50 protein-coding genes, 1 tRNA gene, 3 rRNA genes and 1 pseudogene (1 of these 55 running past the window's edge) are annotated in these 57,671 nt (G+C 65.6%); 20 read left to right on the top strand and 35 right to left on the bottom strand.

The features are described 5' to 3' along the window. A protein-coding gene (gene phoU / locus BLV63_RS15885) for a phosphate signaling complex protein PhoU (RefSeq protein WP_066214972.1) crosses the window boundary here: on the bottom strand, positions 1-462 show its 5' portion. It extends 201 nt beyond the left edge of the window; 462 of the gene's 663 nt are visible here — the first part of the coding sequence; the start codon lies at positions 460-462; its stop codon lies beyond the left edge, outside the window. A gap of 208 nt (positions 463-670) precedes the next feature. On the opposite strand from phoU, the gene BLV63_RS15880 reads away from it, so the two are divergent. Both BLV63_RS15880 and BLV63_RS15875 read left to right on the top strand, forming a co-directional pair. After that, a complete protein-coding gene (locus tag BLV63_RS15880; RefSeq protein ID WP_066215047.1) occupies positions 671-1,900 on the top strand; it encodes a sensor histidine kinase in 1,230 nt (409 codons plus the stop codon). Next, positions 1,897-2,577 (top strand): winged helix-turn-helix domain-containing protein, encoded by a 681-nt coding sequence (locus tag BLV63_RS15875; protein WP_066214974.1) that lies wholly within the window; start codon positions 1,897-1,899, stop codon positions 2,575-2,577. Before BLV63_RS15880 ends, BLV63_RS15875 begins: the two co-directional genes overlap by 4 nt. A 125-nt stretch (positions 2,578-2,702) precedes the next feature. Here the strand turns inward: BLV63_RS15875 and BLV63_RS15870 are convergent, their stop codons facing one another. Beyond that, positions 2,703-2,975, bottom strand: a complete 273-nt coding sequence (locus BLV63_RS15870) for a hypothetical protein (protein WP_066214976.1) — start codon at positions 2,973-2,975, stop codon at positions 2,703-2,705. A gap of 288 nt (positions 2,976-3,263) precedes the next feature. Further along, positions 3,264-3,839 carry a hypothetical protein gene (locus BLV63_RS15865; protein WP_066214977.1) on the bottom strand — a complete coding sequence of 192 codons (576 nt, stop codon included), beginning with the start codon at positions 3,837-3,839 and terminating at the stop codon, positions 3,264-3,266. A gap of 258 nt (positions 3,840-4,097) precedes the next feature. On the opposite strand from BLV63_RS15865, the gene BLV63_RS15860 reads away from it, so the two are divergent. After that, positions 4,098-4,595, top strand: coding sequence for a CarD family transcriptional regulator (locus tag BLV63_RS15860; RefSeq protein WP_066214979.1), 498 nt, complete (start codon positions 4,098-4,100; stop codon positions 4,593-4,595). Between the two features lie 112 nt (positions 4,596-4,707). Here the strand turns inward: BLV63_RS15860 and BLV63_RS15855 are convergent, their stop codons facing one another. Further along, a complete protein-coding gene (locus BLV63_RS15855) occupies positions 4,708-5,391 on the bottom strand; it encodes a VOC family protein (protein ID WP_066214981.1) in 684 nt (227 codons plus the stop codon). A gap of 82 nt (positions 5,392-5,473) precedes the next feature. Between BLV63_RS15855 and ispD the strand changes: the two genes are divergently transcribed. From ispD to BLV63_RS15820, 7 genes are all read left to right on the top strand, one after another. Further along, entirely contained in the window at positions 5,474-6,259 is a 786-nt protein-coding gene (gene ispD / locus BLV63_RS15850) for a 2-C-methyl-D-erythritol 4-phosphate cytidylyltransferase (protein ID WP_066214985.1), read from the top strand. Beyond that, positions 6,256-6,753 carry a 2-C-methyl-D-erythritol 2,4-cyclodiphosphate synthase gene (gene ispF, locus BLV63_RS15845; RefSeq protein WP_066214987.1) on the top strand — a complete coding sequence of 166 codons (498 nt, stop codon included), beginning with the start codon at positions 6,256-6,258 and terminating at the stop codon, positions 6,751-6,753. The genes ispD and ispF overlap by 4 nt, the downstream gene beginning before the upstream one ends. A gap of 66 nt (positions 6,754-6,819) precedes the next feature. Beyond that, a complete protein-coding gene (gene cysS / locus BLV63_RS15840) occupies positions 6,820-8,280 on the top strand; it encodes a cysteine--tRNA ligase (protein ID WP_066214988.1) in 1,461 nt (486 codons plus the stop codon). Between the two features lie 55 nt (positions 8,281-8,335). Further along, entirely contained in the window at positions 8,336-9,331 is a 996-nt protein-coding gene (gene rlmB, locus BLV63_RS15835) for a 23S rRNA (guanosine(2251)-2'-O)-methyltransferase RlmB (protein WP_066214989.1), read from the top strand. A gap of 7 nt (positions 9,332-9,338) precedes the next feature. After that, positions 9,339-11,471 carry a glycogen debranching protein GlgX gene (gene glgX / locus BLV63_RS15830; protein ID WP_254780613.1) on the top strand — a complete coding sequence of 711 codons (2,133 nt, stop codon included), beginning with the start codon at positions 9,339-9,341 and terminating at the stop codon, positions 11,469-11,471. A 23-nt stretch (positions 11,472-11,494) separates the two neighbouring features. Further along, positions 11,495-11,950 (top strand): guanyl-specific ribonuclease, encoded by a 456-nt coding sequence (locus BLV63_RS15825; RefSeq protein ID WP_066214991.1) that lies wholly within the window; start codon positions 11,495-11,497, stop codon positions 11,948-11,950. Continuing rightward, positions 11,947-12,282 (top strand): barstar family protein, encoded by a 336-nt coding sequence (locus BLV63_RS15820; protein WP_066214992.1) that lies wholly within the window; start codon positions 11,947-11,949, stop codon positions 12,280-12,282. The genes BLV63_RS15825 and BLV63_RS15820 overlap by 4 nt, the downstream gene beginning before the upstream one ends. Before the next feature lie 141 nt (positions 12,283-12,423). On the opposite strand, the gene glgP is transcribed toward BLV63_RS15820, so the two are convergent. After that, positions 12,424-15,027, bottom strand: coding sequence for an alpha-glucan family phosphorylase (gene glgP, locus BLV63_RS15815; RefSeq protein WP_174521275.1), 2,604 nt, complete (start codon positions 15,025-15,027; stop codon positions 12,424-12,426). Between the two features lie 131 nt (positions 15,028-15,158). On the opposite strand from glgP, the gene BLV63_RS15810 reads away from it, so the two are divergent. From BLV63_RS15810 to rrf, 7 genes are all read left to right on the top strand, one after another. Continuing rightward, complete coding sequence (locus BLV63_RS15810) at positions 15,159-17,252, top strand: alpha-1,4-glucan--maltose-1-phosphate maltosyltransferase (protein ID WP_139244772.1); 2,094 nt, start codon at positions 15,159-15,161, stop codon at positions 17,250-17,252. Then, a complete protein-coding gene (gene treS / locus BLV63_RS15805; RefSeq protein ID WP_066214995.1) occupies positions 17,252-19,039 on the top strand; it encodes a maltose alpha-D-glucosyltransferase in 1,788 nt (595 codons plus the stop codon). The genes BLV63_RS15810 and treS overlap by 1 nt, the downstream gene beginning before the upstream one ends. A gap of 1 nt (position 19,040) precedes the next feature. Then, positions 19,041-20,516, top strand: a complete 1,476-nt coding sequence (locus BLV63_RS19150; protein WP_306306606.1) for a maltokinase N-terminal cap-like domain-containing protein — start codon at positions 19,041-19,043, stop codon at positions 20,514-20,516. Next, positions 20,513-22,726 (top strand): 1,4-alpha-glucan branching protein GlgB, encoded by a 2,214-nt coding sequence (glgB, locus tag BLV63_RS19145; protein ID WP_306306607.1) that lies wholly within the window; start codon positions 20,513-20,515, stop codon positions 22,724-22,726. Before BLV63_RS19150 ends, glgB begins: the two co-directional genes overlap by 4 nt. A gap of 449 nt (positions 22,727-23,175) precedes the next feature. Then, a 16S ribosomal RNA gene (locus BLV63_RS15795) occupies positions 23,176-24,700 on the top strand. A gap of 530 nt (positions 24,701-25,230) precedes the next feature. Further along, a 23S ribosomal RNA gene (locus BLV63_RS15790) occupies positions 25,231-28,357 on the top strand. Between the two features lie 221 nt (positions 28,358-28,578). Then, positions 28,579-28,695, top strand: a 5S ribosomal RNA gene (gene rrf, locus BLV63_RS15785). Together the 16S, 23S and 5S rRNA genes form the textbook arrangement of a ribosomal RNA operon. A 615-nt stretch (positions 28,696-29,310) precedes the next feature. Here rrf and BLV63_RS15780 read toward each other — a convergent pair. The 5 genes from BLV63_RS15780 to BLV63_RS15760 all read right to left on the bottom strand — a co-directional run bounded on the left by BLV63_RS15780 (position 29,311) and on the right by BLV63_RS15760 (position 36,125). Beyond that, entirely contained in the window at positions 29,311-30,714 is a 1,404-nt protein-coding gene (locus BLV63_RS15780; protein ID WP_066217487.1) for a DUF4032 domain-containing protein, read from the bottom strand. Positions 30,715-30,764: 50 nt separating this feature from the next. Next, a complete protein-coding gene (locus BLV63_RS15775; RefSeq protein WP_066217485.1) occupies positions 30,765-32,375 on the bottom strand; it encodes a beta-N-acetylhexosaminidase in 1,611 nt (536 codons plus the stop codon). A gap of 152 nt (positions 32,376-32,527) precedes the next feature. Continuing rightward, positions 32,528-33,610: an ABC transporter ATP-binding protein gene (locus BLV63_RS15770; RefSeq protein ID WP_066217483.1), complete on the bottom strand. Its 1,083-nt coding sequence runs from the start codon at positions 33,608-33,610 to the stop codon at positions 32,528-32,530. Positions 33,611-33,775: 165 nt separating this feature from the next. Continuing rightward, positions 33,776-34,630 carry a trehalose-phosphatase gene (gene otsB, locus BLV63_RS15765; protein ID WP_066217480.1) on the bottom strand — a complete coding sequence of 285 codons (855 nt, stop codon included), beginning with the start codon at positions 34,628-34,630 and terminating at the stop codon, positions 33,776-33,778. After that, positions 34,623-36,125 carry an alpha,alpha-trehalose-phosphate synthase (UDP-forming) gene (locus BLV63_RS15760; protein WP_066217479.1) on the bottom strand — a complete coding sequence of 501 codons (1,503 nt, stop codon included), beginning with the start codon at positions 36,123-36,125 and terminating at the stop codon, positions 34,623-34,625. The genes otsB and BLV63_RS15760 overlap by 8 nt, the downstream gene beginning before the upstream one ends. Before the next feature lie 220 nt (positions 36,126-36,345). Between BLV63_RS15760 and BLV63_RS15755 the strand changes: the two genes are divergently transcribed. Both BLV63_RS15755 and BLV63_RS15750 read left to right on the top strand, forming a co-directional pair. Continuing rightward, positions 36,346-37,251 carry a DsbA family protein gene (locus BLV63_RS15755; RefSeq protein WP_066217478.1) on the top strand — a complete coding sequence of 302 codons (906 nt, stop codon included), beginning with the start codon at positions 36,346-36,348 and terminating at the stop codon, positions 37,249-37,251. A gap of 197 nt (positions 37,252-37,448) precedes the next feature. After that, a tRNA-Thr gene (locus tag BLV63_RS15750) sits at positions 37,449-37,525 on the top strand. Positions 37,526-38,143: 618 nt separating this feature from the next. Here the strand turns inward: BLV63_RS15750 and BLV63_RS15740 are convergent. Continuing rightward, positions 38,144-38,932: an SOS response-associated peptidase family protein gene (locus BLV63_RS15740; protein ID WP_074783825.1), complete on the bottom strand. Its 789-nt coding sequence runs from the start codon at positions 38,930-38,932 to the stop codon at positions 38,144-38,146. A 348-nt stretch (positions 38,933-39,280) separates the two neighbouring features. On the opposite strand from BLV63_RS15740, the gene BLV63_RS18430 reads away from it, so the two are divergent. Further along, positions 39,281-39,565 carry a hypothetical protein gene (locus BLV63_RS18430; RefSeq protein ID WP_169795544.1) on the top strand — a complete coding sequence of 95 codons (285 nt, stop codon included), beginning with the start codon at positions 39,281-39,283 and terminating at the stop codon, positions 39,563-39,565. Between the two features lie 63 nt (positions 39,566-39,628). Here the strand turns inward: BLV63_RS18430 and BLV63_RS15735 are convergent, their stop codons facing one another. The 24 genes and pseudogenes from BLV63_RS15735 to BLV63_RS15640 form a co-directional block, all read right to left on the bottom strand. Beyond that, positions 39,629-39,892, bottom strand: coding sequence for a hypothetical protein (locus BLV63_RS15735; protein WP_066217568.1), 264 nt, complete (start codon positions 39,890-39,892; stop codon positions 39,629-39,631). Then, positions 39,885-40,799 (bottom strand): hypothetical protein, encoded by a 915-nt coding sequence (locus BLV63_RS15730; RefSeq protein WP_139244578.1) that lies wholly within the window; start codon positions 40,797-40,799, stop codon positions 39,885-39,887. The genes BLV63_RS15735 and BLV63_RS15730 overlap by 8 nt, the downstream gene beginning before the upstream one ends. A gap of 38 nt (positions 40,800-40,837) precedes the next feature. After that, on the bottom strand, positions 40,838-41,566 hold the full coding sequence (locus BLV63_RS15725) for a collagen-like domain-containing protein (protein ID WP_066217489.1): 729 nt from the start codon (positions 41,564-41,566) through the stop codon (positions 40,838-40,840). Next, positions 41,563-41,802, bottom strand: a complete 240-nt coding sequence (locus tag BLV63_RS15720) for a hypothetical protein (protein ID WP_139244577.1) — start codon at positions 41,800-41,802, stop codon at positions 41,563-41,565. Before BLV63_RS15720 ends, BLV63_RS15725 begins: the two co-directional genes overlap by 4 nt. A gap of 74 nt (positions 41,803-41,876) precedes the next feature. After that, on the bottom strand, positions 41,877-42,011 hold the full coding sequence (locus BLV63_RS19075; RefSeq protein WP_255218052.1) for a hypothetical protein: 135 nt from the start codon (positions 42,009-42,011) through the stop codon (positions 41,877-41,879). Between the two features lie 11 nt (positions 42,012-42,022). Then, positions 42,023-43,411 carry a hypothetical protein gene (locus BLV63_RS15715; protein WP_066217493.1) on the bottom strand — a complete coding sequence of 463 codons (1,389 nt, stop codon included), beginning with the start codon at positions 43,409-43,411 and terminating at the stop codon, positions 42,023-42,025. After that, on the bottom strand, positions 43,404-44,531 hold the full coding sequence (locus BLV63_RS15710) for a hypothetical protein (protein ID WP_074783821.1): 1,128 nt from the start codon (positions 44,529-44,531) through the stop codon (positions 43,404-43,406). Before BLV63_RS15710 ends, BLV63_RS15715 begins: the two co-directional genes overlap by 8 nt. An 8-nt stretch (positions 44,532-44,539) precedes the next feature. Beyond that, positions 44,540-45,655, bottom strand: a complete 1,116-nt coding sequence (locus tag BLV63_RS15705; RefSeq protein ID WP_066217497.1) for a hypothetical protein — start codon at positions 45,653-45,655, stop codon at positions 44,540-44,542. An 11-nt stretch (positions 45,656-45,666) separates the two neighbouring features. Continuing rightward, positions 45,667-47,163 carry a phage distal tail protein gene (locus BLV63_RS15700; protein WP_074784385.1) on the bottom strand — a complete coding sequence of 499 codons (1,497 nt, stop codon included), beginning with the start codon at positions 47,161-47,163 and terminating at the stop codon, positions 45,667-45,669. Next, positions 47,160-48,017, bottom strand: a complete 858-nt coding sequence (locus tag BLV63_RS15695; RefSeq protein ID WP_074784636.1) for a hypothetical protein — start codon at positions 48,015-48,017, stop codon at positions 47,160-47,162. The genes BLV63_RS15700 and BLV63_RS15695 overlap by 4 nt, the downstream gene beginning before the upstream one ends. Further along, the gene (locus tag BLV63_RS19070; RefSeq protein ID WP_302846649.1) at positions 48,014-48,148 is read right to left on the bottom strand and encodes a hypothetical protein; all 135 of its coding nucleotides are present in this window, start codon (positions 48,146-48,148) and stop codon (positions 48,014-48,016) included. The genes BLV63_RS15695 and BLV63_RS19070 overlap by 4 nt, the downstream gene beginning before the upstream one ends. Next, complete coding sequence (locus BLV63_RS15690) at positions 48,145-48,927, bottom strand: phage tail protein (RefSeq protein WP_139244771.1); 783 nt, start codon at positions 48,925-48,927, stop codon at positions 48,145-48,147. Before BLV63_RS15690 ends, BLV63_RS19070 begins: the two co-directional genes overlap by 4 nt. A gap of 481 nt (positions 48,928-49,408) precedes the next feature. Beyond that, entirely contained in the window at positions 49,409-49,768 is a 360-nt protein-coding gene (locus BLV63_RS15685; RefSeq protein WP_074784632.1) for a hypothetical protein, read from the bottom strand. A 38-nt stretch (positions 49,769-49,806) separates the two neighbouring features. After that, positions 49,807-50,115, bottom strand: a complete 309-nt coding sequence (locus BLV63_RS18815; RefSeq protein WP_217640482.1) for a tape measure protein — start codon at positions 50,113-50,115, stop codon at positions 49,807-49,809. 170 nt (positions 50,116-50,285) lie between these two features. Next, the gene (locus tag BLV63_RS18420; protein WP_139244770.1) at positions 50,286-50,633 is read right to left on the bottom strand and encodes a hypothetical protein; all 348 of its coding nucleotides are present in this window, start codon (positions 50,631-50,633) and stop codon (positions 50,286-50,288) included. A gap of 185 nt (positions 50,634-50,818) precedes the next feature. Then, positions 50,819-51,106 (bottom strand): DUF5361 domain-containing protein, encoded by a 288-nt coding sequence (locus tag BLV63_RS19140; protein WP_367888720.1) that lies wholly within the window; start codon positions 51,104-51,106, stop codon positions 50,819-50,821. Beyond that, a complete protein-coding gene (locus BLV63_RS18980; RefSeq protein WP_074784626.1) occupies positions 51,027-51,509 on the bottom strand; it encodes a hypothetical protein in 483 nt (160 codons plus the stop codon). The genes BLV63_RS19140 and BLV63_RS18980 overlap by 80 nt, the downstream gene beginning before the upstream one ends. 147 nt (positions 51,510-51,656) lie before the next feature. Then, positions 51,657-52,031, bottom strand: coding sequence for a phage tail tube protein (locus tag BLV63_RS18145; RefSeq protein ID WP_496559494.1), 375 nt, complete (start codon positions 52,029-52,031; stop codon positions 51,657-51,659). An 810-nt stretch (positions 52,032-52,841) separates the two neighbouring features. Beyond that, positions 52,842-53,117, bottom strand: a complete 276-nt coding sequence (locus BLV63_RS15660) for a hypothetical protein (protein WP_066217443.1) — start codon at positions 53,115-53,117, stop codon at positions 52,842-52,844. Positions 53,118-53,667: 550 nt separating this feature from the next. Then, entirely contained in the window at positions 53,668-53,880 is a 213-nt protein-coding gene (locus BLV63_RS15655; RefSeq protein WP_139244716.1) for a DUF7302 family protein, read from the bottom strand. After that, positions 53,877-54,806, bottom strand: coding sequence for a phage major capsid family protein (locus BLV63_RS15650; protein ID WP_066217437.1), 930 nt, complete (start codon positions 54,804-54,806; stop codon positions 53,877-53,879). Before BLV63_RS15650 ends, BLV63_RS15655 begins: the two co-directional genes overlap by 4 nt. Positions 54,807-54,825: 19 nt before the next feature. Further along, positions 54,826-55,209 (bottom strand): hypothetical protein, encoded by a 384-nt coding sequence (locus BLV63_RS15645; RefSeq protein WP_083369909.1) that lies wholly within the window; start codon positions 55,207-55,209, stop codon positions 54,826-54,828. A gap of 211 nt (positions 55,210-55,420) precedes the next feature. After that, positions 55,421-55,858 (bottom strand): annotated as a pseudogene (locus BLV63_RS19220) (VG15 protein); the annotation flags it as partial. 641 nt (positions 55,859-56,499) lie between these two features. Next, on the bottom strand, positions 56,500-57,671 hold a 1,172-nt coding region (locus BLV63_RS15640), incomplete at its 5' end, for a phage portal protein (RefSeq protein ID WP_074784622.1).

The following is a 57,671-nucleotide window of genomic DNA, read 5'->3' as shown; positions in this document are numbered from 1 at the left end:
GTTCAGGCGGACGATCTGGCGGGCCACGTTCAGATCGTGGGTCTCCAGGAGCTCGGCCACCTTGTTCGCGATCTGGATGTCCAGCTCGGCGAAGGAGCGGAAGGTGTCCTGCAGGGATGCCGGGATGACCTGGGCCGGGTAGCGCAGGCGGGTGAGCTGGGCGATGTGACGGGCCAGGTCGCCCATGCGCTCGAGGGAGGCGCTCATGCGCAGGGAGCTGACGATCATGCGCAGGTCGCTGGCGACGGGGCCCTGGAGAGCCAGGATGTCGATGGCCTTCTCATCGAGGGCGTTCTGCAGGAAGTCGATGCGGGCGTCCGCGGCGATCACGTCCTGGGCGAGGTCCACATCAGCGGTTTCAAAGGCCTGCGTGGCGTTCTGGATGGCGGTCGCCACCAACTTGGAGATTTCAACGAGCTCATCGCCCACCTGGGCGAGCTCATCCTGGAAAGCCTTGCGCACTGACGGCGTCCTTTCGTATGGCTGCGTGCCGCAGTGACGCCCCGTCCGGGGAGCGCCCCCAACACGCTGGTGGTCCAGCTACTTACAGTGTCAGCAGGCCGTGAATAGTGCACGTCCTGAAAGTGAACGTTAGTTGAACCGGACTGCTCCGCCCCGCAATCTGGCCGGATGCCGTCACACCGGACCGTAAGCTGGGGATGTGGATCCTCTGCTCATCGGCGTCATCGCGGGCCTCGTCGGCTTGTGCCTCGGTGTCTTCGGCGTCCTCGCCTTCCGTGCGAGTGAACATCAGCGCACCCTGGTGGACGACGAGCTTGACGAGGCACAGCTTCCGGAGGGCGCCGCGGAGGTCCTGAGCGTCCTGGGACGGGCCTTCGTGATCGTGGATGACATCGACGGCGTCGTGCGTGCCAGCCCTGCCGCCTACGCTTACGGCCTGGTCCGCGGCCATACCGTGGTGCACCATCAGCTGCTCGAGATGACCGCGAAGGTCCGTCGTGACGGCGTGATCCTGGAAGGCGAATTCGAACTGCCCCGCGGACCGCTCGGCGCCGGCTCCATCATCGTCCAGGTGCGCGCCGCGGCCCTGGGTGATGAATACGTGCTGCTGCTCGCCGATGACCGCACCGAGATCACCCGCACCGAGGAGATCCGCAACGACTTCGTCGCCAACGTCTCTCACGAGCTGAAGACCCCCGTGGGCGCCATCTCCCTGCTCGCCGAGGCACTGGAGGACTCCTCGGACGACGAGGTGGCCGTGCGCCGCTTCGCCAAGCGCATGCACAAGGAGGCCTCGCGTCTCGCGGACCTCGTGCAGGACATCATCGAACTGTCCCGGCTGCAGGGAGCGAACATCGCGTTGCAGGGCACGGTGGTGGACATCAACCACGTGATCGCCGACGCCGTCGACCGATCCAAACTTCCTGCGGAGAGCAAGAACATCACGCTCGTCGTCGGCAGCGCCGGCACCGACGCCCGCGTCTTCGGCGATCCGGACCTCTTGACCACGGCCTTCCGCAACCTCATCGACAACGCCATCCGGTACTCGCCGGAGAACACCCGGGTGGGCATCGGCATCCGTTCGCGCGAAGGCCTCATCGCCGTCTCGGTGACCGATCAGGGAGACGGCATCTCACCGGAGGACCAGGAGCGCGTCTTCGAGCGGTTCTACCGGGTGGACGCCGCCCGTTCCCGTGCCACCGGCGGCACGGGACTGGGGCTCAGCATCGTCAAGCACGTCGTGTCCAACCACGGTGGGGAGGTGTCCGTCTGGTCCCAGCCGGGCCAGGGTTCCACCTTCACCGTCCGCCTTCCCGAGATGGAGGGCCGCGAGTCCTCCGGCGACGCGGGAAGCCCGGAGGAAACCCCAGAGGCCGGGAGGACCGGCCGCCGCAATGCTCATCAAAGCAGCGCTCATCACGAAGGAGTCCAGGCGTGAGCCGCATTCTGATTGTGGAGGACGAGGAGTCCTTCAGCGACCCGTTGTCCTACCTGCTCGGCAAGGAGGGCTTCGAGGTGGAGGTCGTGGACAACGGCCTCGACGCCATCACCGAATTCGACCGGAACGGCGCGGATCTGGTGCTGCTGGACCTCCAGCTGCCGGGCCAGTCCGGCACCGAGGTGTGCCGGCAGCTGCGTCAGCGGTCCTCGGTGCCGGTCATCATGCTGACGGCTAAGGACTCGGAGATCGACAAGGTGGTGGGCCTGGAGCTCGGCGCCGACGACTACGTCACCAAGCCGTACTCGTCCCGCGAGCTGGTCGCCCGCGTGCGCGCCGTGCTGCGCCGTCAGGGCGAGCCGGAGGAACTCATCACCACCACCGTCCAGGCCGGCCCGGTGCGCATGGACATCGAACGGCACGTGGTCAGCGTCGGGGGCGAACAGGTCTCCTTGCCCCTCAAGGAGTTCGAGCTCCTGGAGATGCTCCTGAGGAACTCCGGCCGTGTCCTGACCCGTGGCCAGCTGATCGACCGGGTGTGGGGGTCCGACTATGTGGGCGACACCAAAACCCTCGACGTCCACGTCAAGCGCCTGCGCAGCAAGATCGAGCCTGATCCCTCCGCGCCGCGGTACCTCGTGACCGTCCGCGGGCTGGGCTACAAGTTCGAGCCGTGAGCACTGGGCTGATCATCAGGCCCCGGGAGTCCCGGGGCCTGGTGACGCGACAACGCTGAAGGAGCGGACCCTCAGGGTCCGCTCCTTCAGCGTTGATGGCGCCTGACGTGCTCCGGGTGGAGGCTTCAGCGGCCGCACCGCTGCGAGCTCCAGTACAGGGGCCCGCCCAGCGCGACGGCCAGGAAGGCCACCGTCAGGACGAGCTCCGCGAGAAGCAGCATGAACACGGCGGTGACGCCGAGGTTCAGGGCCACTCCGCCGAGCGCTCCCAGGCCGACCATGAGGGCGGCCAGGATGGCCAGGGCCAGAAGGTAAGCGCCGAAGAAGCGGCCGGGAGTGTCGAGGCGTGCCAGCTGGCGGCTGATGGACCGCGGCTGGACCAGGTTCAAAATGGTCATAGTCGTCCTCTGACAGAAAATTCCAGGGAAGGGGCGGCTCACGCCGCACTTCATATTCTTCCGTACCGGCGTGCGCGTGGCACCTGTTGGACGGCTGGCGCGGCTGTGTGTTTGCTCACAGGGTTTCCGGGGTGCCGGCGAGGGTGCTCACGCGCTCGCTCAGCCGGTCGCGCGGGCGGGAAAATCATCCCTGAGCGGGAACGACGACGGCGCGGTCCCCGGCGGTGAGGATGTCACCGCGCGGGGCCGCGCCGTCGTCGTCGCGCCGGGCAGGAGGCCGGCTGAAGGCTAGTGGCCGCCCTCGGTGGTGGAGGTCGACTCCGGAGTGGCGGAGGTGGTGGGCTCGGCCTTGGTGGAGGCGCCCGGGGTGGCCTTGGGGGCGGGCAGGTACTGCTTGTACTCCTTGATGGTGCCGTCCAGGACGGGGACCTTCACGTCGTCGGTCTTGCCCTCTCCGGAGAACTGGAGGCTGACCAGGGAGCCCGGAGCGCCACCCGTGGTGCTGAGGATCGCGGCGTCGCTCTTCTCGTTGAGGGAGACTTCGTCGTTCGCCTTGACGCGGACCTGGGTCTGGGAGCCCTCGGCGCCGTTCACCGTGACCGTGACGTCCTGCTTGCTGCCGTTGAAGATGCTGCCGAGCAGGCGGCCCGGGTTCTTCTCGCCATCGCTCACGAGCATGACGTTGCGGACCTTGATGTCGCCGAACTGGGCGTTGACGCCGTCCGATGCCGCGTACTGGTGGGTCGTCTGCTGGGCCGAGGTGGCGGAGCAGGCGGTGGTGGCGGCGAGGAGTCCGAGGCCCAACGCTGCGGCGGCCAGGGCGCGCTTGCCGGGCTTGACGGTCTGGGGGGCAGTGGAATGCACTTTACGTAACTCCTTGCACGAGTGAATGAGAGCTCTTTGCTGACAGTTTATCGGCAAATGGGACGGGCCCTGGTTCAGCGGGGCCGGTGCGCTGTGACACGGGGACCCGGATGCACCTTTTTGCCGGTCCGTCAAGTCACGTGACGAACCTGTGAGTGCGCCTGGATCCTTGATATTTCAAGGAAGAGCGGCATCCGGCCCGGGAAGTTGCCGCGCTCACACGTGGTAAACTGGAAGTCGGGAAAGGGGATAATCCACATGGTTTTTGAAGTCGGCGAGACGGTTGTTTACCCTCACCACGGTGCTGCGAAGATCGAAGAGATCAAGATGCGCACCATCAAGGGCGTTGAGAAGATGTACCTCAAGCTCCGCGTAGCCCAGGGCGACCTCACCATTGAGGTGCCCGCCGAGAACGTCGATCTGGTGGGCGTTCGGGATGTCGTGGGCAAGGAAGGCCTGGAGCACGTTTTCGACGTCCTCCGTGCCGAGTTCACCGAAGAACCCACCAACTGGTCCCGCCGTTACAAGGCGAATCTGGAGAAGCTGGCTTCCGGTGACGTGATCAAGGTCGCCGAGGTCGTTCGCGATCTCTGGCGCCGTGACCAGGACCGCGGCCTGTCCGCGGGAGAGAAGCGGATGCTGTCGAAGGCGCGTCAGATCCTGATCTCCGAGCTCGCCCTGGCGGAGAAGACGGACGAGGAGCACGCGGCGAACGTCCTGGATGAGGTTCTCGCCTCGGACGTGAAGGCGTCCTAGCACTCCCCGCCGGGTTTTCCGAAAGACCCGTCGTCTGAAAGGCCCGTCCGGTGCACCAGCACCGGACGGGCCTTTCGCTGTTCGGGCCCCTCTTTTCAGGCCGGCCCGACGTTCAGAGGGCCGCTCCGCGCCGCGACGTGAGGATGATCCCCGGTGCGGGGGTGAACCGTCCGTCCCGGTCCGCCTCGATCGTCACCTCGAGCCGTGACGTGCCGCTGGGCTCGTCCGTGGGGAACCAGGACCGGCCGGGAGTGACGAGGATGAGCATCCCGTGCACGGTGCCGAGAGGCTGGAACGACGCCGACCCGCGGCCGTAGTCGGGGATCCCGAAGACCGCGCGGATCCCGTCAGCGGTGGCCTCCACGTCCACGACCGGCACCCCGGCCTCGCTGATGTTCTGGATGTCGGCCGCCGTGAAGGGGTGGTCCCGGTCGTCGGGGATGTCGCGCCGGATGATGAGCTCCAGGACGTTCCCCTCCGGGTCCGCAAAGTACAGTGACCGGGCGTTCCACGATGCCGGCATGTCGAATTCGTCCTGGCCCTCGGCGTTCCGGAGCAGCGTGACCCGCGAACTGAGCCAGTGCTTGGCACTGGCGAGCTGTCCGCGGGGGATCGTCCACGCGAGGTGCTGTCGGCCCGGCCCCGTGGGCCCCTCGTGGAGCACCAGCTCTGACCTGCCGATCCGGACGAGAAGCCGGTCGTCCTCGCGTCGGACCGGGAGCCCGAGGAGCTCCCCGTAGAAGGTCTCCGCGCGCCGGAGGTCGGAGGTGTTGAAGGCTACTGAGATGATCCGCATGACGCCAGCCAACCTCCTCAACCATGGTTGAGGTCAAGCGTCTGCTGCCGCCGGGCGCCGCCGCCGCGACTACGCTGGCTCTATGACTTCTGAATCACGGCTCGGGGTGGTGGTCCTGGCGGCCGGCTCCGGGCAGCGCCTGGGGTTCGGCATCCCCAAGGCCCAGGTCCTCCTGGGCGACGAACCGATTCTGCGGCACGCCCTGTCGGGAGTGGTCGCCGCGGGTGTCGCGGACGCGATCGTCGTCGCGCTTCCTTCAACGGACGCCGGCGACGGCGCGGCGTTGAGGGAGGTCGTGGAGACCTTCCGCGCGGAGCACCCTGGTGCGCCGTGGAGCCTCAGCGTCGTCGAGGGCGGCGCGACCCGCTCGGACTCGGTGGCGCGCGCGCTCACCGTGCTGGACGACGTCGAACACGTCCTCGTGCACGACGCGGCCCGGCCGCTCGTCCCGGTCCAGGTGTTCCAGCGGGTGGCCGACGCCCTGCGGGCGGGCGCCCGGGCCGTCATCCCCGCCATCCCCGTGGTGGACACCATCAAACAGGTGCATGCGGGCCATGGCGCCGACGCGGAGATCGCCCCCGAACTCGTCACGGGCAACATCGCGCGGGAGACGCTGCGGGCCGTCCAGACGCCCCAGGGCTTCAGCCTGGCCGCGCTGCGGGCCGCCCACGAGGACGCACGGTACCTCGATGACCGGCAGGCCGCCGCCATCACGGACGACGCCATGCTCCTCGAGTCCCGCGGCATCCCGGTCCACGTGGTGGCCGGTTCCAGCTATTCGCTCAAGATCACCACAGCCGTGGACCTGATCCTCGCCGAAGGCCTGCTCGAAGGGCCGCTCGCCGGACGCTGGGTGGGGGAGGCATGATCATCCCGCGCACCGGGGTCGGCGTCGACGCCCACGCCTACGCCCCAGAGGGCGCGCCGCGCCCCCTCTGGCTCGCAGGGCTCCACTGGCCGGGCGAACGAGGGCTCGACGGGCACTCCGACGCGGACGTCGTCGCCCATGCCGCCGCCGACGCGCTCTTCTCCGCAGCCGGACTGGGCGACCTCGGCACCCACTTCGGCACCGGCCGCCCCGAGTTCGCCGGCGCCTCGGGCGTGCGGCTGCTCACCGAGGCCGCCCGGATCGTGCGTGAGGCGGGATTCGGGATCGGCAACGTCGCCGTGCAGCTCCTGGGAAACCGTCCCAAGTTCTCGCCCCGGAGGCTCGAAGCGGAGGCAGTGCTGACGGAGGCCGCCGGGGCTCCCGTCAGCGTCTCCGCCACCACCACGGACGGACTCGGCTTCCTGGGCCGCGGCGAGGGACTCACCGCGGTGGCCACGGCCCTCGTCTATCCACTCCCGGCGGACGGGGCTTGAGACCGCCCCTGGGGTCCGTCCCGCCGGAAATGGCGGGGACGGACCCCAGGGCATAGGCTTTGGCAGGTGACACTGCGTTTCTATGACACGGCCTCAGCCCAGGTCCGCGAATTCCAGCCGCTCGAGCCCGGCAAGGCGAGCCTGTACTACTGCGGCGCCACCGTCCAGGGCCTGCCCCACGTGGGCCACGTCCGTTCGGCGATCGCGTTCGACCAGCTCACCCGCTGGCTCCGCTACCGGGGCTTCGAGGTGACCGTGGTCCGCAATGTCACGGACATCGACGACAAGATCCTCGCCAAGTCCGCCGAATCCTTCGAGGACGGTTTCGTTCCGGACGGTGACCGCCCGGCCAAGGAGCCGTGGTGGGCTCTGGCCTACCGCTACGAGCAGGCGTTCCGCACGGCGTACGAGACGCTGGGCGTGTCCGCGCCGAGCTACGAGCCGCGCGCCACGGGCCACATCCCGGAGATGCACGCGCTGATCGCCCGGCTGATCGACCGCGGCCACGCCTACGCCGCCCCGGACGGTTCCGGCGACGTCTACTTCGACGTCCGTTCCTGGCCCGAATACGGCTCGCTGACGCACCAGCGGATCGACGACATGCAGGCCGCCACCGACGCCGATCCGCGCGGCAAGCGCGACCCCCGCGACTTCGCGCTGTGGAAGGGCCACAAGGCGGGCGACCCCGAGACCGCCGCCTGGGATTCCCCCTGGGGCCGCGGACGCCCGGGATGGCACCTGGAGTGCTCGGCGATGGTCACCAAGTACCTCGGTCCCCGCTTCGACATCCACGGCGGCGGCCTGGACCTGCGTTTCCCGCACCACGAGAACGAACTGGCCCAGTCCACCGCGGCGGGCGACGGCTTCGCGAACTTCTGGATGCACAACGGCATGGTCACGTACCAGGGCGAGAAGATGTCCAAGTCGATCGGCAACACGGTCAGCCCGGAGGAGATGCTCGCCCAGGCGGGCCCCCGCGTGGTGCGCTACTACCTGGGCCAGGCGCAGTACCGTTCGGTGCTCGACTACAACCCCGGCTCGCTCGCGGAGGCCGCGTCCGCCGTCGAGCGCATCGACGGCTTCATCAGCCGCGCGCTCCGCTCCCAGTCGCAGGGGAACGGCACCTTCGGTCACGTCAGCCACGGCGGGGTGCCGGAGGACTTCGCGAAGGCCATGGACGACGACCTCAATGTGCCGCAGGCCCTCGCCGTGCTGCATGAGACCGTCCGGGCCGGCAACGCCGCCCTCGCCGCGGGGGATGCCGAGACGGTCCGGAGCGCGCTGGACTCGGTGCTCGCCATGACGCGGGTGCTGGGGCTGGACGACGTCGCCTCCACCGGCGCCGCCGAGGGGCCGGCGCTGGAGGCGCTCGACGCGCTGGTGACAGCGCAGCTCGAGGCCCGGGCCGCGGCTCGTGCGGCGAAGGACTGGGCCGCATCGGACGCCATCCGGGACGTTCTGACGGGGGCCGGCGTGGTCGTGGAAGACGGTCCTCAGGGGGCTTCCTGGAGCCTGCGTCAGGACTGACACGAGTTGAACCGTAAAATGGTGCAGGTCCGCAACACTACTGCAGAGGTGAATCATGGCCAAGATCGGCCGTTCCGGCGCTGTCCGTAAGCACAAGAAGGGCGCCTCCGTGGGTACTGGGGGCCATGGCCGCAAGTCGCTCGAAGGCAAGGGCCCCACGCCCAAGGCGGAGGACCGCACCTATCACAAGGCGCACAAGAACAAGATCCTCGCCGAGCGCGCGGCCGCCAAGCGCGCCGGGGGAGACAACCGTGCCCCGCGTCGTGCCAGCGGTCCCAAGGGCCGTGCCACCGAAGAGTTCGTGACGGGCCGCAATTCCGTGGTCGAGGCGCTGCGCGCCGGCATCCCCGCCAAGACGCTGTACGTGGCCATCCGGATCGATGTCGATGACCGCGTCAAGGAGGTCCTGAAGCTCGCCGCCGAACGCGGTGTGCCGATCCTCGAAGCCGGCAAGCCGGAACTGGACCGCCTCACCGAGGACGCCGTCCACCAGGGTCTCGCTCTGCAGGTTCCTCCGTACGACTACGCGGATCCCTACGATCTCGCCGAAGAGACCATCGAAGCCTGGCGCAAGGGCCACATCGCCAACGCGCCGCTCTTCGTCGCGCTGGACGGCATCACCGATCCCCGCAACCTCGGCGCCATCATCCGCTCCGTCTCCGCCTTCAGCGGTCACGGCGTCGTGGTGCCGGAGCGCCGTGCCGCGGGCATGACGGCCGCTGCCTGGAAGACCAGTGCGGGCGCGGCCACCCGTGTCCCCGTCGCACGGGCCGGCAACCTGAACAACACCCTGAAGGCGTTCCAGGAGATGGGCATCTTCGTGCTCGGCCTGGACGGCGACGGCGAGGTCTCCCTGCCGGACCTCGAGCTGGCCACCGAGCCGATCTGCCTTGTGGTCGGTTCCGAGGGCAAGGGCCTGAGCCGCCTGGTCCGCGAGCACTGCGACCAGATCGTCTCCGTGCCGATCGACTCCGCCATGGAATCCCTCAACGCCGGCATGGCCGTCGCCATCTCGCTGTACGAAGTCTCCCGGCGTCGTTCTCACACCTGACAGTCCCATGAGCAATCCCATCACCATGCCCCTGGAGTTCGTGGTGACGGCCTCGCGGCCGTTTCCGCTGGGGGTGACGCCGGCCCGCCAGGCCGACCAGTTCGCTCCTGACACCGTCAACGTGGCGGTGTTCGCGCCCGGCCTGACCGCCGTCGACGTCCACCACCTCGGCCAGGACGGCCAATGGCACCGGACGCGCCTGACCGAGAAGAGCGGCGGGGTCCATCACGGCCTCGTGCCGCGCTTCCCGCTCGGCACGAAGTACGGGTTCCTGGGGCCGGAGACGGCCGCTCGCCTGACGGGCAGCCACCTCATGCGGCGCGACGACGACGGCGCGCCGCACTCCAGCGTGCCTTCCGGCCTGCTGCTGGACCCCTACGGCCGGGGCGTGGACAGGGTCGACGGCTCGCTCGTGTCGATGCGGATGCACCAGGACTTCGACTGGGGCGCCGACCGGCGCCCCAACACCCCGTGGCGGGACACCGTGGTCTACGAGGCGCATGTCCGCGGCCTCACGAAGCTGCGCCCGGACATCCCCGAGGATCTCCGCGGCACATACGCCGGCTTGGCGAACCCCGTCATGCTGGACTACCTCAAGGAGCTCGGCGTGACCGCCGTCGAGCTGCTCCCGGTGCACTTCCACCTGGACGAGGCCCACCTGGAGAACGTCGGTCTGACGAACTACTGGGGTTACAACACGGCGTCCTTCTTCGCGCCGCACCCGGACTACGCCACGGAAGCAGCCCGTGCCGCGGGCCCGGGCGCGGTCCAGGACGAGTTCAAGGGCATGGTCAAGCTCCTGCATGAGGCGGGCATCGAGGTCATCCTCGACGTCGTGTACAACCACACGGCCGAGGGCGGCAAGGACCTGCCGGCGCAGAGTTTCCGTGGCCTGGGGGACGGGACCTACTACCGTCACGACGGCAACGGGAACTACTACGACACCACGGGCTGCGGGAACTCCCTCAACTTCGGTGAGCCGCGTGTGGTGCAGCTCGTGCTGGACTCCCTGCGCCATTGGGTGCAGGACTACCACGTGGACGGGTTCCGTTTCGACCTGGCCACCACGCTGTGCCGGGACGAGAACAACCAGTTTGATCCCAAGCACCCCTTCCTCGTGGCACTGGCCGCTGACCCGGTGTTCCACGAGGTCAAGCTCATCTCCGAGCCGTGGGACGTGGGTCAGGGCGACTCCTGGCAGACGGGCCGCTTCCCCTTCGGCTGGGTGGACTGGAACGACCGCTTCCGGGACACCGTGCGCTCCTTCTGGCTGTCGGAACGCGCCGCGATCGACGCCGGCCACCAGGGCCGGAGCGTCTCCGCCCTGGCCGATGTGGTGTCCGGCTCGGCGTCGCTCTTCGCGCCGTCCGGCCGCAACCGGCTCGCGTCCCTGAACTTCATCACGGCGCACGACGGTTTCACGATGCGGGACCTGGTCTCCTACGACCGGAAGCACAATGAGGCCAACGGTGAGAACAACCGTGACGGCAACGACAGCAATTTCAGCTACAACCACGGCTACGAAGGGCGCACGGAGGTCGAGTCGCTCCTGGCACAGCGCGCGCTGACCAGCCGGAACCTCATGACCACGCTCATGGTCTCCCTGGGCGTCCCCATGATCGTGGCCGGTGACGAGCTGGGCCGCACCCAGCAGGGCAACAACAACGCGTACAACCAGGACAACGCCATCACCTGGATCGACTGGACGCCCACACGGGAGAGCCGGCAGATGCTGCGGGCCACCCAGCGGGCCATCCGGATCCGCCGTGAGTTCATGGCGGCGCAGCCGTTCGACTACCCCCAGCGGGACGAGCACTCGTATCTGCACTGGTTCAACCAGGACGGCGAGTTCATGTCCGGCGAGGACTGGAACAACCCGGGCCAGCGCCTCGTGCAGCTGCTGCTCGGGTCCCGGAAGGGCAAGGTCGACGGTCTCGTGGTGATCAACGGCGGTCCGAGCGATGTGGAGATCGTGCTCCCGCGCCTGTCCGAGCTCGGCGTCACCGCGGAGCAGGACACCGCCAAGTTCGAACTCCGTCTGTCGACGTCGCTGGTCCACGACGAACGCCGTGGCACGCGGCGTGCGGAAGGGGAGAAGGACCTGGTGGACGCCTTCTCCATGAACATCTACCGACTCTGACCATCTACCGACTCTGAGGTCCCGTGAACCGCAAAACGCTCCTGAGCCTGGCCGGCCTCGTCCTCGCCGCCGTCGTGGCGGGTCTGATCTGGCTCGGCGGCAGCGGATCGGGCAGCAAGCCGCTCGCCGGAGACGGCGGGACTGCCACGCCCGGCAGCTCGGCCACTCAGCGCCCGGGGGTGAAGAACCCGAGCAGCCTGGACACCGTCAAGGAGTCCGCACTGCCGGCGGAGGCCCGTCGCACCCTGGAGCTCATCGCGAAGGGCGGCCCGTACCCGTACAGCCGGGACGGGATCAACTTCGGGAATTTCGAGGGCGTGCTCCCCAAGAAGCGTAGCGGCTACTACCAGGAGTTCACCGTGCCGACCCCGGGTTCCCAGACCCGTGGAGCCCGGCGCATCATCGTGGGGTCGGAGCACGAGAAGTATTACACCCCGGATCACTACAAGAGCTTCCGCTTCATCCTGGAGGGCCAGTGAGGACCTATCCCGCCGCCACGCACACGCTGAGCGAACTGGCGCACGCGAGCCTCGCCGTCGGGCGTGAGCCCTTCACCGTCCCCGCCGCGGCGGACAAGACGGGCACCCTGGCAGCCTTCGCCACGGCTCTCGGGTTCCCCGACTGGTTCGGGGGCAATCTGGACGCGCTCAACGACTGCCTGGGGGACTGGGCCGACGCGCTCAGCTCGCCGTCCGCTCTCCTCTGGCAGCGCTCCGCGACGCTCGACGCCGGCACCGCGGCCGCCGTCGAGAGCATCCTCGGTGAGGCGGAGGCGGGCAGCCCGCACCTCGCCGTCGTCGTCCTCGGCTGAGGGGCCCGGCCCGGGGAGCGGGATCAGCGGAAGCCTGCGTCAAGGGGCCCCGCAGCCCCTTGCACAGCGAAAGGCGAGTACCCCGCTGTGGGGTTGGCAAGCGGAGCTGATCCTGCTCCCAGGGCCACGCCGGCACCGTCCCTAGGCGTTGACGACCAGGCCGAGTTCCGCGTTGCTCGCCAGGCCCTCGTGCCGCGGGAAGATCCGCACCGTGTAGCCGAAGGCGCCCGAACGGTCCACCGGGATCGTGCCCCGGAAGAGCCAGCGGCCGCCGCCCAGGTCCTCGACAGGGTCCAGGTCAACGCTCCGGGGGTCCTTGATCCGGTCGTCGTGGCCGGCCCTGCCATAGGCGGCCGTGACGCGGACCTCCTCGGGCGTCAGGCCATCGAGCGCGACATAGCTGTTCACCGTGAGGGTGTCGCCGATCTGCGGTGATTCGCTCACGCCGCTGCTGTCGACGTGCTCCACGTGCACGCCCGGCCAGGAGGCCCGGACCCGCTCGGCGTAGGCTGCCAGGTCCTTGGCGAGTGCGTAGCCGTCCTCCGCGGCATCCCGGCCGGAGACCGCCGCGGGCGTGTAGAGGCCGGAGACGTAGTCCTTGACCATGCGGTCCGCGGACACCGCCGGTCCGAGGTGGGCCAGGGTGTGCTTGATCATGGAGATCCACGCCGTCGGCAGCCCGTCCTCGTCCGCCGACGAGGGCCCGGCCGCGCCGGCGTCGGTGGAGAGCGCGGCGCCGTAGAAGCGCGGCGCCACCTGGGTCTCGAGCAGCTCGTACAGGGCGGCCGCCTCGATGTCGTCCCGCTCCTCGGGGGACGCGCCGTTGTTCGCGGTCGGGATCGCCCAGCCGTTTTCGCCGTCGTACATCTCATCCCACCAGCCGTCCAGCACCGAAAGGTTGAGCGAGCCGTTGATGGCGGCCTTCATGCCCGAGGTCCCGCAGGCCTCGAGAGGCCGCAGGGGGTTGTTGAGCCAGACGTCGCAGCCGGGGAAGAGGGTCCGGGCCATCGCGATGTCGTAATTGGGGAGGAACACGATTCGGTGCCTGACCTCGGGGTCGTCCGTGAAGTGCACCAGGTCCTGGATCATCTTCTTTCCGGCGTCATCGGCCGGGTGCGACTTGCCCGCGATCACCAACTGCACCGGATGCTCGGGGTGCAGGAGGATCCGCCGGAGCCGCTCCGGGTCACGCAGCATGAGGGTCAGGCGCTTGTAGGTGGGCACGCGACGCGCGAAGCCGATGGTCAGGATTTCGGGGTCGAGCACGCCGTCCGTCCACCCGAGTTCGGCGTCGGCCGCGCCGCGCTTCTTCCAGGAGGACCGCAGACGACGTCGCACATCCGCCACGAGCTTGCCGCGCAGCTCCCGGCGGAGCGCCCAGAGCGTCTCATCCGGCACGTTGTACGCCAGGTCCCAGCGCCCCAGGGACTCGGCCTCGGGCCCGAAGGCGTCTCGGGCGAGGGTGCCGATGCTGGAATCCACCCAGGTGGGGACGTGCACGCCGTTCGTGACGGAGCCGATCGGGACTTCGGACTTCTCGAATCCCGGCCAGAGTCCTGCGAACATCCCCCGGGACACCTCGCCGTGCAGCTTGGCGACTCCGTTGGCGCGCTGGGCCAGGCGGAGGCCCATGACGGCCATGTTGAACTTGCCCGGGTCCCCGCCGTCGTAGTTCTCGCGTCCGAGGTCCAGGATCCTGTCGACCGGGACACCGGGAGCCAACCCCGCCCGGAAGAAATGCTCGATCTGGGCGAGTTCGAAGCGGTCGATCCCTGCCGCCACCGGGGTGTGGGTGGTGAAGACCGTCGAGGCCCGGCCCGCGGCCAGTGCTTCGTCCCAGCTCAGGCCTTGGCCGGCCATGAGTTCCCGGATGCGCTCGATGCCGAGGAAGCCCGCGTGTCCTTCGTTCGTGTGGAAGACCTCCGGCGCGGAGGTGCCCGTCAGGCGGGCGTAGGCTCGCAGGGCCTTCACGCCGCCCATGCCGAGGAGCAGTTCCTGCTGGAGACGGTGGTCCCCGCCGCCTCCGTAGAGCCGGTCCGTGATGCCGCGCGCGGCGTCGTCGTTGCCCGGGACATTGGAGTCCAGCAGCAGGAGGGGAACGCGGCCCACCTCTGCGCGCCAGATCTGCGCGAGCAGCTGCCGGCCGTGGGGGAGGGGAAGCCTGACCGTCACGGGCGTTCCGTCCTCCTCCCGCAGGAGGGTGAGCGGAAGATTGTCCGGGTCCAGCACCGGGTAGGTCTCCTGCTGCCAGGCGTCGCGGGAGAGGGACTGTTTGAAGTACCCGGCCTGGTAGAGCAGTCCGACGCCCACCAGGGGGACGCCGAGGTCCGAGGCCGATTTGAGGTGATCGCCGGCCAGGATGCCCAGACCGCCCGAATACTGGGGAAGCACCTCGGTGATGCCGAATTCGGGGGAGAAATACGCGATGCGCTCCGGGGCGTCGCCGTTCAGGCTCTGGTACCAGCGCGGTTCCGTGAGATAGCGGTCCAGATCCGCCGCGGCCGTCTGGACCCTGGCCACCACGTCCTCGTCCCGCGCCATGGCCCGGAACTCCTCGCCCGAGATGGCCCCCAGCAGGGCCACGGGATCGTGCCGGCTCTTGTCCCACAGCACGGGATGCAGGCTCTCGAAGAGGTGGCGGGTCGGAAGGTGCCAGGACCAGCGGAGATTGTTCGCCAGTCGGGCCAGTGGGGCGATCGGTTCGGGCAGGACGGTTCTGACGGTGAATCTGCGGATGGCCTTCACGTGCGCCACACTAACCGAGTCATCCGACCATCGGAACAGGGGGATGTTTCTTTTTGGTAAATGACGCGTGACGGCGGTTTCTTTCAAATGACCCTTAGCAATCGGCCCTGGTCCGGACTAACGTCGTGGGTGTGAGCAGCACCAAACGAAGCGCCAGCCGAGCCAAGTCCACGTCCGAGCTCCCCGCGCCCAGCGGGATCCCGAGCGGCCTGCGATTCGGCAGGTTCCCCATCACGAATGTGCAGCCGAGCGTCGAGGGCGGTCGGTTCCCGGCCAAGGCCGTTCCGGGCCAGGGCCTCGTGGTGAGTGCCACCGTCTTCCGCGAGGGGCACGACCAGCTGGGTGTCACCGCCGTCCTGAAGGATCCGAAGGGCAAGGTCCGGGAGACCGTCCGTCTTCATCCCGCCCGTGGTGAGCGTGGCCTCGGCACCGATCTGTGGGAGGGCGTCTTCACGCCGACCGCCACGGGAGCCTGGACCTTCCTCATCGAGGCCTGGCATGACCGGTACGGCACGTGGCATCACAACGCGGAGATCAAGGTCGCCGCGGGTGTCGACGTCGAGCTCATGCTCGCCGAGGGCGCGGCGCTGCTCGCCCAGGCCGCCGACGACGACGCCAAGCGCACCGCCGCGGACCGCCGCACCCTCCGCCGTGCCGCCGAAGCGCTCGCGGACTCCCGGCTGACCGTCGAGGAGCGCCTCGGGGCCGGCTTCTCGGACGCCGTGGCCGACGCCGTCGAGCGTCAGCCGATCCGCGAACTGGTGACCGAATCCGAAGAGTTCCCGATCCTCGTGGAGCGCGCCGCCGCGGGCCAGGGCTCCTGGTACGAATTCTTCCCGCGGTCCGAGGGCGCCAAGCGCGACCCGGTCACGGGGGAGTGGACCTCCGGGAACTTCCGCACGGCGGCCCGCCGTCTGCCCGGCGTCGCTGCCATGGGGTTCGACGTGCTGTACCTGCCGCCGATCCATCCGATCGGCCATGCCCACCGGAAGGGCCCCAACAACACGCTCGTGGCGGGACCCGGCGACCCGGGCTCGCCGTGGGCCATCGGCTCGGCCGAGGGCGGCCATGACGCGATCCACCCGGACCTCGGCACCTTCGAGGACTTCGACGCCTTCGTGGCGGAGGCCGAGGCTCACGGCCTGGAGATCGCACTGGACCTCGCGCTCCAGGCGAGCCCCGACCACCCCTGGGTGCAGAGCAACCCCGAGTGGTTCACCCGGCGGGTGGACGGCAGCATCGCGTACGCCGAGAACCCGCCGAAGAAGTACCAGGACATCTACCCGCTGAACTTCGACAACGACCCGGCGGGCCTCAGCAAGGAGATCCTGCGCATCGTTCAGCTGTGGATCAGCCACGGTGTGAAGATCTTCCGCGTGGACAATCCGCACACCAAGCCCGTGTGGTTCTGGGAGTGGCTGATCGGCCGGGTCAACAAGAAGCACCCCGAGGTGGTCTTCCTGGCCGAGGCCTTCACCCGGCCCGCCATGATGCACGCGCTCGGCCGGGCCGGCTTCCAGCAGTCGTACAGCTACTTCACCTGGCGCAACACCAAGGAGGAGATCGAGGAGTACTTCACGGAGGTCTCCCGGGACTCCGCGCCGTTCTTCCGCCCGAACTTCTTCGTGAACACCCCGGACATCCTCACGCAGTACCTCCAGTACGGCGGTCCGGCCGCGTTCAAGATCCGCGCCGTGCTGGCCTCGATGGGCAGCCCGCTCTGGGGCGTCTACGCCGGGTATGAGCTCTTCGAACACGTGGCTCGCCCGGGCGCCGAGGAGTACATCGACAACGAGAAGTACGAGTACAAGGACCGCGACTGGGAGGCCGCCGAGGCAGCAGGGCGCTCGCTGGCGCCGTACCTGACACGCCTCAACCACATCCGGCGCGATCACCCGGCGCTTGGCGACCTGCAGAACCTCACGGTCCACCAGTCCTCGGACGACGCCACCGTGGTCTTCTCGAAGCACAAGACGCTGCCGGACGGCTCCAAGGACACGCTGATCGTCGTGGTGAACGTGGACCCGCACGGCACCCGCGAATGCACCGTGTCCCTGGACCTGGACGCGCTCGAGCTCGATCCCCAGGACTGGACCGCCTCCCACGGATTCCGCGTCGATGACCTGATCAGCGGCCAGAGCTGGGAGTGGGGCGAGCACAACTACGTCCGGCTGGACCCGCACGTCGAACCTGCACACATCCTGCACATCCGCCGAGGAGTCTGATGACTTTCAGCCTGCCGTCCGCCAGCAACGGGATCGCCAGCCGGGACCGTTTCGACACGAACGCCCCGGGCCTCGCCCACGACCCCCAGTGGTTCCGCAAGGCGGTGTTCTACGAGGTCCTGGTCCGCGCCTTCGCGGACTCGAACGGCGACGGCTCGGGTGATCTGAACGGCCTGATCGACCGGCTGGATTATCTGCAGTGGCTCGGCATCGACTGCCTGTGGCTCCCGCCCTTCTTCCAGTCCCCGCTCCGGGACGGCGGCTATGACATCTCGGATTACAAGGCCGTGCTGGACGAGTTCGGGACCATCAACGACTTCCAGCGGCTGGTGGGTGAGGCACACGCGCGGGGCATGCGCGTGATCATCGACCTGCCCCTCAACCACACCTCGGACCAGCATCACTGGTTCCAGGAATCCCGCCGGGACCCGAGCGGACCGTACGGCGATTTCTACGTGTGGAGCGACACGGACGAGAAATACCAGGACGCCCGGATCATCTTCATCGACACCGAGGAATCGAACTGGACGTTCGATCCCATCCGGCGGCAATTCTTCTGGCATCGTTTCTTCAGCCACCAGCCGGATCTGAATTTCGAGAATCCCGCCGTGGTCGAGGCCATTTACGACGTGGTGCGCTTCTGGCTGGATCACGGGGTGGACGGTTTCCGCGCGGACGCCATTCCGTACCTTTTCGAAGAAGACGGCACCAATTGCGAGAACCTGCCTGGAACGCATCAGTTCCTGCGGGATCTGCGGGCCATGGTGGACCGTGAATATCCCGGCCGGATCATCATCGCGGAAGCCAATCAGCCCCCGCAGGAAGTCGTCGAGTACTTCGGCACCGAAGAGGCCCCGGAATGCCACATGTGCTTCCATTTCCCGATCATGCCGCGACTGTATTTCGCCCTGCGGGACCAGCTGGCGGCCCCGATCGTGGAATCGATGAAGGACACGCCGGCCATTCCGGCGGGAACCCAGTGGGGCACGTTCCTGCGCAACCACGACGAGCTGACGCTGGAGATGGTGACCGCCGAGGAGCGTTCCGCGATGCTCGGCTGGTACGCCCCGGACCCGCGGATGCGCGCCAACGTCGGCATCCGCCGTCGTCTGGCGCCGCTCCTGGACAATTCGCGGGCCGAGATCGAGCTGATCAACGCACTGCTGCTGAGCCTGCCGGGGTCGCCGTTCCTGTATTACGGGGACGAGATCGGCATGGGGGACAACATCTGGCTCCAGGACCGCGACGCCGTCAGGACGCCGATGCAGTGGACCCCGGACCGCAATGCCGGCTTCTCGATCGCGGATCCGGGCAAGCTGTACCTTCCGGTCATCCAGTCGCTCGTGTACCACTACGGCATGGCGAACGTGGAAGCGGAAGCGGCCCACTCGGGCTCGCTCCTGCGGTGGACCCGCCAGATCCTGGCCGTCCGCAAGGCGCACCCCGCCTTCGGCCTCGGCGCCTTCCACCACGTCCCGGCCAATCACGAATCGGTGCTCGCCTACCGTCGCGAAGTGCTCCCGGACAACCCGGAGGGCGCCCAGCCCGAGACCCTGCTGTGCGTCTTCAACCTGTCCCAGAACCCGGTGGCGGCCGTGCTGGATCTGCCGGAATTCGCGGGGCGCGGACTGCGGGACATCTTCGGCGGGCAGCCGTTCCCCAGCGTGGCCGATGACGGCACGCTCGGCCTCACGCTGTCCGGCAACGGCTACTTCTGGCTCCGGTTCCGCACGGCGGCGCCGGGGATGCAGACCACCGCCATCCCGATCGTGCCCCAGGGCGTGTGACATGGCCGCCCCCGCCGACGAGCTCATGGGACTGCTGGAACACTGGCTTCCGCAGCAACGGTGGTTCCCCGCCAAGGGGAGCGTGGTCACGGTGTCCGTGGCCGCCGTGCTTCCCGGTGTCTCGCGGCCGGAGCGGCACTCCGAGGTGAGGGTGCTGCGGCTCGCGTATCCCGATGCGCAGGGCACGCCGGTGGTGACGCTTCTCCAGGTTCCGTTGCTGTTCCTCAAGGTCACGGACCAGGCGCCCGACGACGGCGCCGCGCTTCCCGGCGACGCTGGTCTCATCGGCGCCGTCTCCTCGGCCGGTGGCGAGGACGGCTCGCCGGCCGTGCCGGGCCCGTGGCACGTCTACGACGCCCCGCAGCGCCGGGAGTATCTCGACGAGGTCCTGGCCAGCACCTCACTGAACGCCCATTCGGAGAACCCGGGGGAGCACGCCGGCATCCAGGCCCGTCGCGGCCCCGACGCCGCCAAGAGCATCGCGCTGTCGGACCCGTTGTTCTCGATGGATCCCATGCGGAGCGAACAGTCGAACACCTCGATCGTGCTGAACGCCCAGGGCCGCGGCATGATCGTGAAGTTCTTCCGGACCCTCTCCGCCGGCCAGAACCCCGAAGTCGAACTGGGCGCCGTCCTGACCCGGCTCGGCACCCAGGACGTCCCGGCCACGCTCGGCTGGCTGGAGGCGCATTGGCAGGACCAGGGCGTGGCGTACCAGGCCGATCTGGCGGTCATCCACGAGTTCCTCCCGGGTGGTTCCGACGCGTGGGGCGCAGCGCTGGACGCGGCCGCCCGTGGGGAGTCCTTCGCTCGGCAGGCGCACGCCATCGGGCAGGGGACGGCTCGGATTCACCGCCGCCTCGCCGAAGGACTGCCGGTGTCGACCGCGCCGGAGGGTGTGCTGAGCCGACTGGCCGCGAGGGTGCGGGACAGCTGGGCTCAGGTGCGCGCCGTCGTCGGGCCGTACGACGCCGAGATCGAGGCGCTCCTGACCTCGCTGTCAGCCGTCCCGGCGCAGCCGCAGCGGATCCACGGCGACCTGCATCTCGGCCAGATCCTCACCGTGCAGTCACCGTCCGCCGGCGCGGAGCGGTGGATCTTCCTGGACTTCGAAGGTGAGCCGCTGCGGCCCATCTCCGAGCGGGCGCTCCCGGACCTGCCCTTGCGGGATGTGGTCGGGCTGCTCCGTTCACTGGATTACGCCGCCGGGGCCGCTCAGCGCCAGGTCGCGGGAGCCGAGGTCTCCGACGGGTGGGTGGCCGAGTGTTCGGCCGCCTTCCTGGAGGGTTATTCGAGTGTGGTGCCCGGGAGGATTGACCAGCGTTCTCCCCTTTTCATGGCATTGTGGCTGGACAAGGCCCTGTACGAGGTCCGTTACGAGCAGAGCAACCGCCCCGGCTGGCTGGACATCCCGGTCAGCGCGGCACGTGCGACGCTGGACGAACTCGCAGGTCCCGACGCGAAAGGGAAACCATGACCCCCACCCCGGAAGCCGCTGCGCCGGCTCCCCTGCCGATCGATCAGGCCACGCTGGGCCAGGTGGCTCATGGTGAACATCACGCTCCGCACTCCGTGCTCGGCGCCCACTTGGACGACCGCGGCGTCGTCACCTTCCGCACCGTCAAGCACCTCGCCGAGGCGGTGACGGTCATCCTCGCCGACGACGCGCGGATCCCCCTCCAGCACGAGGGCTTCGGCGTCTGGGTGGGCACCTACGTCTCGCCCGACGGCGCGCACGTGCCGGACTACCGGCTCGAGGTCGCCTACGAGAACGCCGAGCCCGTCGTGGTCGATGAGCCGTATCGCTACCTGCCGACCCTGGGCGAACTCGACCTCCACCTCATCCAGGAGGGCCGCCACGAGACGCTGTGGACCGTGCTCGGCGCCAGGGTGCAGCACTACAGCTCCGTGATGGGCGACGTCGAGGGCGTCTCCTTCGCGGTGTGGGCCCCGAACGCGCAGGCCGTGCGGGTCATCGGCGACTTCAACTCCTGGGACGGCCGCCAGCACTCGATGCGTTCGCTCGGATCGAGTGGGGTGTGGGAGCTCTTCATCCCGGGGCTCGGCCCCGGGACCCGCTACAAGTTCGCCTTGCGCACGAAGCATGGCCACTGGGTGGAGAAGGCGGATCCGCTGGCCTTCGGCACCGAGGTCCCGCCGATGACCGCGTCCGTGGTGGTGGAGCGCTCCTATGAGTTCAAGGACCAGGAGTGGATGGCCGCCCGCGCCGCGAGAGACCCTCACAATTCGCCCATGAGCGTCTACGAGGTCCACCTCGGCTCCTGGCGCCTGGGCCTGAGCTATCGCGAGCTCGCACGAGAGCTGGTCGAGTACGTCCAGTGGCTCGGCTTCACCCATGTGGAGTTCATGCCGGTGGCGGAGCATCCCTTCGGCGGCTCCTGGGGTTACCAGGTCACGTCCTACTACGCGCCGACCTCGCGATTCGGGCATCCCGACGAGTTCCGCTTCCTCGTGGACGCGCTGCACCAGGCCGGGATCGGCGTGATCATGGACTGGGTCCCCGCGCACTTCCCCAAGGATGAGTGGGCGCTGGCCCGATTCGACGGAGAACCGCTGTACGAGCACGCGGATCCTCGTCTGGGTGAGCACCCGGACTGGGGCACGTACATCTTCAATTTCGGCCGCAAGGAGGTCCGGAACTTCCTCGTGGCCAACGCGCTGTACTGGCTCGAGGAGTTCCACGTGGACGCCCTCCGCGTCGACGCCGTGGCCTCGATGCTGTACCTGGACTACTCGCGCGAAGAGGGCCAATGGGTGCCCAACCGGTTCGGCGGCCGCGAGAACCTGGACGCCATCAGCTTCCTCCAGGAGACCAACGCCACGGTCTACAAGCGCAACCCGGGTGCCGTGACGATCGCCGAGGAGTCGACCGCGTTCCCGGGCGTCACGGCGCCGACCTCCCAGGGCGGCCTGGGCTTCGGCCTCAAGTGGAACATGGGCTGGATGCACGATTCCCTGGCCTACATCGCCGAGGATCCGGTCAACCGTCGCTGGCACCACAACACCATCACCTTCTCGCTCGTCTACGCGTTCACCGAGAACTTCCTCCTGCCGATCAGCCACGATGAAGTCGTGCACGGGAAGGGGTCGATGCTGCGCAAGATGCCCGGGGACCGCTGGCAGCAGCTCGCCAACCTGCGCGCGTTCCTCGCTTACCAGTGGGCGCATCCGGGTAAGCAGCTGATCTTCATGGGCACCGAGTTCGGTCAGGAAGCCGAATGGAGCGAACAGCACGGGCTCGACTGGTGGCTCGCCGAAGGGCCCGATCACCGCGGCGTCCAGCTTCTGGTCAAGCAGCTCAACGCCATCTACCAGGACACCCCGGCTCTCTGGGAGCAGGACAACACGGGGGAGGGGTACCGCTGGATCAATGGCGGGGACGCCGACCGGAACGTGCTCAGTTTCATCCGGGTGAGCGCCGACGGCGAGCAACTGGTCTGCGCCGTCAACTTCGGGGGTGCGCCCCACCACGACTATGCGCTGGGCTTCCCGGCCGAGGGCGAGTGGGTGGAGATCCTCAACACCGACGCCCACGAGTTCGGCGGTTCTGGGGTCACCAATGGAGGAACGGTGGTGGCGGACAACGGGCCGTGGGACGGCCAGCCGGCCTCGGCGAAGGTGACGCTGCCGCCCCTGGGTGCGGTGTACTTCACAAAACTCGCCTGAGCGGATTGCGGGCAGGAAGAGCCCTCCGTGACGTCAAGGAGCGCGGCGTGAGGCCCGGAATCTCGCGGATTCCGGGCCTCACGCCGCGTCGCGAAGAGCCTCCGACGCCGGGAGTTGGCACGGCCGCGGAACGGTGGTACAGTTGATACCCGCACCGCAGCGAAGGAAAGCTTCTGAGGAAGTCAACCGGACACGCTGCGGATCGCACAACATTCACCAAGAAATTGTGAGAAGTTGAGCGATTTGCACCGAGGAATTCGGGGTGCTAAGCTTGAAAAGTTGCTTCGGGAACGGCGAGCAGGGCTAACGAGCCGGCTTGGAGATCCGAAAGCAGTCTGTTGTTTGAGAACTCAATAGTGTGTCATGTTTTTTTGATACCAATGTTTTTTTGGTAATCACTGATTTCACCGCCCCTGTGGTGGATTGGTGTTTGCTGGGTTTTGAATTTCTTTTTGGAGAGTTTGATCCTGGCTCAGGATGAACGCTGGCGGCGTGCTTAACACATGCAAGTCGAACGATGAAGCCTAGCTTGCTGGGTGGATTAGTGGCGAACGGGTGAGTAACACGTGAGTAACCTGCCCTTGACTCTGGGATAAGCCTGGGAAACTGGGTCTAATACCGGATACGACCATTGCCCGCATGGGTTGGTGGTGGAAAGCTTTTGTGGTTTTGGATGGACTCGCGGCCTATCAGCTTGTTGGTGAGGTAATGGCTCACCAAGGCGACGACGGGTAGCCGGCCTGAGAGGGTGACCGGCCACACTGGGACTGAGACACGGCCCAGACTCCTACGGGAGGCAGCAGTGGGGAATATTGCACAATGGGCGAAAGCCTGATGCAGCGACGCCGCGTGAGGGATGACGGCCTTCGGGTTGTAAACCTCTTTCAGTAGGGAAGAAGCGAAAGTGACGGTACCTGCAGAAGAAGCGCCGGCTAACTACGTGCCAGCAGCCGCGGTAATACGTAGGGCGCAAGCGTTATCCGGAATTATTGGGCGTAAAGAGCTCGTAGGCGGTTTGTCGCGTCTGCTGTGAAAGGCCAGGGCTCAACCCTGGTTCTGCAGTGGGTACGGGCAGACTTGAGTGATGTAGGGGAGACTGGAATTCCTGGTGTAGCGGTGAAATGCGCAGATATCAGGAGGAACACCGATGGCGAAGGCAGGTCTCTGGGCATTAACTGACGCTGAGGAGCGAAAGCATGGGGAGCGAACAGGATTAGATACCCTGGTAGTCCATGCCGTAAACGTTGGGCACTAGGTGTGGGGGACATTCCACGTTTTCCGCGCCGTAGCTAACGCATTAAGTGCCCCGCCTGGGGAGTACGGCCGCAAGGCTAAAACTCAAAGGAATTGACGGGGGCCCGCACAAGCGGCGGAGCATGCGGATTAATTCGATGCAACGCGAAGAACCTTACCAAGGCTTGACATGGACTGGATCGCATCAGAGATGGTGTTTCCCTTCGGGGCTGGTTCACAGGTGGTGCATGGTTGTCGTCAGCTCGTGTCGTGAGATGTTGGGTTAAGTCCCGCAACGAGCGCAACCCTCGTTCCATGTTGCCAGCGCGTAATGGCGGGGACTCATGGGAGACTGCCGGGGTCAACTCGGAGGAAGGTGGGGACGACGTCAAATCATCATGCCCCTTATGTCTTGGGCTTCACGCATGCTACAATGGCCGGTACAAAGGGTTGCGATACTGTGAGGTGGAGCTAATCCCAAAAAGCCGGTCTCAGTTCGGATTGGGGTCTGCAACTCGACCCCATGAAGTTGGAGTCGCTAGTAATCGCAGATCAGCAACGCTGCGGTGAATACGTTCCCGGGCCTTGTACACACCGCCCGTCAAGTCACGAAAGTTGGTAACACCCGAAGCCGGTGGCCTAACCCCTTGTGGGAGGGAGCTGTCGAAGGTGGGACTGGCGATTGGGACTAAGTCGTAACAAGGTAGCCGTACCGGAAGGTGCGGCTGGATCACCTCCTTTCTAAGGAGCAAACGAGATCATGGCCGCTTCCTGCATGGGTTGTGGTGGTGGTTGAGTGTAGAACCCGCCTGCCAGGGCGTTCGTTCCTGGGGTGTGGTGCTCATGGGTGGAATATCGAAAAAACACATCCTCGTGATGGTTGGTGGGTTCCTGTGAAACAAGGGGGCTTGCCGGCTGGGGGTGCGGTTCCTGTACGGGTGCTGTGATGCTGCGTTTTAGTACGCCGGCCGGTGACGGTTGGTTGGAACGGGTGTGGTGTTGTGGTGGTGCAGGGGTTGTTGACACACTGTTGGGTCCTGAAGCAACAGGCCCGTCGCATGTCTCCTTTGGGGGTGTGTGGTGGTTGTTGTTTCGTTTGGTTGCCCTGCTTCTGGAAGGCGTGCCCGGTTGGGTGTGTTGGATGGGGGTGTGGGGTTGTTGTTTGAGAACTGCATAGTGGACGCGAGCATCTTATAAGGCGAGCGTCATGGCCTGGGTGGCCTCCTTTTGGGGGGTTGTGTGGGTTGTGGTGTTTGTCTTGGTTTTTGTGTGGCCAAGTTTTTAAGGGCGCACGGTGAATGCCTTGGCATTAGGAGCCGATGAAGGACGTGGGAATCTGCGAAAAGCCTGGGGGAGTTGATAACCGAACTTTGATCCCAGGATGTCCGAATGGGGAAACCCGGCTGCCTGTTATGGGTAGTCACCCGCAGCTGAACGCATAGGCTGTGTGGAGGGAACGCGGGGAAGTGAAACATCTCAGTACCCGCAGGAAGAGAAAACAACATGTGATTCCGTGAGTAGTGGCGAGCGAAAGCGGATCAGGCTAAACCGGTCCATGTGTGATAGCCAGTGGGCGTTGCATGGTCGGGGTTGTGGGGTTGTTCCGTACCAGGGTCACTGACCTGGTCGGGTGTGAATGTGCTGGCGTAGATGAACGGCCTGGGATGGTCGACCATAGAGGGTGAGAGTCCCGTAATTGTCGCGTTGATGCACCGCTCGAGGGATGATTCCCGAGTAGCACGGGGCCCGAGAAATCCCGTGTGAATCTGTCAGGACCACCTGATAAGCCTAAATACTACCTAATGACCGATAGCGGACCAGTACCGTGAGGGAAAGGTGAAAAGTACCCCGGGAGGGGAGTGAAATAGTACCTGAAACCGTGTGCCTACAATCCGTCAGAGCAGGCTTGTACCTGTGATGGCGTGCCTTTTGAAGAATGAGCCTGCGAGTTAGTGTTACGTCGCGAGGTTAACCCGTGTGGGGAAGCCGTAGCGAAAGCGAGTCTGAATAGGGCGTTTGAGTGGCGTGATCTAGACCCGAAGCGAAGTGATCTACCCATGGCCAGGTTGAAGCGACGGTAAGACGTCGTGGAGGACCGAACCCACTTCAGTTGAAAATGGAGGGGATGAGCTGTGGGTAGGGGTGAAAGGCCAATCAAACTTCGTGATAGCTGGTTCTCCCCGAAATGCATTTAGGTGCAGCGTTGCGTGTTTCTTGCCGGAGGTAGAGCTACTGGATGGCCGATGGGCCCTACAAGGTTACTGACGTCAGCCAAACTCCGAATGCCGGTAAGTGAGAGCGCAGCAGTGAGACCGTGGGGGATAAGCTTCATGGTCGAGAGGGAAACAGCCCAGACCACCGACTAAGGCCCCTAAGCGTGTGCTAAGTGGGAAAGGATGTGGAGTTGCTTAGACAACCAGGAGGTTGGCTTAGAAGCAGCCACCCTTGAAAGAGTGCGTAATAGCTCACTGGTCAAGTGATTCCGCGCCGACAATGTAGCGGGGCTCAAGTACACCGCCGAAGTCGTGGATTTCAGATAGTAGACAAGCCTTCGTGGTTCAGTCGTCTGGAGTGGTAGGGGAGCGTCGTGTGGACGGTGAAGCCGCGGTGTAAACCAGTGGTGGAGACCACACGAGTGAGAATGCAGGCATGAGTAGCGAAAGACGGGTGAGAAACCCGTCCGCCGGATGATCAAGGGTTCCAGGGTCAAGCTAATCTGCCCTGGGTGAGTCGGGACCTAAGGCGAGGCCGACAGGCGTAGTCGATGGACAACGGGTTGATATTCCCGTACCGGCGAAGAACCGCCCATACTGAGCCCGGGATACTAACCACCCAATCCGCCTCCAGGAGCCTTCGGGCAAGTGGTGTGTGGTGAGGCTGGGAACTGATCGGGGGAGGTAAGCGTATTAACAGGTGTGACGCAGGAAGGTAGCTGAGCCGGGCGATGGTAGTCCCGGTCTAAGCAGGTAGGCCGTTCCCTAGGCAAATCCGGGGAACATGAAGGCTGAGACGTGATGGGACCCCACCTTGTGGGGGATTCAGTGATCCTATGCTGCCGAGAAAAGCATCGACGCGAGGTTCCAGCCGCCCGTACCCGAAACCGACACAGGTGATCAGGTAGAGAATACTAAGGCGATCGAGAGAATCATGGTTAAGGAACTCGGCAAAATGCCCCCGTAACTTCGGGAGAAGGGGGGCCCGGACTGTGAAGAGGACTTGCTCCTCGGAGCGGATAAGGGCCGCAGAGACCAGGGGGAAGCGACTGTTTACTAAAAACACAGGTCCGTGCGAAGTCGCAAGACGATGTATACGGACTGACTCCTGCCCGGTGCTGGAAGGTTAAGAGGACCGGTCAACACTTTGGTGTGAAGCCGGGAATTTAAGCCCCAGTAAACGGCGGTGGTAACTATAACCATCCTAAGGTAGCGAAATTCCTTGTCGGGTAAGTTCCGACCTGCACGAATGGAGTAACGACTTCCCTACTGTCTCAACCATGAACTCGGCGAAATTGCACTACGAGTAAAGATGCTCGTTACGCGCAGCAGGACGGAAAGACCCCGAGACCTTTACTATAGTTTGGTATTGGTGTTCGGAGTGGCTTGTGTAGGATAGGTGGGAGACTGTGAAGCGGACACGCCAGTGTTCGTGGAGTCATCGTTGAAATACCACTCTGGTCACTTTGGACATCTAACTTCGGCCCATGATCTGGGTCAGGGACAGTGCCTGATGGGTAGTTTAACTGGGGCGGTTGCCTCCTAAAAAGTAACGGAGGCGCCCAAAGGTTCCCTCAGCCTGGTTGGCAATCAGGTGTCGAGTGTAAGTGCACAAGGGAGCTTGACTGTGAGAGAGACATCTCGAGCAGGGACGAAAGTCGGGACTAGTGATCCGGCGGTACATTGTGGAATGGCCGTCGCTCAACGGATAAAAGGTACCTCGGGGATAACAGGCTGATCTTGCCCAAGAGTCCATATCGACGGCATGGTTTGGCACCTCGATGTCGGCTCGTCGCATCCTGGGGCTGGAGTAGGTCCCAAGGGTTGGGCTGTTCGCCCATTAAAGCGGTACGCGAGCTGGGTTTAGAACGTCGTGAGACAGTTCGGTCCCTATCCGCTGCGCGCGCAGGAAATTTGAGAAGGGCTGTCCTTAGTACGAGAGGACCGGGACGGACGAACCTCTGGTGTGTCAGTTGTACTGCCAAGTGCACCGCTGATTGGCTACGTTCGGATGGGATAACCGCTGAAAGCATCTAAGCGGGAAGCCCGCTTCAAGATAAGATTTCCATGACCCTTCGGGGTCGAGAGGCTCCCAGCAGACCACTGGGTTGATAGGCCGGACGTGGAAGCAGGGACTAACGACCTGTGAAGCTGACCGGTACTAATAAGCCGACAACCTGACCACACACCACACCCCCCCGGGTGTGGGGTAAAGAAACTGTGCTACGCGTCCACCATGCGGTCCCCAAACAACAAACCCACCAGTTTGACCCGAGGGAACCAGATAATTGAATAAGCAACACCACCACCCCCACAAGGGATCCACTGGTTGGTGTTGCGTGTCACGGAAACGATCCAGTGACCCTTACAAACCAACCCCCACCCTGGTGGGGAGTTTGAAAGAGTTACGGCGGTCATAGCGTGGGGGAAACGCCCGGTCCCATTCCGAACCCGGAAGCTAAGACCCACAGCGCCGATGGTACTGCACTCGCGAGGGTGTGGGAGAGTAGGACACCGCCGGACACAACCACCCAGGATGGCCCGAGCAACGACGCCCGGGCCATCACTGCACCACCAACGAAACAGCCCCCACACACAAGCGTGGGGGCTGTTCGCCTTTAACCGGCATCCCAGCACGCCAACTACCACCCCACAAGCCGCCCCAACGTGGACCGACCGAGCTCGGCCATCGACGGATTCGACTCCCGGTAATACCAGGCGAGGCCGATCGCCTGCTCGAAAGCCCAGCCCGCTCCGCTTACGGGACCCGGGCGCCAGTAAACGGTTCACGGATGGTACCGGGAATCAGGCTGGCACTTCGGAACCGTGAGGCGGCTGGAGGGTCTGTAGGCCGCTCTGGGCGCCTAGCGGTCCGGGGGCGTGTTCCGTGCGGGAGGCCTGTCGGTCTCCGTGCCTACAGCCGCCCCTGAGTCCTTGCCGGCGGAGGTCTGCGGCGCTCCTGGCCCGCAACGAACAGTGGCCCGGCCGTGTTAACACGGCCGGGCCACGGCGTTTTGAGAGCCACTGCGTTTCGAGCCCCACTGCGTTTCGAAGGCCACCGTCCTATCGGGATCACGGTGGTTTCAGCACCACAGGATGATCAGGCCGCAGTCGTTCAGGGGCGCTCTTCCGGAGGAATCAGTCCTCGTAGCCCTCTTCGTCGTCGTCCGCCTTGATGACGCCGGCTTCCAGGACCTTGATCAGGTCGGTGTCCGGGTTCAGGAGCAGGGTGGCCTCGTCCCGGCGGTGCCGCAGCACATCGTCGATGTAGGACTGCAGGGCCTCGGCCATGGGGACGTGCTGATTGCGCTTCTCCGTCATGTACCAGCGGTGTTCGAGCACCTCGTGGACCACTTCGGCCGGCTCCAGCTTGCCGGAGAGCTCGCGCGGGATCGAGCGGACGATCGGCTCGAAGACCTGGGAGACCCAGGCATGCGCGCTGATCTCCTCGTCCTGACCGGGGTAGTTGTCGGCCCGGTAGGCGTCCATGTCGTTCAGGAGCCGGCGGGCCTGGTTCTCCTGAGCGTCCAGGCCGGTCAGGCGCAGCAGGCGTCGCTGGTGGTGCCCGGCGTCGACCACCTTCGGCTGCAGCTGAATGGTGGAGCCGTCCGCCGTCGTCTTGATGGCGTATTCCTCCACATCGAAGCCCAGTTCGTTGAGGCGGCGGATGCGGGCGCCCACGCGCCAGCGTTCACCCAGCTCGAAGGATTCCTTGGCCGTGAGTTCGTCCCACAACCGGCGGTAGGACTCCATGATCCGTTCGCTCGTGGCGACGGGGTCCACGAGCTCGTCGATCAGTTCGCCGTCCAGCAGGTCCATGAGCTCACCGGCGATGTTCACGCGGGCGATCTCGAGGTCGTACTCGCGCTGGCCGGTGGACAGGTCCGGGTACAGCTCGCCGGTCTCCGCGTCCACGAGGTAGGCGGCGAAGGCCCCCGCGTCACGGCGGAACAGGGTGTTCGAGAGGGACACGTCGCCCCAGTAGAACCCCACGAGGTGGAGCCGGACCAGGAGCAGCGCCAGGGCGTCGATGAGGCGCGTCAGGGTGTCCTTGCGGAGCATCTGGGAGAAGAGCGCCCGGTACGGCATGGAGAACTTCAGATGCCGGGTCACCAGGCAGGGGTTGAGGGGCCGCCCGTCGGGGGTGGTACGGCCGGTGATGACGGCGACCGGCTCCACGGCCGGGACGTCCAGCCGGGCCAGCTTGCGGAGCATATGGTACTCGTGGCGGGCCACGTGCTCACTGGTCTCCTTGATGGCGATCACGGTGCCGCCCAGGTGGGCGAACCGCACCACGTGGCGCGAGATGCCTCGGGGGAGGGCCGCAAGGTTCGCCTGCGGCCACTCCTCCAGGGCGATGTGCCACGGCAGGTCCAGCAGCTCAGGGTCCGCGCTGGCCGCGGTGATGTTCAAGGAGCCGACGGGTCCCGAGGGGGCCTCGTCCACGCTCGCGGCCTCGGCACGGGGCAGCTTTCCCACCTGGTCGTAGTCGGTGGGCTCGTCATGCCACTGTGCCCCGTTGGAGGGCGCGTTCTCACTCATGGTTCCATCTTCCCTTAAGCTCACCGGGCCCCGTGAGGGGCCGGGGAGGTTTACTCCGTGCCACCCGCTGCGCCCGCGACGCCGGCGTTCTCCGGCAGCGCGGTCACCGCCGACAGGTCGACCCCTTCGAACGGATCGCGCGGAGTGGCGTTCCACTCGATGTCCGGGCTGGGCCGGAAGGTCACGCCGAGTGCCACGAGACGCTCGCCCAGCCGACCCAGACGTGCGGCGAATTCCGTCGCATCCTTCGCCGCGGCGTCGCTCCAGGCCGTCTCCGCGAGGGCGATGGCCCGCGGGTAGATCAGCCAGTGGGCCTCGTCCAGGCTCCGGATGGTCTCGCTCCACAGCGGCGCCTCGACACCCAGCACCTGGTGCTCCTCGAGCCCGTCACGGACCGGATCCCAGCCGTAGTAGAGGTCCCAGTCACCCATGGCCGCCCACTTGAGGCCGATCGGGTCCGATTCCACGTACTTCTGGTCCAGGTAGCTGCCCTTGCCGGGAGACATGACCACGCGGGCCGCGTTCTCCCGGACCTGCCGCAGCGTCGGTTCCAGGTCGCCGTCCCAGTACTGGATGACGGCCCCGGAGGGCAGCTCGGCCTGGGCGTACTCGTTCCAGCCCATCACCGTCTTGCCGGTGGCCGCCACGGACGCCGCGAAGTCGGTGACCATGGCCACGAAGTCCTCCTTGGAGGTGACCAGGGCCTCGTCGCCGCCCAGGTGGAGGTACGGGCCGGGCGTCAGTTCCGCCAGCTGCCGGAACACCTCGGCCACGAAGGGGCGGGTGAGCGGATTGTCGTTGTACAGGGTGGAGAAGCCCACCTCGCCCGTGGCGGTGGGGCTCGTGGCGATCCCGTCCGGGTTCAGCTCCGGGACCGCGGCCAGCGCGGAGTTCACGTGACCCGGCACGTCGAATTCCGGGACCACCGTGACGAAACGCTCTGCGGCGTAGGCCACGATCAGGCGGTAGTCGTCCTTGGTGTAGTACCCGGTGCGGCCCGGGCCGAGGCCCCAGCCCTCACGGTTCACGGCCCCGTCCTTGCCGATGCGCGCGAGCTCGGTGAAGTCGATGCCGGTGGGGTTGTCCTCCGGGGTGTCCAGCTCGATGCGCCAGGACTGGTCATCGGCCAAGTGCAGGTGGAGCACGTTGAACTTGAACCGGGTCATGACGTCGATGAGCCGGCGGATCTCGTCGATCGGATAGTAGCTGCGGGCCACGTCGAGCATGATGCCGCGGTACGCGAAACGGGGTGCGTCCCGGACCTCGACGTGGCCGACCGGGATGTCCTCCGCCGGCGTCGCGGTGTAGCCGGACTCCAGGGCGGCGGGCAGCAGCTGCCGCAGCGACGACGACGCGTGGAACAGCCCCGCGGCGTGGGCGGCACTGAGCCGCACGCCGGCGTCGTCGACGGTCAGGGTGTAGGCCTCGCTCCCGTCCGGGTGGGCGGAGTCGATCCCGAAGCTGATGACCGGCCCGCCGGTCGCGGAGGTGAGGACGGGGACGGCCCAGCCGGTGCCGGCACGGAGCCAGCCGGCGAAGGCCCCGGCTACGGCTTCGGCGCCGGGGCCTGCGACCACCTGGGTGCCGGAGGTGAGGAGGAGGGTTCCGTCGGCGGTGACGGTCGAACGAGGCGCGGGGGTGATGAGGTGCTGAGGTGACACGAGTGCTCCTGACAGGGTCGCTGGAGTGGAGGACTTGCTGGAGGGCGCCACGAAGGCGCGCCGAAGAGGGTGTACCAAAGACGGCCCGTTCCGTGAGGAACGGGCCGTCGAGGCTGAGGGTTCAGAGAACCGTCGAGTCAGCGAACCGAGGACTAGTCGCCCAGGCGCTCGCCGGTCTTGGTGTCGAACAGGTGCACGTGGCCCTGCTGCGGGCGGACCCAGATGGTGTCGCCCTTCAGCGGGGGACGGCGGCCGTCGACGCGTGCCGTGATGTCGTGGCGCTTGCCGTCCAGCGTGGTGTGGCCGTACACGTAAGCGTCGGCGCCGAGCTCCTCGACGACGTCGGCCTCGACCTGCAGGCCTTCGCCCTCGGGAGCGGTCTCCAGGTCCTCCGGACGGACACCCAGGGTGACCGTCTTGCCCGTGGCGTCCTCGAGGACGCTGTGCGGGACGGGGTACACGGTGCCGCCGAACTGGACACCGTCACCGACGACGGGCAGTTCCAGCAGGTTCATGGCCGGGGAGCCGATGAAGCCGGCGACGAAGACGTTGTTCGGGCGGTCGTACAGGTTGCGCGGGGTGTCGATCTGCTGCAGCAGGCCGTCCTTGAGCACTGCCACACGGTCACCCATGGTCATGGCTTCGGTCTGGTCGTGGGTCACGTAGACCGTGGTGACGCCGAGGCGACGGGTCAGGGACGCGATCTGGGTACGGGTCTGAACGCGAAGCTTGGCGTCCAGGTTGGAGAGCGGCTCATCCATGAGGAACACCTGCGGGTTACGCACGATGGCTCGGCCCATGGCGACACGCTGACGCTGACCACCGGAGAGGGCCTTCGGCTTGCGGTCCAGGTACTGCTCGAGGTCGAGGAGCTTGGCGGCCTCGCGAACGCGGGTCATGCGCTCTTCCTTCGGCACACCGGCGATCTTCAGGGCGAAGCCCATGTTGTCCGCCACGGTCATGTGCGGGTACAGCGCGTAGTTCTGGAACACCATCGCGATGTCACGGTCCTTCGGCGGGACGTCGGTGACGTCACGGTCACCGATCAGGATCCGGCCGGAGTTCACATCCTCAAGGCCTGCGAGCATCCGCAGCGAGGTGGACTTGCCACAGCCGGACGGGCCGACCAGAACGAGGAATTCGCCATCCTCGATCTGGATGTTGAGCTTGTCAACGGCGGGCTTGTTGGTCCCCGGGTACAGCCGGGTGGCGTTGTCATAGGTAACTGTAGCCACAGTTATCGTGTCCCTTCATCGGCAGGTACGTGCCGAACGATCCGTAGTGAATGGTGTGTATTCAGTTGTCGTGAAAGTGCGGGGTCCTCCGGCCGGGCCGAGCCCTGCCACGTGGATCCCGCACTCAAGGCGATGCCGCACGGTAATGTGCGTCACATCACATCCTCAGTATGGCAGATCGTTGTGACCTTTGTCTCCCTGATGACGTGAACGGTGGCTGAACAGGATCTCCAGCAGGTCCGCCACCCCCTCGGGGGAGGGCACGCGGAACTGCGCGGCGGTGAAGTCCTCGCCGACCTTCACGCCGAGATCAGGATGGGGCAGGCCGGGATTGGTGTCGAGGCGGGCGAAGGCGGTCTCGTCCGTGGTGTCGTCCCCGGCGTAGAGCACGGCGACGGGGCCGAGCACCGTGCGGAGGAAATCCAGGGCCTCACCCTTCGAAGAGCGGACCACGGAGGCCTCCAGGACGCGCTTGCCGTTCATGAGATGGACCCCGGGCTCACGTTCGAGCAGATGCCGGGCCGCGGCTTCGGCGTCCACCGCGTCCTCCACGGTGGCCTGGCGCGTGTGGAGCACGGCGCCGGCCGGCTTCTCCTCCACCCAGCATCCGGGCGCCACCTGGGCGACCTCCTCGAGCACCTGATGGACCTTCTCCAGCAGCGCCTGCTGGGCCGGGTCCAGGACCAGGCCGGTGCTGCCGGCGCCCAGCCAGACCTCCGCGCCGTGGCTGCCGACCAGCAGGGTCTCCGGGGCGGGCTGAGCCACGGCCCGCAGACTGGCCAGCGAGCGGCCCGACACGAGCGCCGTCGTCGTGCCCTCCAGCGACGAAAGGCGGCGGAAGGCGGCGGCCGCGCGGGGGAGCGGGCGCGCCTCGTCGGCGTGGGCGACCAAGGGGGAGAGCGTGCCGTCGAAGTCCAGCGCCACGAGCAGCTGCGGGGCGTCGGCCAGATGCTCGACGGCGCGGCGCAGCTCCGCGTTCAGGCTGCCGCGCGTCTGTTCGGGCCAGATGGGCTCACTCATGACGGTGGCCCTCCGCCCGCGTGAGGTCCGACAGCCGGTCCAGGAACGCCGTGGACCAGCCCTGGACGTCATGGGTGAAGACCTGCCGACGCATGGAACGCATCCGGCGGGCCGCGTCCGGCCGGGACACCGTGGTGGCCGCGAGGATGGCCGACTTGAGCCCGTCGATGTCGTGGGGGTTGACCAGGAAGGCCTGCTTGAGCTGGTCCGCGGCGCCGGTGAACTCGGACAGGACGAGGGCGCCGGTGTTGTCGACGCGGGCCGTCACGTACTCCTTGGCCACGAGGTTCATGCCGTCCCGCAGTGCCGTGACGAGCATGACGTCCGCCGCGAGGTACAGCGCCACCATCTCCTCGACGGGGTAGCTGTGGTGGAGATAGCGGACCGCGGTGCGGCCCAGGGTGTCGAAGGCGCCGTTGATGTGGCCGACGGTGCCTTCGATCTCCTCACGGAGCCGGCGGTACTGGTCCACGCGCTCGCGGCTGGGGCTCGCCACCTGGATGAGGCACGCCTCTTCCACGGTCAGGTCGCCGTCCGCGAGGAGCTCCTCGAACGCCTTGAGCCGGTGGCGGATGCCCTTGGTGTAGTCCAGGCGGTCCACGCCGAGCAGGATGGTGCGCGGGTTGCCGAGTTCGTGCCGGATCTGGCGGGCCCGGTCCACGACGGCGGGATCCTTGGCGAGCGCCTCGATCTGGCCGACGTCGATCGAGATGGGGAACGCCTCGGCCACGCAGAGGTGCGCGGTGGGCAGGCCCGGGTCGACCATCAGGGACTGGGATTTGCCGGTCTGGGGCTTGCCCTCCACCGTCACGCGGGCCGAGGAGGCTCCGGTCAGGCGGAGCGCGGCCCGGACGAAGTTCCGGGCGTCGCTCGTGCGCTGGAAGCCGAGCAGATCGGCGCCCAGGAGGCCTTCGAGGACCTCACGGCGCCAGGGCAGCTGGGCGAAGATCTCCGGCGGCGGGAACGGGATGTGGTTGAAGAAGCCGATCGTCACGTCCGGACGGATCTGACGGAGCAGCCGCGGGACGAGCTGGAGCTGGTAGTCCTGCACCCAGACCGTGGCGCCCGGGGCCGCCACCTTGGCGGTGGCCTCGGCGAATCGGCGGTTCACCCGGCGGTAGGAGTCCCACCAGGTGCGGTGGAACTCGGGGCGGGCCGTGACGTCGTGGTAGAGCGGCCAGAGGGTCGCGTTGGAGAAGCCCTCGTAGTAGAGCTCCACGTCCTCCGTGCTCAGGGCGACCGGGACGATGTCCGTGTCCCCGTGGGTGAAGGGTTCCACCGTCTCGTCCGGTGCGCCATGCCACCCGACCCAGGCGCCGTCGGCGCCCTGCATGACCGGGGCGAGGGCGGTCACCAGGCCGCCGGGGGAGCGGCGCCAGTGCGCGCCGCCGTCGTCGTCGACCACACGGTCCACGGGCAGGCGGTTGGCCACCACCACAAAATCGAACTGACGCGAGGATTCCCCCGCGGTACTGCTGTTGTCCTCGGCGTGCACGGCGCCCCCTCAGAGGTTGGCTTCTCGATTCCTGCTTCCAGCCTAGTCGCACGTCGGGCCGGGGGTGGATGTGTGACCGTCGGGGTCGGTGACACGACGAGTTGCAGCCCGCGCCGCGTGCTGTCATCGGCTCGACCAGCGGTTTCCCAGACATCTGGCCTAAAATCGTGCTGAATGAGGTAGCCCAGGGCCCCGAGGCCCTCTATCCCCCTGAGGAAGCATGAGCCCTTCTAATGAACCGCGCCCCAGCAAGGCCGAACGTACCGCGCAGGCCCGTGAGCAGGCCCGCATCATCCGTGAACAGCAGGTGAAGAAGGAGAAGCGGAACAAGCTCCTGCTCATCTGGGGTGTGGTGGTCGCCGCCGTGCTGGTGGTCGCCATCGTCATCTGGGCCATCATGGCCAACAACGCGAACAACGCGCCCATCCCGGATTCCGGCAGCACGCCCGCCAACGCCAACATCCATGGCGGCGTGATCCTGACGAAGGACGGCGTGAGCGCCCAGCCGGCCGCCCAGATCAACACGGCGACGCTGCCCCCGCAGCCGACGGCCGCGCCGAGCCAGGGCGCCGAGGCGAAGGCCCCGGGCGTCGAGGCGGAGTCCGGCAAGCCGGTCAAGGTGGTCGCGTACATCGACTTCATCTGCCCGGTCTGCAAGAACTTCGAGACCACCTACGGCTCGCTGCTGGACGAGAACGTGAAGAGCGGCAAGATCACGGTGGAGTACCGTCCGATCGGCCTGCTCGACTCCCGCTCGACCACCAACTACTCCTCCCGCGCCGCCGCCGCAGCGGCCTGCGTCCTGAACGTGTCCCCGGACAAGTACCAGGCGTACTTCAAGGCCCTGTTCGACCAGCAGCCCGCCGAGGGCAGCGCCGGTCTGAGCAACGACCAGCTGAAGAAGATCGCACAGGATGTCGGCGCCAAGGACATCGCCAACTGCGTGGACGAACGCACGTACCGCCCGTTCGTGAAGGTCGCCACCATGGAGGCCACCGCGGTGGGCGTGAACGGCACCCCGACCATCTTCGTGGACGGCAAGCAGTACGGCGTCGGCGAGAACTCCAACGTCCAGTTCCCGGACATGATCACCAAGGCGATCGCCGCCAAGACCGCCAAGAAGTAGATCCGCCGAGAAGTAAGCGCGGCGCTCCGGTCCCTGAGACGGATCCAGCGCTCGACGACGGCCCGTCACCCTGAGAGGTGGCGGGCCGTCGTGCTGTCCCGGGCGGGTGCGGTGCGGCTTGCGGGCCGCCCGTTTGGGGAGTCCTCCCGCTCTCGGCTACGCTTTAAGCCGCGCCGCCGTGGCTTCACGCGGCGCCTGCCTCCTTAGCTCAGTTGGCCAGAGCACCTGTCTTGTAAACAGGGGGTCGCCGGTTCGAATCCGGCAGGGGGCTCCACGTGAAGGCCCCCGGAATCCGCGCGATTCCGGGGGCCTTTGTTATGCGCCATCGCATCCACGATGTGCGTAAGGTGGTGGAACTGTAGCCAATGGTGTAGCCATTGGTGGCAACGCATTGACTGTGCAGGTTACTTCAGCCGATATGCCCGGTTGGGGTCGGCCGGTACGGGGCGGAGGGTTTCGGCGGGTACCCAGCAGTCGACGACGGCGGGTTCCCCGCCTTCGATTTCGACGCAGTAGACGATGCGTGCAGCCCAACGGTAGGAGTGGCGTCGCCAGGCGATGATGAGGACTTGGCGTGGTTGCCGGCCGGGTTCGGTGTCTTCGAGGTACCAGGCGTGTCGTGTGTGCCTCGGCTTGGGGTAGAGGCGATCACGGCGGGGCTTTGACACGACGGCAAGACTCTCACGAGGGTCTGACAGTGAAATGATGTGGGGGTGAAGGTGATTGCGACCGTGGCCCCTGCTGGTGGGGCTAATGACAAGCTCGACTCGGCCCAGGCCAGGACCCTTGTGGGTGAGGGCGAGGGCTACGAGGATGCGAAGGCGGCCGCGTTGGCGCAGCTGCCTGAGGGGTTCATCGTCCTGCACCTTCGGCAGGACCCGAGCCCGATGGTTTACCGCTGAGCCTTCCGCTCTTTGGGGCTGAGTGCTGGTTCGAAGTCGGCGGTGTCGATGATGTGTTGCATCTCGGGGTCTGGTTCGATCAGTGAGGGGTCTGCGCGGCGGTCATCGGCGGCGAGCTTCCGGGTGTTGTTGTAATCCCTGCTGATGGCGTAGTACTCGAGCCGTTCGGTTACCTCACTCGAGAAGTCGCGGAGTTCGGCGAGGGTTTCCTTGTGCTTGTCCGTCGCGCCCTTGCCTGGGGTGTCGCCGGCCCCGACTTGTAGCCACCGGTCCTGCATGTCCTCGGGGACGAAGATCGGTTGCCGGGTGTGGACTTCCCCGGCTCCGAGGTCGGCTTCCATGGTGATGATCGTGTACGCGCCCTGTTCCTCGTCATAGAGGCCTGCTGCGGTCAGGAGGGGTGTGGTGTTGTCGTGAATGAACACAGGCACCTTGTACTTGGGCGAGGTCTCCACAAACTCTACGTACCCGTTCATGGGGACGAGTGCGGTCTTGCCTGCCCGGTAGAGTTCCCGCCACTTCGCGACCCGGAACAGGTTGTCGGAGCGGGCATTGATGGACTTGATTTCCGGCTTCCCCCACGCGGCACCCTGGATACCCCAGGTTCCGGTAACGAGCGCCCGGGCGTGTGTCCCGTTGTTGTCGGCGCGTTCGGCGACGAAGGGGCCGCGCACGCCGGGGCTCATGCTGTAGAGGCCGGACCACTGGGCGTCCAGCTCAGACCGGAGGATCGTCGAGATTTCCCCGCCGTCGTATGACATCACGTAGCGTCCGCACATGGGTTGAGACTGGCACGACCCAGGGCACCAGGCAAGGCCCTGTGGATTCGCTCGCTATGATTTCCTCATCACTCACATTCGAATTGGGGTTCCATGAAGAAGTTTCTTGCGCCTGCATGCGCTCTGGCCGTAGCCGTTCTCGTTGCATCCTGCTCTTCGGGGGCAACCGGCAACACGTCCACGAGCGCGCCGGTTGCGGCAGGCCAAACGCCTGCCTCGACCACGTCCGTTCCGAGCCCGTCGGCGACTCCGACGCCAGTCTTGAAGACGGCGACTGAGATCGCCAATGCGCTGAAGGCGAAGGTTCCTCAGGTCACGAAAGTTACGACGGTGACTGAGGCGAATGACGTGAACAACATGATTGGACGTCCAGGCCAGTATTCGTCTGCTGCTTGGATCGCGGACAGCCGTGGGAAGGCTGGCGAGACCGGCGTTGATGGTGGCGCTGTTGTCGAGACGTTTGAGACGGCAGCAGACAGGGATGCTCGGGCGAAGTACATCGCTGATGTCACTAAGGGTGTTGGCGCTCTTTCGGAGTACCACTACATGACAGGCACATCTCTGGTGCGTGTGTCTGGTCAGTTGCCGCCGTCCCAGGCGAAGGCGTACAAGGACGCTGTAGCCGGGCTCTGACCACTAGCCTTAAACGCCGATAGCGCCCCCACTACCTCGTGTTGAGGTGGTGGGGGCGCTTTGTCATGCTGGGTTTTTTGGTTCGGCTCCGAGGCCGATCTTGGTGAGGAAGTCGTTGACCAGTGGGAGTGCCATGACGCGGGTGATGGCTCCGGCGACTCCGAGGACGGCCGCGGCGAGGCCTGTTGCTGCTGCCGGGTCGTGGAGGGTGGCTGCCTGATAGATGAGCGGTGCACCTGCGATGAGTGGGAGCCCGACGGCGAGGGCGGTTCGGGCTACCGCCCGCCACGGGTAGCGGGTCTGAGTTGCTGCGCGGTGATCAGGCATCGGTTCCTCCTACTGTGACGTTGACGTCGACGCCGGATTTGAGGGCTTCCTCGGCTCCGGCTTTGGCGGCGGCCTGAACGGCACTGAGATCGATGTTCTGGCCGGTAGTTGCGGCCTTGAACGCTGCGAGCAGCCCGGCGATCTGTCCTTGGAGTGCGATGTTGCCGGTCTTCGTGTCTGCGATCTCCTGGCGCAGGGACACGGGGCGGCCGCCGCGAGTGATCGGGCCGGTGTTGTCGCGGGCGGTCTGAGCGGCGCGCGTGCCATCAGCGATCATCTGGCGGACGCTCACGTCGCCGCTCGCGGTGCTGATGGGGCCGAGGTACTTCGCCAGGCCCTTATCTACGGCGGCGTCGAGGTCTTTTGCAGTTGCCATGTCGAACCAGTCCTTCGTTTCGATGGGGCGGACAGCGCCGCCAGCGTTGGTGATGCCTGCGATTCCCCACGATTCGGTGCTGTCGTAGACGTCCGCGGGGAAGTTGACTGGGTCGCCCCAGTAGAGGTCCACGGTGGAGACGTGGATGTGGTCGGAGTGGGGGGACTCACCCGTGTACGGTTGCCATTCCCAGTTCGAGAATGCTCCGGCGATCAGAGGTGTGGTCTGCCCGGGTGTCGGGTTCATGTCGTGGATGAGGTAGGAGAACCGGCCGGTGGCGCGGCCGATGGCGCGTAGCTGCTCTGCGAGCTCACGTCCCTCCGCTTCGGGGAGGTTCCCATTGTCATCGGTGAAGATGTCAATGGCATGCACGATTCCATTGGAGTCGGCGTTGTGGCCCGTGAAGTTGGTGGGCGACATGTAGCCAGTGACGAACTCGCTTGCACGGGCCGGGGTGTAGTCGTACCGCTTGTAGACCTCATCACGGAGCGTGACGAGGGATCTGTTCGGCCGATGATAGGCGATGGCCATGTTCGGCACTGAGCCTCCTCAGATGTAGGGCGAGCCCGTCACGGGGACGGGCTCGGGGTCGGGGTTGATGCTGTGCAGGTGTAGGTGGTGGATCCGGGCGGCTGCGGGGTGCACGTGTAGGTGACCCCGTCCTGAGTGAAGTTCCAGCTGCTCGGCGGGGAACCATCCTTGCCGTCCCGGCCCGGCATGCCCGGCGCTCCGGGGTCGCCCTTCGGGCCCGGCACTCCTGGGTCGCCCTTCTCTCCCGGGATTCCTGGCTGGCCAGCGCTTCCCGCCACGCCTGGGGCCCCGGGGATTCCAGGTTCTCCGGCACTCCCCGGCGCTCCAGCAGCACCCGGCGCGCCGGACGCTCCCGGGCTCCCATCCCGGCCGTCACGGCCCGGGGCACCATCTCGCCCGTCAACTCCCGGGATGCCTTGGTCCCCCTTGCTTCCCGGGACGGCCGCGGTGTCCTTGGCGACCTGGTCGGCTCGCTGGCAGACCTGCTTCCCCTGTGGACTGGACTTGAAGTCGTCCTTCGCGCACGCGGCGGCGACCTGCTCCGCCAACGATTTCTTCTCGGCTGCCTGAGCTTGTGCGGCGTCGGCGGCCTGGGCGGCGTAGTTGCCGTTCTGCCATGCCAGGATCCCGCACACCACCACCAAGAACGCGAGCAGACAGGACGAGAGCAGGAGCAGGGACTTCGTGCGCTTGTCCGCCCGGCGTGACTTGTCCACGGCCTCCTGCGCGACGGCCAGCCGCCTCTCGTTGTCTTCGAGCTGGCTCATGACACTCCTTCCGGCCAGTCTTTCGGGTCCGGTTCGATACCGGCGGCGATGAGCTGTTCACGCCACTTACCGGCTGCGCGCTTGACGAGTTTCGCTTCCTTCAACTCGGCCTCGAGGGCTTCGATGCGCTCTCTCAGTAGCTCTTCCACAGACGCCTCCCGCTTCTCGCGCTTCTTGTCTGACCGGCCGATGAGGTAACGGATGCCGCCACCGAGGACGGCCAGCAGTGCACCCACTGCGGTGAGTGTCGGTCCCCAGGACTCCACACGCTCCTACCTCCCTCTCCTGATGGGTTGTCGGTGGGGGAGGGTCACGGGACCTCCTGGATGCCGACGAGCAGTGCGGTGATCTGCTTGACGATGCTGGTGGCGATGTCGTCAGGGATGTCGCCGTTGAGGTCGATGCGCTTGCCTTCGAGAGTGATGGAGACCATTGCTTGGGCCATGATGTGGATCCTTAGCGTTTGTAGGTGTACGAGATGGTGAACAGTGCGCCGGATGCGAGGGTGAAGTTCGCCCCGACTGCGCGGATAGAAGCGGCCCCGGTAGCTAGGTTCACGAACGCGATGGCCTGGTTGTTCAAGCCGGCCCCGACGACCTGAGTGAGAACGTAGGGGGAGTCCGCGGTAGAGCTCATCGCCGCCGATGGCAGCACGGTTCCCATCGACGTGTACGCGGTGGTGGTGATGGTTACGTTCGCGCCCGTGTACTTCGGCACCAGCGCGATCGTGATCTTCGTTTCGCCAGCGAGTGGCTCGACGAAAATGGACCCGCCAACGTTCCATCCCGCAGGGCTGAGCGCGCTAACGATCGACTCGGTGCCGAGGCCGTTGAGTTTCGCCTTGTCCGCCGCTGACATCGCACCCGGCGCGCTCGTGGTCGCTGCCGGGATGTCCGTGCCGGCGAGCACGACGTCACCGGTCCTACCGGCCACACTCGTCACGGCCCCGCCCACGGGTGAGCCGTTGACAGTGAAGGTCCCCACCACGTTGACGCTGTTGCTGCCCTTCAGGGTCAGCACGCCGTCACCAGTGTGGATGACGTCTACCTTGTTGGCACCCTTCTCACTGTGGAGGGTCATCAGGCCGTCTTTGTCGAACTTGAACAGGCCCTTGTTGATGTAGGTGCCGTTGTAGTCGCTCTGCTCGTACCGGATCTGGAGACCGTCCGGTGGGCCCATCTGCCCGCCCCAGGGGCGCATGCTGAGCGCTGTGTTGGTGTGGATGACCGCTGGGTCGTCCGGTGCTGCGTTGCGCACGTAGGTTGCCACGGACAGTGCAGAATCCAGGCTGACCGACAGGCCTCCGGATTGGGACGTTCCCCCGGTGGAGGGGCTTGCCGGGTCGCCGTCTTGACGGCTCCAGTACAGGCTCGCTCCTGCCGGGTCGATGTTCGCCGCTGAACGCCAACGCCTACCTTCGCTGTCGGTGTAGTTCAGGGACTGGATTTCGATGTTGTCGCCGTAGCGTGACGTCAAAGATGCCATGTTGGCGGGGTCGGTCTGGTAGGAAGTATTCGCTAGCCAGATCCCGGGCCGCAGCACCGGCAGGCCCGTCCAGGGTTCGATCACTTCCCGGTTGCCCAGACTGGTGCTGACCTTGATTGGCTGGTTGGTATAGCGGTCGATGCCGTCGGCGGTGGTGGAGATGTTGCCGCCCCCGGTCACGCTGATCTGCCCGCCGGGGACGAGGACGCCGCCTTCGACGCGGAGTGTGCCACCTGGCGGGATGGTGGATGAGCTGTTCCGGTTGGCCCCGTCAAGGGCCTGCTGCTTCCGTGCCAGCTCATCGACCCGGTTCCGCGCATCGGTGACACCGAAGGGGCGGGGGATGAAGCTGTTATCCACTGGCACCAATGTCACCTCCTGTCAGGTCGGCAAGGGTCGGCTTCCAGGTCTTCATGTCCTGGCTCAGGGAGTACCCGATGACAGGCCAGACAGCATCAAGCTCGATGGCGAACTCGTCCAGGTCGACGGGGTCTTGCCCGACGCGGACGTTGACCTGTGCGGTATCGCCCAGGGTCAGGTCCGCCGGCCCGGTGTAGTAGTCCCCGTCGCCGGGGATCTTCGCTTCAAGAGTCACGAGGGTCTGGCCGCCGAAGAACGCTTGCTTCATGCGGGCCATGTGGGCGGCGATGGTTTCTTCGCTGTCCACGCCGGAGAAGTTGCGGCGTTCTTCCAGGCGTGGCCATCCAGCGGCTTCCCGGATGGTGTCGATCCCGGGTGCGGAGATCAGCCGGGATTCGCCTTCACCGTCGCCGACTGCGGTGACGAGGGTCGCGGCGTCTCCCTGGCCCCACCGGGTCTCTGGGGTGGCGTCGGTGATGTTCACCCCGGAGATGAACGCGTGCTCCGGGGTGGTGGTGCGGTTGCCCATGGTGGGGCGCATCCGTGCGATCTTCCGCACCCGCGACTGGGCGGCGTCGGCCCATTGGATATCAATCATCCAGTCGAAGCCGGGGGAAGCGTTGGACAGTTCCGTGAGACGGTCCCCGATCCTGGTGTTCTCCGCGTCCTGATAGAGGCGTTCCAAGATCACCCCCGTCAGTGGGGCGTCCACCTCGAGGCCGATGCCGTTGACGTTCGCGGCGTTGATCATGGCGGCGAAGATGTTGGCCTGGTCGACGTCAAGGAACTCGGCGGTGGGCATGTACCGGCGCAGAAGGTATTCCTCCACGGTCCTGCAGGGGATTTCCTGACCGTTGATACCTGGTGTGGCGGTGCTGTTGGGGATCCCGTGCCAGATGATCCGGCCATCCTCGTCGGTGACGAGGATGAGGGACTTCCACGGAACGATCAGCTTCTCCCAGTACCGGTTCTTGTAGAGGCGGCCTTCCCCGTCGAAGAACGGGGCGAAGAACTTGCCCTCGCCCACGCCCTTGAGCTGGCGGGTCAGGTCCTCCGCGATGACCAGGGGCGCTTCGTCTAGGACGGTGCCGGTGATCAGGTCACAGATGATGAACCTCACGGCACCTCCTAGGCTTCGTCAGCGGGGCATTCCTCAACCCAGAACTTCGTGATCTTCGGATCCACGGACACGCCCGTGAAGACGTTGCCGGTGACCTTGTCCACCCAGAAGCGCGGGATGGGCAGGGAGTTTGCCGGGACGATGATCTCTTCGGTTTCGATGTAGCTGCTCATCAGGTAGTTGCCGGGGGCTGTCCAGCACAGCGGGGAGCGGGTCTGGGCGTTGGATGCCTGGGACTGCATGAGGGATGCGCACACATCCCACCGGCTGATCCCGGAGGCGATGGCACCCGAGTTCACGCTGGTCTGGACGAAGACCTTCATGCGCCGGTCGTAGGCTTCCGCGTTCATCGACATGGTCGCCACGGCACGGGAGCCGGTGCCATCACTGGCCGAGGTGGGGATGTTCGTGGAATTGACGGTGAAGGTGGTGCGCTTCCACGGTCCGACATGGGTCCAGACGGTGCCGTTGTAGACCTGCGTGGGGAACCCGGGAAGGTCCATGCGGAGCCTCTGCAGGCCGCGCACCTTGGGCAGGGCGCGGGCCTCGGCCAGGCTGTTGACCGGGATCGGTGCTCCCGCTGCTGCGGTGATTGGCCGCTGATCGGTTACCACGGGGGAGCCGCTTCCGGCCTTGGGGACGTCGATGAACGCCAGAGTCAGGGCCAGACCTGGTTCGGGCTTCACCCCGCCGCCCGTGGTGGCGAGCGGGTCCGGGTCCCCGGTGAGTATCCGGACGACACCCTTACGGTTCGTCCCGCCGCTGGTGCCGTCATTCTGCGGGTTGCTGGGGTCCCAGACCTGAAGGATCACCCGGTCACGGCGGGGGTTGTTCGCATCCGCTGCGACCAGGGGGTCAACGGTGGCTGAAGTGGCCAGTCCGGTGAGGTACGCTCCCGTACTGGACGCGACCGCTGCCGGCCCTGCCGTTGCCAGGACATTGTTGCCCGAGAGGGTGATCGCCAGGGCGCGGGCGTCAAGGACACCGCTGCGGCTGGTCCCCACCGCGGCACCGGGGGCCAGGAGCCCGCCGATGTCACGGCGCAGGGACTCTCCCGTGTAGAGGGGAGGGCCAGCGGGGGAGGGCGCGTTGATGAAGCTGGGGTCGATTGCGTCAAGAGGCACAGTAGGCCCTCCTAATTCCAGGTGTCAGTCCAGGCCACGGTGGCGGTGGCCTGGTTGGTGGAGAGGAACCCCTCAGCGTTGAAGGTGAGGGTCATGCCCGGGCGGGGGTTGATCCACGATCCTCGTAGGGCGGTGCGCCGTGAGGCGGTGCCGTTCAGCAGGATCGTTTTCTTGTCCAGGTCGATCACGAGGAACTGCCCCACGGTCAGGACGAGGTTGAACGTCATGCGGTTGCCGAGGTCATCGGTGATCTGAGGGTTGGTCAGATGCGTGTTCACGGCGGCGATGGTCACCACGACCCGGGGAGTCCCGGTGCCGGAGGATCCGACCGTGACGGCGTTGTTCGTCACGGTCGCGGTGATCGCGAACGGCACGGTCAAACCGGCGAGCTGAACCTTCTCCGAGGTGCTCTTTCCCGCTGTGGACGTGTACCGGAACGTGTACCCGCCGGAGGGTGCGGAGCCGCCATCGAAGTAGTCCCCGGCAAAGGCGACCGCAGCGGACTGGGTAGCAGCGGCGCTGATCTTGACGGCGTCGAAGTCCAGCTTCACGCCGGAGGGGATGACGGTTCCGCCGTTGTACAGGTAGGGCACTGGCTGGGCGTAGATTGTGCCTGCCGGGGCCTGTGCCGAGTGGGTGACCCTGCCCCCGGTGTTGTTGGTGGGGGCGCTCATGGACTCGCTGATTCGGGTGTTGGTGGAGTCGTAGAAGCGGATCCCGATCTGGCTGGTGTAGCCGGAGTCGTTGGCCATCAGCATCGACACCGCTGCCCAGTCTCCGGGGGAGAGGTTCACTCGCTGGTCCGTGGATGAGGCGGCCAGGACGCCGGGCCGGGTTGCCCCGGAACCGGTGGTGAGCCTGCCCCAGGCCGTGCCGACGATCCACGCCGGAGGGGACGCGGTCTCTCGCGTCAGGGCTCCGCCGACACCGACCCAGCCAGAGGTGTCTACCTCGAAGGACGGGTTGTTGGACCAGTTGGTGTCCGCGACAGTGGTGGGCGGGATGACCAGGCCCCCATCGGTGATGGGGAGCTTGGCGACCCCGGAGCCGCTGATGTCGTTCGGGCCGGTACCGGCGAATCGCCGGTGGTCCGTGGCGACGAACTGCACGTTCACGCTGATCGTCTCAACCCCGTCCCACACCACCTCCGGCGTTCCCACGACCCGGACCATCGCGTACCGGGTCAGTTCCGCTTCAGCGACGATCAGAGGCTTGAAAACCTTCATGGGCAGGGCGGCGACGAACTGGTCCCGAACGAGCGCCCCACGGGCGAACGACGGGACCACGAGGACACCCCGGAGGACGTAGTTCGCACCGTCGTAGTAGGCAGGGTCAGACCAGGCCCCGTCCCGGTCGGGCCACGGGTTCACGTCCCCGCGCGTTCCCGGGTTGCCCCATCCTTCGATGGGTGCTGTGAGGACGCCGCCGACGGTGTCCGCCGGGTCAAGGTAGAGCCCTGACCCGGCGAACGTTCGCCCGCCGATGGTGGCCGTTACGATGTCGGTCACTGGCCCTCCAATCGACGCGCCACCGCCATAGCGGTAGCGCTCGGGTTTACTGCTTCGTGGACATGAATCTGGATTGGCGGCTTGCCGTCTGCCCACCGTCCGTGACTGCCGGGGGCGGGCACGTAGGAGGCTGGCCGGTAGGGCTGGGAAGCGACGGCGTTGGGGATCTGCACCAGGGAGTCCACGGCACGGGAAACCAGCCCCGTACCGTCCCGGACACCAAGCGCCAGGCCAGCAGGGACCTGCCGCCCGACCTCATACCGGAACACCCGAGAGGGTGAGTGGATCCCGAGGTTCTTCTTCACCTGCGAGGTCATCCGGTCGGTGACCTTCTTGATCGCCGCGTCCACGGCCTTGAGGTTCCCGGACAGCCCGTTCACAAGACCCTGCTGCGCGGCGATCCCCGCCCCGTACATCCCGTTTGCCAGGGACATGCCCGCAGACTGGGACACCGAACCAAGCTGCTTCCACTGCCCGTTGAGCTGCCCGACAAGGCCCTTGCCCCCGGCGATGAGGGACTTAGCGATGGAGCCACCCTTACCGGTGCCAAGCTCACCGATCTGCGCCAGCAGGCCAGCATCAAGACCCATGGAGCGCAGCTTGTCGAGCTGCCCCTTGAACCCTTGGACGTTGCCCACGGTCTTCTTCGCAGCCGCCACAATGCCCTGAGCGCTACGCCCGGCAAGATCGCCCAGGTTGAACTCGTCCCGGAACTTCTCAGCCGCGTCACTGGCCGCCTTGTCCCGAGTCTTGACCGCATCCGAAAGGCTCTTCTGCGCTGTCTTCAGACGGGACGCGATGCTGGCACGCTGGGTGGTGAGTTTGGAGATCTGCGCGTTGCTGGCGCTGATCATCCGCGACGTCGCATCCAACGTCCGCCCAGAGACGTTTCCCGGTTGGCCTCGGCAAGCTTCTGCCGGCCCTGAGCGATCAGGCTCGCGACCTGCTTGTTCCGCTTGGCGATGGCCGCGTAGTAGGCGGTCATCTTTTTCGCGTTGGCTTCGCGTCCTTCCCCAGGGCCGGGGCCTTCACCCCCGACACCTGAGCGGCACGGCTCATCAAAGATGACGCGGCCTTGCGGAGCTGGTCAGCCTTCGTGAAGTGCTTCGTGGCCTCAGAGGTGACCTTCCGAGCCACAGCGGTAATGGCTGCCGTGGCCTGCGGCCCAGCCTTCTTCACCCCACCGGCGAGGCCCTGAACGATGAACTCACCGAACTGCCGGAACACTCGCGACGGGCTGTGGATCCCGAGAGCTGCTTTGAACGGTCCGACGATCCAGCCGGGGAGCTGGTTGAGGAAGAAGCTGCCAATGCTAGACAGGAGGCTTCCTGCCCCGTTGAGAAGACCCTGGATCATGTCTCGACCGATCTGGACGAGGGAGCCCGTCAGACCGGAGAGCGCGCCGAGGATCTTGCCCGGGAGGTCCCGGAAGAACGAGACCACATTGTTGATCCCGGACGAGATCGCACCCGTGATGTTCGACCAGAGACCGGTGAAGAACGACTTGATGCCGTTCCACGCCGAAGACCACAACGAACCAATCAACGAGAGCGCTCCGCTGATTGTGGAGGACACTACCGCGATAGCGCCTGAAACAATGGCCTTGATCGCGTTCCAGATCCCACCGAAGATGTTCTGTATGCCTTCCCACACCTGGGACCAGTTGCCGGAGATGACGCCGGTCACGACTTGAATCACGCCCTGCACGATCTGCATCACCGACTTGATGATGTCTGCAACAGCGTTGAATACTGTGGTGACCACAGGTAGAAGTGCCTGAATCGCGGGTACCAGAATCGCCAAAATGATGTCAACGAGCGGACCAATCGCCGAGATGATTCCAGTGAAAATTGTGACCACCGGTGGAAGAATCGTGGTTACCAGGTTCACGATGATCGGCACAAGTGAACTAACAATTGCCGTGATCAGCGGCGCGATTGCTCCCACGACCTTCGCGAAAACAGGGGCTAGGTCTTGCAATGCTCCACCGATTGCGCCGGCCGCGCTGGCCAGAACAGGAGCGATCTCTTTGAAGGCTCCTGAGATGACTCCGGAGATCGTGCCAACGGTGTCACTAATGGTGGGAAGGACGCCGGCTATGGTCCTGCAAATGCGCCGATGACACCCGCTACGGTACCGATGAGATCGGGCATCACGTCCGCCAGGCCGCTAAAGATTGTTGCAATTGGTGAGGCGGCTGTGACAATCCCAGCTATTTGTCCAATGATGGACCCGAAGATCGGCATCAGCGGCCCGAATGAATCCCAATCGCGTCAAAGATCCCTTTGATCTTTGATCCGAAATCACTCATGAATCCGGCAAATCCGGATTTGCTGAAGTCCTGTGTGCCAGTTTGAAATGCCTTGAAGAATGCGTCTACGCCATCTTTCCCGGCACGGAGACTAATCCCAATACGTTCAAGGACTCCTGCGAAACCGGAACTGGTGACATCGGAGCCGCCGTCTTCGTAAGCGGCCTTCATGGCCTTGATCCCGCCCTTGACTTCTCGGGAGGCTTTCCCCGCTGCTGCGCCTACTGCCGCGAAGGTGGTGAGAATTGGGTTGGCGAACTTCGGGGCTTCACCATCGTCGAAGGACTTTTTCATCTCCTGGTAGCCCTTGCCGATGTCCTGAAAGATCGGCTTTAGCTTCTTGTTGAGCCCGTCGATAACCGGGATGAGGCCGTTTGCCCGTCCTTCATTGCGGCGAGGAAAGGGAGCATGACGGTTTCGCCGACGCGTCCGAGGGCTGCCTTGAGGTTAGCCATCGAGCCCCGGAACGTTTCGCCGGACTTCAGCGCTGCACCGCCGAGGCCCTTTTCCATGGCGTTCTGGAAGGTCGCGAAGTCGATCTTGCCTTTGGACGCGAGGTCGTAGACCTCGTCGGAGGTCTTACCCAGTTCCTTGCCCAAGAGCTGGACAATCGGAATGCCAGCGTCGTTCAGCTGGGCGATGACATCGCCCTGATCTTGTTCGACGCGGCGACCTTGTTGAAGATCGCTCCCATCTCACCCATGCCGACACCCGCAATGGTGGCCGAGTCGCCCACGAGCTTCAGGGTCCGTTCAAGTCTTGGCCGGGTTTCACCCCAGCAGCGACCACGCCAGCAGCCACGGTGGCCGCGTCACCCATGCCGAACGCCGTGCCCTTCACTGCGGCCATGGCATTGTTCATGATCTTCGTTACCGACTGGGTGGAGTGGCCCAGCCCGGTGAGTTTGGCCTGTGCGTCCTCGATGTTCAGTGCTCGAGAGATCCGCCTTTGACTGCCAGCCTGCAACCATTGCAGGTCCAGCGACGGCGAGGACCTTGCCGGCGATACCGGCGAATGCAGCGCCGAACGAGCTTCCGCCGCGCTTGCCAGCGGCCGCGCTGCCCGCGTCTGCTGCCCCAGTTAGGTCGTTGACGATGCTCTTGCCAAGGCCCTTGGAGGAGGCGACGATGTTGACATACGCGGTCGCCAGTTCAGACATGGGGCCTCCTGGAATGCGGCTAGCCCCGCACCAGGACGGTGCAGGGGCTAGCGGTTTCTGTTGTAATAGGCGACTTGTCGTTCGGTGACGAACTTGACCACGCCGGCCTTGGTGGTGTGAGCAACCTTCCCCGGTGGGGGTTGCGGTGCACGCCGAGCCTGTTTCCACTTTCGGCCTGTTCGAGCTCATGGGTTTGCCCTTGAACGTCGTGGTGGTCTTGTCCTCGAACCCTGGGCGCGGAATGGGCTTGGGTGGGCGTTTGCCCTTCTGCCGTCAGCGGTCTTCTGCCATGCCAGGACTGCCAAGCGGTCTGCTATCAAGGCAGTAAGTTGTTCGAGAAGCGTCCAGCCTTGTCCGAGCGCCCGCTTGGTCGCCGAATCGTCAGGGAGATGTTCAGCGAAATCGGCAACCTCCCAGAGGTGGAAGCCGGGAACCCTGCCGGTGCGGGTGAGACGGAGCCCGTAGTATCGCAAGAAGTCGGCCCGCAACTGCCCGCCGAACTCCCGAAGGAGAGCGGCGAGCGTTAGGAGTTTGGGCCAGTTCCTTGATGAGGTCCTGGACCAGTTCACTGCCAGCTTCCACGGAGACCCGCCCCGTCTCGGGGTCCCTAACCGATTCGAGCGCCGTTTTGAATGACTCCTTGCCAAGCAGCCGGCGCAGGATCCGGGGGAGCCGCTGCACCTCACCCTCATCGAGGGAGTCCAGGTCGTCGAGAAGTTCGAAGTCATCGAGTGCGTCGGCCGCGATGGTGTACTCCTGACCATGCACAGTGACGGTCTTTGTGCCGTCCTTGTTGACCCTGGGCTTGCGATCCTGGGGCTTCTTGACACCTTCCGGGATGGTGGTGGTGTCGTCGGTGATCTTGATTTCAGACATGGGTGCCTCCTGCGGGCAGAGAACTTGGTAGGGGTTGCGGGACTGGTGGTGACCTGTGGGGCGCGGTCCCGCAACACGCGCCCCACAGGGGTTGGGATCAGGCCATGTAGATGTAGGCCTTGGTGCCGGTGGAGTCCGGGTAGGCGGTCAGGGTGACGTCGTAGCCGATGGCCTCGTCACCCTTGAGGGAGACGTCGCGCGTTCGGTGACCTGTGCGTCCGGGAGGCAGATGCGGATGGTCTTGGCACCATCACGGACCTCGATGACCCAGACCAGGTGATCGGTCTGAGTGCCCTTGATCTTGATCGCCGAAGCGGTGGCCGTGGGGTCCGCGTAGTAGACCTTCAGGACCTCTGCGGACGTCTCGATCATGGTGAACTGGTAGGTCAGGTCGTGGCTGGTCTGGATCTTCCGGACCACGTCACCGTTCTGCCAGGCCTTGATGTCGGTCTGGTCGGTGCTGATCGCCTGGGTGATGCCGTCCTCGGAGGCATAGCCGAGATCCTTGAGGGCGGCGTTCAGGGCGGTCGTGGTGTCAGTGGGAGTGCGGTTCCGAGCGGGCCGGACGAGATCGTTCCGGTGACCGCGACGCGCACATTGCCGGCAGTGAGTGCCATGTTGTCCTCCTGGGGCATGAAAAAAGCCCCGCCAGGTGGCAGGGCTTGCAAGGGTTGGATGGGGTTAGATCGGCGTCCCACGAACAGCGAGTTCGAAGTTCTGCCGGTAGCGCGGGATCTTGGCGTCCGGGTCAGGAATATCCACGAGCCCACCATGGGGTGGGCCCAGTAGATGACGACATCCATTGCTTGGGAATCGCACTGGCCGGGACAGTGATGGTGTCATTGCTCAGGGCCGACAGGTGCGCCCGGACGAGCTGCGCCTTGGCCTTAGCAACGTTCTTCGTCGGCCCCACGTATCGACCATGAGGACGCCTTCTCATGGATCGGCGAGAACTGCCGGCCACCAGCATCACTGATGAGAACGAACTGGTCCGGACGAGGATTCGGTTCAGTACCGACGACGGTCAGGCCAGGGATCCTCGCGATCAGCCATAGCCGGGCCGCTGCCATGGCATTGCCGAACAGGACACTTGGTTAGCCACTACCCACCGCCTTCGACAGCGCACCGTACTTCGCCTCAGCCCGGTACGCCTTTCGGTGTCGGGGTAGATGGCAACACGAGCACGGGCACCACCTGTATGGGTGTCGGTCTCGAACCCTGGGCCGGCTGCATTCGCGACGCGTTCCGCCTGGGACTCGAGGAAAGCGACTACAGGTGGTGCGTTGCGAAGTTCGCGGAACCCTCGCTGGTTGAGCTTCACCCTGATTGCCATCAGCCCTCCACCCGCTTGAGGTTGATCCGGTAACCCGGTGCCCATCGCCAAGGCCCGTGGTTGTAGTCCTCGGGCCACCCGACAGCGAAGAACTCAACGCCGTCGATGATGACCTTGTCCTGGGGCTTCGTGAACCCGGTGGGGCTATAGAGGTCCAGATCCCGGTCGACTCCGGAGCCTGTGGGGCGGATCTCCACGTCTGAACCGGGTGTTGCCCAGCCCATGACCTTCTGATCAGGGCGGTCCTCCCAGTGCTCCGGGAGCGGATCACCCATAGGATCCTCGCCCCCCGCAATGCGCTCCTGGTGACCGACCGTGTAGGGGAGGGGAATTTCATGGTGTCCCGCCTTCGTAGATCGGTTCCCCGGCGATGTCTGTCCCGCAGGAGCAGTACATTGCCCCGAAGTTCAGACTGCACCAGGGCAGATGGCGTCCTTCCGGGCGGAATGCGATCTGCACCCCGAAGCCTTGGACTTCCCGCAGCCGAGCGCGATCTTCTCCTGCTTGTTCAGGTAGTAGTTACCGTCAGGGTTCGAGATCTTCCAGGTCTGCTGGAATGGCCCTGCCCCTGAGTCATAGACTCCATGCCCTCGCCGCCGTCGGGGGTGCCCATTGCGCGGCGAACGACGGAGCAGACGACCCGGCGACGGGTCGAAGCGCTGGCGTTGGCGGCCCTGAGCAGACGTCCAAGATGAATTGGGACGCATCCTCAAGGGCAACCGTCGCCGCTGCTTCACCCCCGGTAGGGAAGTCGGGCCACCGCTGCTTCAGTTCCTCCACAGTGGCGAACGGAAACGGTGTCACATCAGCCATGGCCCGACCTCCTTACTCGTCCTCGGACTTCTCGCCCTCGCCATGGCCTTCGGGTTCCTTGGCCTTGGCGGCTCGCCCGGTCGCAGCCTTCCGGGCTGCCGGCTTGCGCCCCGCCGGGGCCTCGTACTCGTCCTCCGGGACGTACTGGGAACCCAGGGACTCGGCCAGCTCGTCGTCAACGACGACGGTGGATCCGGTGTAGGTGTCGATCATCCGGCGGCTCACGGGGTCACCTTGTCTTCCACGACGGCGAAGCGGTCCGTGAAGACGTACCAGCCGTAGACGATCTCGAGGCGGAGAGCGATCTGGTTGTTTCGCATGAGGTCGCCCTGGCCGTCCGGGTCGCCGTAACGGATCAGCTCGACCGGGAGTTCACGCTGAACGCCCCAGCGGATGCCGTTCTGGAAGTCGCCAACGATGGCGCGCAGCTTCGTGTCGGCCGCTTCCGGGGTGCCGGAGACGGTGTTGCCCGTCGCTGCCGGGACGCCGAGGAAGTCGGTGACGTTGGTGCCGAAGCCGAGGTTCGGGTAACGCTGCACACCTGAGGGGGAGCCGTCGGCGTTCTTGCTCTGCAAGTTCGCCAGGGCCCAGGCCATCTTCGGGTCGAGGGCGATGCCGTTGACACCCCAGTTAGTCGGGGAGTTCACCAGCAGACCGACAGCGGCACGAATGTCCTGATCTGCCTCCGAGGACGCGGTGATCTCCACGCGCTTCGTGGTGGCGTTCAGGTAGTTCGACCAGCTCGAGATCACGGTGCCCGTGAGCGGGTTGATGCGGTGGTACAGGCCCAGATCAAGACCTCGGGACAGTGCCTTACTGCCCGCAGTGGCCAGCTCGGACAGGATGCCAAGCTGGTAATCCTCGTCTGCCCACTGGACTTCCTGATTGAAACGGAGAGTGACCTGCGCCTTCTTCGGGGTGGATTTCACGGAGGTGAAGCCGCCCGTGGTGGAACCCTTCTGGGCTCCCTCCTCCACGAACTCCGCCTTCGGGAAGTCGTTGAAGATGATGTACTCCGTCTCGCCGAACCGCTGAGGTTCGCGGGCGGAGAGCTGGCCAACGGTCGAGCCCGTACGGGCTTCCGTGACAATGCCGTCAGCGATGTTCTTGGGGAGCATCACCTTGGCGTCGGTGGTCGTGAAAACGGCCATGATTTACCTCCAGGTGGGGTTAGTTGTTGCCGAAGAGCTTCCGAGCCGTCTCCCGGGTCGGGTCGTCGGTGATCTTGGATGGGGTCTTCCCCTGGGCGGGGACGACAGGTGCGGTCTGCTTGGTCCCACGGAAGGCCAGAAGCGCGTCAGCGGCGGCTTCAATCTCTTCCCTGGTTCCACCGCTCAGAAGGTTCTCCGGGACGCCCTTAGCGGCTGCCACAGAGGCGCGCAGTGCGGTCGCCTGAAGAGTGGCGTTCTCCTTGGCGAGCTGTTCAGCCCGCTCGGTAGCCTTCTGCAGTTCGGTCTTGTTCGCTTCCTCGAGCTTCGTGAACTGTTCAGCCTTGGCCTTCAGTTCCTCGTAGTCCGCGTACTTGTCGCGTTCACGAGCCAGACGCTGGCCCACGATCCGGTCAAGGTCCTCCTGCGTGGCAGGCGGGACGAATGCCCTTCGGCTCGGGCTGGGGCAGGGGCTCGGTGGATTCTCCCGCTGGTGCGGTGTTGTTCGTGTCGCCCAAGGCGGCACCTCACTTTCCGTTTAGGCCCCGTACGGGCATAGAGGGTGAAAACCGCGCAGACGGGCGCGACCGCTTCACGGGAGAACCGTGGAAGTCACTTCACGCCGAGTTCGGCGCGCATGTACTGAAGGACCTGGCTGGTCCGGTCCTTGGGAGAGGACTTCTCACCAATGGGGGTTTCCCAGTGGCCGGTGCCGGAACGGGAGCCGTCCTGTGTACGTTGGGCAGGGACCCAGATCTTGCCGTCTGGGCCTGCTCGTAGCCCTTGCGGTAGGTATCCAGGTAGCGGTCCGCGTCGGCCTGCATCTGCAACCGCGTTCTGAGGTGTGACCGCGACGACGGCGGCAGCGGCAGTGGTCGTGGAAGGACTCGCCCAGGCGACGGGAGCCCCGGGGGTTGATGCCCCTGCCCTGCCCGCCACGGCGGCCCTTGGTCTTCTCCAACGGCACGCCACGGGCCCACCACAGTCCCGGCAGAGTCCCGGGAGGTGTAGGCGGCACCGCGGGAGGCGAGCATCCCGCAGAACGCGCAGCAACCCGGCTTGGGGACGCCGCTGGTAACCCATGCCGCCCTGCGCCTCGGCGTTGCCGATCATCGTGTCAGCCGCCATCGACGTAAGAATCCGTGTCAGCCCCACCGGACAGGAGCGAGAACATCAACGCGTTACCGCCCTGCTCGAACACAGCAGGGCGGGAAGCCCAAACCAGCCAACGAACTCCACCGGTCACTACCCGCGCCGGCGAGGCTCTGCGCGTCCAACAGGGTTACGGACCTCAAGGACCTGTTGCAGCTCCGTGAAGGAATTGCGCCGAGATCAGCGACGTCATCCCCGCGTACTGGTCCCCAGCACCGGCAACAGGTCCCGCATGGTCCGCTGCTTCACCTCCAGGCGACGCGTCAAGGACCGGGCCGATAGTGCGCTGCAGGTCAACAAGAGCCCGGGTCGAAAGCTCACTAAGGAGCAACGAGTAGCCATTGACCATGGCGAGAGGAATCACAAGAGCCCTCCTCGAAGATGTCAGGTACCCGGCTCACGAATCGTGATCGGGGAACCTGGCATGAACTGCACATCGGGTAGCCCCGCAAGGGAGGCAGCAGACGATGCCTCAACACCGGCGCGACGCAGAACACCGAGTGCGTCAGCCTTTGCCTTCAGCACCTGGGCGTCCTCTAGTGCACTACTTGCCCCCCCCTGAAATAGATGCTCTGCCTTGCTGGTTGTCGGCCCCCTTGGCGACCTCAGCGGCAACCTCAGGAGTAACCGCGCTTTGACCGGCCACGCGGTTGATGAAGTCTGAGACCATTCCCTTCTGGGCCTCCTGGCGCAGGCTGTCCACCTCGTCATCGGTGAAGACCCGGCCAGCAAGAGTCGGGTACTGGATGATCTGAGGAAGCACAGGGGCGAGCTTCGTGAGGGCATCAGCCTCAGCCGACATCGAGCGGAACTCCGGATTACGGAACCGTGCCGAGAGCTTCCAGAACTCGTCCGGGAGGCTCGTCTCGTCCTCCTTGACCATGTAAGCCAACCCGGCGATCTCTTCGACAGCAGGGGCAAGCACGTACTGGTTCTGCCACATGATGTCGATCAGTAGCTCATGCTCTGCCGCACGGATCGCCTCGGCGCTGGACGGCTGATCATGAAGCACGCCGAGAGAAGATGGTGACAAGCCAGTCTCGCCGCTGAACGCCATCGCAACTGTCCGGAGCATGTCGCTGTGAGGTGTCATCGTCGCCTGCTGCAGCTGTTTGAGCTGCGGGATATCCCCGTCCTCGTCCTTCGTCAGGGCAAGCAGACGGGCCATAGCGAGCTTGAATTTGGCCTCTTCCACCGAACCGCTGAAGGCATCCTCCGCAATGCCCAAGATCGCGAGCTGCGGGGTCGAGTAGAACTCGGCGTTGCCTTCCATACGAACGAACGCACGAACTGCCATGTCGTTCAGGGCCATCACGGAATTCGTCAGGCGGGATCGACCGAACGGTGCATTGCCTTGCGGATCGTTACGGATGGCAACGGCAAGGACGCGCCCAATCGAATGTTTTTCCTTGTTCGACTTCCACTTGCCATCATCAAGCTTGCACGTGATCACTGAGTCTTCGAGCCACAGGACGAACTCGGTAGGGTTGCTGAGCTGATCGACGTCAGTGATGGTCAGGAGCGCCGACATTCGACGCTTACGCCTGTCCCAGATGCCAGCAGCAGACTCTGCGGAATGCCCAATGATCTGGGCAGGCGCTTCACCATCAGTACCCTTAGCAACGGTCATGAACGACACCGAATGCTTATTCGCGCCGGTCACGGCCTGCTGGAACTCGAGCCCGAAGTTGTTGGCCTTCAACACCTCGCCAAGAT

The sequence above is a fragment of the Arthrobacter woluwensis genome, assembly GCF_900105345.1.
GTDB lineage: Bacteria > Actinomycetota > Actinomycetes > Actinomycetales > Micrococcaceae > Arthrobacter_E > Arthrobacter_E woluwensis.
Note: the sequence above shows the minus strand (reverse complement) of the source record. Positions and strands in the feature narration are given on the sequence as shown.

What these genes read in the sequence shown, in the direction of transcription:
- BLV63_RS15870 (WP_066214976.1), bottom strand. Translation starts at nt 2,975, where the DNA reads ATGACCATTTTGAACCTGGTCCAGCCGCGGTCCATCAGCCGCCAGCTG.
- BLV63_RS15860 (WP_066214979.1), top strand. Translation starts at nt 4,098, where the DNA reads ATGGTTTTTGAAGTCGGCGAGACGGTTGTTTACCCTCACCACGGTGCT.
- glgX (WP_254780613.1), top strand. Translation starts at nt 9,339, where the DNA reads ATGAGCAATCCCATCACCATGCCCCTGGAGTTCGTGGTGACGGCCTCG.
- ispD (WP_066214985.1), top strand. Translation starts at nt 5,474, where the DNA reads ATGACTTCTGAATCACGGCTCGGGGTGGTGGTCCTGGCGGCCGGCTCC.
- BLV63_RS15740 (WP_074783825.1), bottom strand. Translation starts at nt 38,932, where the DNA reads ATGTGCGGACGCTACGTGATGTCATACGACGGCGGGGAAATCTCGACG.
- BLV63_RS19150 (WP_306306606.1), top strand. Translation starts at nt 19,041, where the DNA reads ATGGCCGCCCCCGCCGACGAGCTCATGGGACTGCTGGAACACTGGCTT.
- BLV63_RS15725 (WP_066217489.1), bottom strand. Translation starts at nt 41,566, where the DNA reads ATGAGCCAGCTCGAAGACAACGAGAGGCGGCTGGCCGTCGCGCAGGAG.
- glgB (WP_306306607.1), top strand. Translation starts at nt 20,513, where the DNA reads ATGACCCCCACCCCGGAAGCCGCTGCGCCGGCTCCCCTGCCGATCGAT.
- BLV63_RS15735 (WP_066217568.1), bottom strand. Translation starts at nt 39,892, where the DNA reads ATGCCTGATCACCGCGCAGCAACTCAGACCCGCTACCCGTGGCGGGCG.
- treS (WP_066214995.1), top strand. Translation starts at nt 17,252, where the DNA reads ATGACTTTCAGCCTGCCGTCCGCCAGCAACGGGATCGCCAGCCGGGAC.
- otsB (WP_066217480.1), bottom strand. Translation starts at nt 34,630, where the DNA reads ATGAGTGAGCCCATCTGGCCCGAACAGACGCGCGGCAGCCTGAACGCG.
- BLV63_RS15660 (WP_066217443.1), bottom strand. Translation starts at nt 53,117, where the DNA reads ATGGGTGATCCGCTCCCGGAGCACTGGGAGGACCGCCCTGATCAGAAG.
- BLV63_RS19070 (WP_302846649.1), bottom strand. Translation starts at nt 48,148, where the DNA reads ATGACCGCCTACTACGCGGCCATCGCCAAGCGGAACAAGCAGGTCGCG.
- BLV63_RS15755 (WP_066217478.1), top strand. Translation starts at nt 36,346, where the DNA reads ATGAGCCCTTCTAATGAACCGCGCCCCAGCAAGGCCGAACGTACCGCG.
- BLV63_RS15695 (WP_074784636.1), bottom strand. Translation starts at nt 48,017, where the DNA reads ATGATCAGCGCCAGCAACGCGCAGATCTCCAAACTCACCACCCAGCGT.
- BLV63_RS18980 (WP_074784626.1), bottom strand. Translation starts at nt 51,509, where the DNA reads ATGTCTGAAATCAAGATCACCGACGACACCACCACCATCCCGGAAGGT.
- BLV63_RS15780 (WP_066217487.1), bottom strand. Translation starts at nt 30,714, where the DNA reads ATGAGTGAGAACGCGCCCTCCAACGGGGCACAGTGGCATGACGAGCCC.
- ispF (WP_066214987.1), top strand. Translation starts at nt 6,256, where the DNA reads ATGATCATCCCGCGCACCGGGGTCGGCGTCGACGCCCACGCCTACGCC.
- BLV63_RS18420 (WP_139244770.1), bottom strand. Translation starts at nt 50,633, where the DNA reads ATGTCTGAACTGGCGACCGCGTATGTCAACATCGTCGCCTCCTCCAAG.
- BLV63_RS15685 (WP_074784632.1), bottom strand. Translation starts at nt 49,768, where the DNA reads ATGAAAAAGTCCTTCGACGATGGTGAAGCCCCGAAGTTCGCCAACCCA.
- rlmB (WP_066214989.1), top strand. Translation starts at nt 8,336, where the DNA reads ATGGCCAAGATCGGCCGTTCCGGCGCTGTCCGTAAGCACAAGAAGGGC.
- BLV63_RS15855 (WP_066214981.1), bottom strand. Translation starts at nt 5,391, where the DNA reads ATGCGGATCATCTCAGTAGCCTTCAACACCTCCGACCTCCGGCGCGCG.
- BLV63_RS19075 (WP_255218052.1), bottom strand. Translation starts at nt 42,011, where the DNA reads ATGGCCCAAGCAATGGTCTCCATCACTCTCGAAGGCAAGCGCATCGAC.
- BLV63_RS15650 (WP_066217437.1), bottom strand. Translation starts at nt 54,806, where the DNA reads ATGGCCGTTTTCACGACCACCGACGCCAAGGTGATGCTCCCCAAGAAC.
- BLV63_RS15730 (WP_139244578.1), bottom strand. Translation starts at nt 40,799, where the DNA reads ATGGCCATCGCCTATCATCGGCCGAACAGATCCCTCGTCACGCTCCGT.